At 61.4% G+C, this 55954-nt stretch carries 54 protein-coding genes (1 of these 54 only partly in view); 27 read left to right on the forward strand and 27 right to left on the reverse strand.

What is annotated here, in order from left to right; all coding sequences use genetic code 11:
- Positions 1 to 857: the 5' portion of a YCF48-related protein gene (locus CKW25_RS10890; protein ID WP_095079182.1), read on the reverse strand. The gene continues 196 nt to the left of window position 1, outside the view; 857 of the gene's 1053 nt are visible here — the first part of the coding sequence; its start codon is at positions 855 to 857; its stop codon lies beyond the left edge, outside the window.
- A gap of 1121 nt (positions 858 to 1978) precedes the next feature.
- Between CKW25_RS10890 and CKW25_RS10900 the strand changes: the two genes are divergently transcribed.
- A complete protein-coding gene (locus CKW25_RS10900; protein WP_095079184.1) occupies positions 1979 to 2662 on the forward strand; it encodes a response regulator transcription factor in 684 nt (227 codons plus the stop codon).
- On the forward strand, positions 2640 to 4037 hold the full coding sequence (locus tag CKW25_RS10905; RefSeq protein WP_095079185.1) for a HAMP domain-containing sensor histidine kinase: 1398 nt from the start codon (positions 2640 to 2642) through the stop codon (positions 4035 to 4037). The genes CKW25_RS10900 and CKW25_RS10905 overlap by 23 nt, the downstream gene beginning before the upstream one ends.
- Here CKW25_RS10905 and CKW25_RS10910 read toward each other — a convergent pair.
- The 3 genes from CKW25_RS10910 to CKW25_RS10920 all read right to left on the reverse strand — a co-directional run bounded on the left by CKW25_RS10910 (position 4027) and on the right by CKW25_RS10920 (position 6441).
- Positions 4027 to 4242: a hypothetical protein gene (locus CKW25_RS10910; RefSeq protein WP_143497291.1), complete on the reverse strand. Its 216-nt coding sequence runs from the start codon at positions 4240 to 4242 to the stop codon at positions 4027 to 4029. The two genes, CKW25_RS10905 and CKW25_RS10910, sit on opposite strands and share 11 nt — an antisense overlap.
- Before the next feature lie 191 nt (positions 4243 to 4433).
- On the reverse strand, positions 4434 to 5735 hold the full coding sequence (locus CKW25_RS10915; RefSeq protein ID WP_095079187.1) for an ATP-binding protein: 1302 nt from the start codon (positions 5733 to 5735) through the stop codon (positions 4434 to 4436).
- A gap of 4 nt (positions 5736 to 5739) precedes the next feature.
- On the reverse strand, positions 5740 to 6441 hold the full coding sequence (locus CKW25_RS10920; protein WP_095079188.1) for a response regulator transcription factor: 702 nt from the start codon (positions 6439 to 6441) through the stop codon (positions 5740 to 5742).
- A gap of 395 nt (positions 6442 to 6836) precedes the next feature.
- Here CKW25_RS10920 and CKW25_RS10925 point away from each other — a divergent pair, with 395 nt between their 5' ends.
- The 5 genes from CKW25_RS10925 (at position 6837) to CKW25_RS10945 (ending at position 13365) form a co-directional block, all read left to right on the forward strand.
- Positions 6837 to 7994 (forward strand): efflux RND transporter periplasmic adaptor subunit, encoded by a 1158-nt coding sequence (locus tag CKW25_RS10925; RefSeq protein WP_095079189.1) that lies wholly within the window; start codon positions 6837 to 6839, stop codon positions 7992 to 7994.
- 16 nt (positions 7995 to 8010) lie between these two features.
- Positions 8011 to 11109: an efflux RND transporter permease subunit gene (locus CKW25_RS10930; protein WP_095079190.1), complete on the forward strand. Its 3099-nt coding sequence runs from the start codon at positions 8011 to 8013 to the stop codon at positions 11107 to 11109.
- A 116-nt stretch (positions 11110 to 11225) separates the two neighbouring features.
- Positions 11226 to 11867: a DUF1345 domain-containing protein gene (locus CKW25_RS10935; RefSeq protein ID WP_095079191.1), complete on the forward strand. Its 642-nt coding sequence runs from the start codon at positions 11226 to 11228 to the stop codon at positions 11865 to 11867.
- Between the two features lie 426 nt (positions 11868 to 12293).
- Positions 12294 to 12578 carry a helix-turn-helix domain-containing protein gene (locus tag CKW25_RS10940; RefSeq protein ID WP_095079192.1) on the forward strand — a complete coding sequence of 95 codons (285 nt, stop codon included), beginning with the start codon at positions 12294 to 12296 and terminating at the stop codon, positions 12576 to 12578.
- A 52-nt stretch (positions 12579 to 12630) separates the two neighbouring features.
- Positions 12631 to 13365 (forward strand): response regulator transcription factor, encoded by a 735-nt coding sequence (locus CKW25_RS10945; RefSeq protein WP_095079193.1) that lies wholly within the window; start codon positions 12631 to 12633, stop codon positions 13363 to 13365.
- Between the two features lie 73 nt (positions 13366 to 13438).
- Here the strand turns inward: CKW25_RS10945 and CKW25_RS10950 are convergent, their stop codons facing one another.
- Together CKW25_RS10950 and CKW25_RS10955 are read right to left on the reverse strand one after the other, a co-directional pair.
- The gene (locus CKW25_RS10950; protein ID WP_143497293.1) at positions 13439 to 17677 is read right to left on the reverse strand and encodes an RHS repeat-associated core domain-containing protein; all 4239 of its coding nucleotides are present in this window, start codon (positions 17675 to 17677) and stop codon (positions 13439 to 13441) included.
- Between the two features lie 191 nt (positions 17678 to 17868).
- Entirely contained in the window at positions 17869 to 19008 is a 1140-nt protein-coding gene (locus CKW25_RS10955) for a glycerate kinase (protein WP_095079195.1), read from the reverse strand.
- Positions 19009 to 19416: 408 nt separating this feature from the next.
- Between CKW25_RS10955 and rarD the strand changes: the two genes are divergently transcribed.
- Complete coding sequence (rarD, locus tag CKW25_RS10960; RefSeq protein ID WP_095079242.1) at positions 19417 to 20307, forward strand: EamA family transporter RarD; 891 nt, start codon at positions 19417 to 19419, stop codon at positions 20305 to 20307.
- A gap of 59 nt (positions 20308 to 20366) precedes the next feature.
- On the opposite strand, the gene hppD is transcribed toward rarD, so the two are convergent.
- Both hppD and CKW25_RS10970 read right to left on the reverse strand, forming a co-directional pair.
- A complete protein-coding gene (gene hppD, locus CKW25_RS10965) occupies positions 20367 to 21443 on the reverse strand; it encodes a 4-hydroxyphenylpyruvate dioxygenase (RefSeq protein ID WP_095079196.1) in 1077 nt (358 codons plus the stop codon).
- A 250-nt stretch (positions 21444 to 21693) separates the two neighbouring features.
- Positions 21694 to 22644 carry a DMT family transporter gene (locus tag CKW25_RS10970; RefSeq protein WP_095079197.1) on the reverse strand — a complete coding sequence of 317 codons (951 nt, stop codon included), beginning with the start codon at positions 22642 to 22644 and terminating at the stop codon, positions 21694 to 21696.
- A 268-nt stretch (positions 22645 to 22912) separates the two neighbouring features.
- Here CKW25_RS10970 and CKW25_RS10975 point away from each other — a divergent pair, with 268 nt between their 5' ends.
- The 3 genes from CKW25_RS10975 (at position 22913) to CKW25_RS10985 (ending at position 26047) form a co-directional block, all read left to right on the forward strand.
- Positions 22913 to 23785 carry a LysR family transcriptional regulator gene (locus CKW25_RS10975; RefSeq protein WP_095079198.1) on the forward strand — a complete coding sequence of 291 codons (873 nt, stop codon included), beginning with the start codon at positions 22913 to 22915 and terminating at the stop codon, positions 23783 to 23785.
- A gap of 115 nt (positions 23786 to 23900) precedes the next feature.
- Complete coding sequence (locus CKW25_RS10980; protein WP_095079199.1) at positions 23901 to 25436, forward strand: EAL domain-containing protein; 1536 nt, start codon at positions 23901 to 23903, stop codon at positions 25434 to 25436.
- 248 nt (positions 25437 to 25684) lie between these two features.
- Positions 25685 to 26047: a histone-like nucleoid-structuring protein, MvaT/MvaU family gene (locus tag CKW25_RS10985; RefSeq protein ID WP_095079200.1), complete on the forward strand. Its 363-nt coding sequence runs from the start codon at positions 25685 to 25687 to the stop codon at positions 26045 to 26047.
- Positions 26048 to 26225: 178 nt separating this feature from the next.
- On the opposite strand, the gene CKW25_RS10990 is transcribed toward CKW25_RS10985, so the two are convergent.
- On the reverse strand, positions 26226 to 26762 hold the full coding sequence (locus CKW25_RS10990) for a DUF4946 domain-containing protein (protein ID WP_095079243.1): 537 nt from the start codon (positions 26760 to 26762) through the stop codon (positions 26226 to 26228).
- 176 nt (positions 26763 to 26938) lie between these two features.
- Between CKW25_RS10990 and gloA the strand changes: the two genes are divergently transcribed.
- Positions 26939 to 27460, forward strand: coding sequence for a lactoylglutathione lyase (gene gloA / locus CKW25_RS10995; RefSeq protein ID WP_095079201.1), 522 nt, complete (start codon positions 26939 to 26941; stop codon positions 27458 to 27460).
- Between the two features lie 144 nt (positions 27461 to 27604).
- Here gloA and ahpF read toward each other — a convergent pair whose 3' ends face one another.
- The 4 genes from ahpF to galU all read right to left on the reverse strand — a co-directional run bounded on the left by ahpF (position 27605) and on the right by galU (position 32570).
- The gene (gene ahpF, locus CKW25_RS11005; protein ID WP_095079202.1) at positions 27605 to 29167 is read right to left on the reverse strand and encodes an alkyl hydroperoxide reductase subunit F; all 1563 of its coding nucleotides are present in this window, start codon (positions 29165 to 29167) and stop codon (positions 27605 to 27607) included.
- 124 nt (positions 29168 to 29291) lie between these two features.
- Positions 29292 to 29855, reverse strand: a complete 564-nt coding sequence (gene ahpC / locus CKW25_RS11010; protein ID WP_095079203.1) for an alkyl hydroperoxide reductase subunit C — start codon at positions 29853 to 29855, stop codon at positions 29292 to 29294.
- A gap of 213 nt (positions 29856 to 30068) precedes the next feature.
- The gene (gene gorA / locus CKW25_RS11015) at positions 30069 to 31427 is read right to left on the reverse strand and encodes a glutathione-disulfide reductase (RefSeq protein WP_095079204.1); all 1359 of its coding nucleotides are present in this window, start codon (positions 31425 to 31427) and stop codon (positions 30069 to 30071) included.
- Positions 31428 to 31730: 303 nt separating this feature from the next.
- Positions 31731 to 32570, reverse strand: coding sequence for a UTP--glucose-1-phosphate uridylyltransferase GalU (gene galU, locus CKW25_RS11020; RefSeq protein WP_095079205.1), 840 nt, complete (start codon positions 32568 to 32570; stop codon positions 31731 to 31733).
- Between the two features lie 284 nt (positions 32571 to 32854).
- Here galU and CKW25_RS11025 point away from each other — a divergent pair, with 284 nt between their 5' ends.
- Together CKW25_RS11025 and CKW25_RS11030 are read left to right on the forward strand one after the other, a co-directional pair.
- The gene (locus CKW25_RS11025; protein ID WP_095079206.1) at positions 32855 to 33043 is read left to right on the forward strand and encodes a hypothetical protein; all 189 of its coding nucleotides are present in this window, start codon (positions 32855 to 32857) and stop codon (positions 33041 to 33043) included.
- 128 nt (positions 33044 to 33171) lie between these two features.
- Complete coding sequence (locus tag CKW25_RS11030; RefSeq protein WP_095079207.1) at positions 33172 to 33453, forward strand: hypothetical protein; 282 nt, start codon at positions 33172 to 33174, stop codon at positions 33451 to 33453.
- A gap of 21 nt (positions 33454 to 33474) precedes the next feature.
- On the opposite strand, the gene CKW25_RS11035 is transcribed toward CKW25_RS11030, so the two are convergent.
- From CKW25_RS11035 to CKW25_RS11050, 4 genes are all read right to left on the reverse strand, one after another.
- Entirely contained in the window at positions 33475 to 33705 is a 231-nt protein-coding gene (locus CKW25_RS11035) for a hypothetical protein (protein WP_095079208.1), read from the reverse strand.
- A gap of 290 nt (positions 33706 to 33995) precedes the next feature.
- Positions 33996 to 34880 (reverse strand): c-type cytochrome, encoded by an 885-nt coding sequence (locus CKW25_RS11040; protein WP_371854999.1) that lies wholly within the window; start codon positions 34878 to 34880, stop codon positions 33996 to 33998.
- 35 nt (positions 34881 to 34915) lie between these two features.
- Positions 34916 to 35563, reverse strand: coding sequence for a cytochrome c (locus tag CKW25_RS11045; RefSeq protein WP_256577958.1), 648 nt, complete (start codon positions 35561 to 35563; stop codon positions 34916 to 34918).
- Positions 35564 to 35675: 112 nt separating this feature from the next.
- The gene (locus CKW25_RS11050) at positions 35676 to 36026 is read right to left on the reverse strand and encodes a hypothetical protein (RefSeq protein WP_095079211.1); all 351 of its coding nucleotides are present in this window, start codon (positions 36024 to 36026) and stop codon (positions 35676 to 35678) included.
- A gap of 210 nt (positions 36027 to 36236) precedes the next feature.
- On the opposite strand from CKW25_RS11050, the gene CKW25_RS11055 reads away from it, so the two are divergent.
- From CKW25_RS11055 to ada, 5 genes are all read left to right on the forward strand, one after another.
- Positions 36237 to 36539 (forward strand): DUF1883 domain-containing protein, encoded by a 303-nt coding sequence (locus CKW25_RS11055; protein WP_095079212.1) that lies wholly within the window; start codon positions 36237 to 36239, stop codon positions 36537 to 36539.
- 34 nt (positions 36540 to 36573) lie between these two features.
- A complete protein-coding gene (locus CKW25_RS26655) occupies positions 36574 to 36744 on the forward strand; it encodes a hypothetical protein (protein WP_095079213.1) in 171 nt (56 codons plus the stop codon).
- A 112-nt stretch (positions 36745 to 36856) separates the two neighbouring features.
- Entirely contained in the window at positions 36857 to 37618 is a 762-nt protein-coding gene (locus tag CKW25_RS11065; protein WP_095079214.1) for a 2OG-Fe(II) oxygenase, read from the forward strand.
- Entirely contained in the window at positions 37608 to 38285 is a 678-nt protein-coding gene (alkB, locus tag CKW25_RS11070) for a DNA oxidative demethylase AlkB (protein WP_095079215.1), read from the forward strand. The genes CKW25_RS11065 and alkB overlap by 11 nt, the downstream gene beginning before the upstream one ends.
- Positions 38286 to 38370: 85 nt before the next feature.
- The gene (ada, locus tag CKW25_RS11075) at positions 38371 to 39432 is read left to right on the forward strand and encodes a bifunctional DNA-binding transcriptional regulator/O6-methylguanine-DNA methyltransferase Ada (protein WP_095079216.1); all 1062 of its coding nucleotides are present in this window, start codon (positions 38371 to 38373) and stop codon (positions 39430 to 39432) included.
- Here the strand turns inward: ada and CKW25_RS11080 are convergent.
- Both CKW25_RS11080 and CKW25_RS11085 read right to left on the reverse strand, forming a co-directional pair.
- The gene (locus tag CKW25_RS11080; protein ID WP_095079217.1) at positions 39429 to 39887 is read right to left on the reverse strand and encodes a GyrI-like domain-containing protein; all 459 of its coding nucleotides are present in this window, start codon (positions 39885 to 39887) and stop codon (positions 39429 to 39431) included. The two genes, ada and CKW25_RS11080, sit on opposite strands and share 4 nt — an antisense overlap.
- Before the next feature lie 17 nt (positions 39888 to 39904).
- Positions 39905 to 40888 carry an MDR family oxidoreductase gene (locus tag CKW25_RS11085; RefSeq protein WP_095079218.1) on the reverse strand — a complete coding sequence of 328 codons (984 nt, stop codon included), beginning with the start codon at positions 40886 to 40888 and terminating at the stop codon, positions 39905 to 39907.
- Between the two features lie 316 nt (positions 40889 to 41204).
- Here CKW25_RS11085 and CKW25_RS11090 point away from each other — a divergent pair, with 316 nt between their 5' ends.
- From CKW25_RS11090 to CKW25_RS11120, 7 genes are all read left to right on the forward strand, one after another.
- Positions 41205 to 42269, forward strand: a complete 1065-nt coding sequence (locus CKW25_RS11090; protein ID WP_095079219.1) for a nitronate monooxygenase family protein — start codon at positions 41205 to 41207, stop codon at positions 42267 to 42269.
- Positions 42270 to 42499: 230 nt separating this feature from the next.
- Positions 42500 to 43267 carry a molybdate ABC transporter substrate-binding protein gene (modA, locus tag CKW25_RS11095; protein WP_095079220.1) on the forward strand — a complete coding sequence of 256 codons (768 nt, stop codon included), beginning with the start codon at positions 42500 to 42502 and terminating at the stop codon, positions 43265 to 43267.
- Positions 43268 to 43948, forward strand: a complete 681-nt coding sequence (modB, locus tag CKW25_RS11100; RefSeq protein WP_095079221.1) for a molybdate ABC transporter permease subunit — start codon at positions 43268 to 43270, stop codon at positions 43946 to 43948. It begins immediately after the preceding gene.
- Positions 43949 to 43951: 3 nt separating this feature from the next.
- Positions 43952 to 45040, forward strand: coding sequence for a molybdenum ABC transporter ATP-binding protein (gene modC, locus CKW25_RS11105; protein ID WP_095079222.1), 1089 nt, complete (start codon positions 43952 to 43954; stop codon positions 45038 to 45040).
- 188 nt (positions 45041 to 45228) lie between these two features.
- Positions 45229 to 46872, forward strand: a complete 1644-nt coding sequence (locus CKW25_RS11110; protein WP_095079223.1) for an ABC-F family ATP-binding cassette domain-containing protein — start codon at positions 45229 to 45231, stop codon at positions 46870 to 46872.
- Positions 46873 to 46959: 87 nt separating this feature from the next.
- Positions 46960 to 47184: a hypothetical protein gene (locus tag CKW25_RS11115; protein WP_095079224.1), complete on the forward strand. Its 225-nt coding sequence runs from the start codon at positions 46960 to 46962 to the stop codon at positions 47182 to 47184.
- A 150-nt stretch (positions 47185 to 47334) separates the two neighbouring features.
- Positions 47335 to 47565 carry a hypothetical protein gene (locus CKW25_RS11120; protein ID WP_095079225.1) on the forward strand — a complete coding sequence of 77 codons (231 nt, stop codon included), beginning with the start codon at positions 47335 to 47337 and terminating at the stop codon, positions 47563 to 47565.
- Between the two features lie 68 nt (positions 47566 to 47633).
- Here CKW25_RS11120 and CKW25_RS11125 read toward each other — a convergent pair whose 3' ends face one another.
- The 6 genes from CKW25_RS11125 to CKW25_RS11150 form a co-directional block, all read right to left on the reverse strand.
- On the reverse strand, positions 47634 to 48605 hold the full coding sequence (locus CKW25_RS11125) for an XdhC family protein (RefSeq protein ID WP_095079226.1): 972 nt from the start codon (positions 48603 to 48605) through the stop codon (positions 47634 to 47636).
- 1 nt (position 48606) lies between these two features.
- Positions 48607 to 49854, reverse strand: a complete 1248-nt coding sequence (locus CKW25_RS11130) for a cytochrome c (protein WP_095079227.1) — start codon at positions 49852 to 49854, stop codon at positions 48607 to 48609.
- A gap of 2 nt (positions 49855 to 49856) precedes the next feature.
- Positions 49857 to 50396, reverse strand: coding sequence for a (2Fe-2S)-binding protein (locus CKW25_RS11135; protein WP_095079228.1), 540 nt, complete (start codon positions 50394 to 50396; stop codon positions 49857 to 49859).
- Positions 50389 to 53220, reverse strand: coding sequence for a xanthine dehydrogenase family protein molybdopterin-binding subunit (locus tag CKW25_RS11140; protein ID WP_095079229.1), 2832 nt, complete (start codon positions 53218 to 53220; stop codon positions 50389 to 50391). Before CKW25_RS11140 ends, CKW25_RS11135 begins: the two co-directional genes overlap by 8 nt.
- Positions 53221 to 53464: 244 nt before the next feature.
- Complete coding sequence (locus tag CKW25_RS11145) at positions 53465 to 53695, reverse strand: hypothetical protein (protein ID WP_095079230.1); 231 nt, start codon at positions 53693 to 53695, stop codon at positions 53465 to 53467.
- 161 nt (positions 53696 to 53856) lie between these two features.
- Complete coding sequence (locus CKW25_RS11150) at positions 53857 to 54099, reverse strand: DUF1652 domain-containing protein (protein ID WP_095079231.1); 243 nt, start codon at positions 54097 to 54099, stop codon at positions 53857 to 53859.
- Between the two features lie 272 nt (positions 54100 to 54371).
- Here CKW25_RS11150 and CKW25_RS11155 point away from each other — a divergent pair, with 272 nt between their 5' ends.
- The gene (locus tag CKW25_RS11155; protein ID WP_095079232.1) at positions 54372 to 55124 is read left to right on the forward strand and encodes a carbonic anhydrase; all 753 of its coding nucleotides are present in this window, start codon (positions 54372 to 54374) and stop codon (positions 55122 to 55124) included.
- 31 nt (positions 55125 to 55155) lie between these two features.
- On the opposite strand, the gene CKW25_RS11160 is transcribed toward CKW25_RS11155, so the two are convergent.
- A complete protein-coding gene (locus CKW25_RS11160; RefSeq protein ID WP_095079233.1) occupies positions 55156 to 55392 on the reverse strand; it encodes a hypothetical protein in 237 nt (78 codons plus the stop codon).
- Positions 55393 to 55840: 448 nt separating this feature from the next.
- Positions 55841 to 55954 (reverse strand): transposase (locus tag CKW25_RS11165; RefSeq protein ID WP_143497295.1); only part of this gene is annotated, 114 nt, incomplete at its 5' end.

Below are 55954 nucleotides of genomic sequence, written 5' to 3' on the forward strand. Positions count from 1 at the left end.
TCATCGAGCAGGGTGGCGCCCGACAGCCCGAACTCCAGCGCACCGCGAGCAGCCTTGAGTTCAACCGGCTCCCAGGTCGTGCCGAAATCGGTGGACCGGAACAGGTTGCCGCGCAGGCCGTAAGCCAGCAGCGTCGACGGTTGGCGGGTGCCGATCACACCAAAGAGCGAACCCTCGTATGGCCCTTCGACGCGCTCCCAGGTCTGCCCCCAGTCGGCGGAGCGGAACATGCTGCCCTGCTCGCCGACAATGAACAGCCCGGAATCCTTGACCGCGGTGATGGCGTTGAGGTGGTACTGGTCTTCGTTATCGAGGCGGTCACTGGCGTCTTCCCAGTGCTTGCCGCCGTCGCTGGTTTCCAGCACTGCACCGTAGGCACCCACGGCAAAGCCGTTGTTGACGTCCTTGAACCAGACGTCGAGCAACGGCGCTTCGCGTTTCAAATCTTCGAATTGCTTGGTCCAGGTGGTGCCGCCGTCTTCACTGGCGAGGATCTGCGCATCGTGCCCCACGGCCCAGCCGTGCTGGTCATCGACGAAGAACACCGAGGTCAACAGCTGGCGCGTCGGCACCTTGGCCTGGGTCCAGGTGACACCCTGGTCATCGGAATAAAGAATGTGTCCGCGATCACCGACCGCGATCAGGCGTTTGCCGGCGTGCACGACATCCAGCATCAAGCCCTTGGCGGACTTGCCGGACTCGATCGAATAGACCGTGTCGACCGCTGGCGTGGCAACCGCCAGCACAGGCGCCGACAACACGGCCGTACCCAACAGCGAGAGCGCTGTAGCCAGCAACGCGAATCTGCGTAATACCGGCGGGCGGCCAATACCCACACCCATGACAGGCTCACTCATAGACCTTTCCCCCATTATTATTGTTAGGTCATTCAACCTTGCAGGGCGCCGTTCAGGGCGTGCGTCCGATGGCAGATTCGTCGCATAGTGCGCAAACCTGCAATCTAGAGCCCCTTCGGAAGCTGGCCTATCCTATCCAGCTTTCGAAACGTCTGACAATCGACGCCACGTTATCTTTTGTTAACCTGAGGGCCAAGGGTAGGCGCTGAATGACAAGACATCCCATGGCGTGATCAAAAACACACCCAGCAATTGCAGCACCACCACCACCACCACTCAACAGGCCGAGCGTTAGCTCGCCTGCCGCTCTTGATCTTGCTTTGGCTCTGGCTTTTGATCTTGATCCACCCGCCCCATCGGCAGGCCGAGCGCAGGCGTTCATCAGGGGAATGGCGCGCAGCGCCCCTCGACGCCGTCGAGGACATCGCATGGAGGTCGGCGCAGCCGACCGGAGGGCGATGCCCCCTGAGGAATGCCGGAGCCGAGGGAACCCCGAGCCTTGGCGAGGGGCCGGACGCTCGGGGCAAAGCGTTTTTTTGCTTACTTTTTTTAGGCGCTTGTAAAAAAAGTGAGTCGCCGTCGGGCGAAACCATAAGTCGCCGTAACCGCAGCAACGGATATGTACACCGCACCTGCAAGAAAATGGTTGGCTGTCAGGCCGCCTTCGCGGGCAAGCCCGCTCCCACAGGCGTACCTAGGCAAGAGAATGGCCGGCTACCAGACCGCCGTCACGGGCAATCCCGCTCCAACGGGGTACAGGTCCAGCCGTCAATCCGTGCCAAGAACACGGGGCTAGCTGCCGTAGACTTTAGCCGTCGGCACCGCCTCACTCACCAGTTGCCGCACCGCACTCCCCACCTCCCCGACAGCCCAACACCGAACACCTTCGTGGCGAGGGAGCTTGCTCCCGCTGGGCCGCAAAGCGGCCCCGACAAGCCTGTTGCGGTCTGACAGAAAGAACGCGGTGGACGGCTTTGGGGCTGCTGCGCACCCCAGCGGGAGCAAGCTCCCTCGCCACGGGGTTGTGTTCAACCTAACCTGTATGAAAGTTTTTTTAGAAACCTGCCAGGCATTTCTTGGCACACTGGCGCCCATGTTTCATTTTCTTTCAGGCAAACCCCATGACCCGCATCCTGACCATTGAAGACGACGCCGTGACCGCCCGGGAGATCGTGACCGAACTGAGTAGCCATGGCCTGGACGTGGACTGGGTGGCCAATGGTCGCGAGGGCCTGGCGCGCGCGGTCAGCGGCGACTATGACCTGATCACCCTGGACCGCATGCTGCCGGAGCTCGACGGGTTGGCCATTGTCACCACCTTGCGCACCATGGGGGTGTCGACGCCGATTCTGATGATCAGCGCCCTGTCCGATGTCGACGAGCGCGTGCGCGGCTTGCGGGCCGGTGGCGACGACTACCTGACCAAACCCTTTGCCACCGATGAAATGGCCGCCCGGGTCGAAGTCCTGCTGCGGCGCCAGAACACCGTCAAGGACGTGCAAACCCTGCTGCGGGTGGCGGACCTGGAACTGAACCTGATCAGCCGCGAAGCCTCCCGTGCCGGACAGCTGCTGACCCTGCTGCCCACCGAATACAAGTTGCTGGAATTTCTCCTGCGCAACACCGGGCAGATACTCTCGCGGATGATGATCTTCGAGGAAGTCTGGGGCTATCACTTCGACCCCGGCACCAACCTGATCGATGTACACATCGGACGCCTGCGCAAGAAGATCGACCCGCCGGGCCTGCTGCCGCTGATCCGCACCGTGCGAGGCTCGGGCTATGTCATTGCTGAACCCGTCTAACGGCTGGCGCTCGTCCAGCAGCCGCCTGCTGACGCTCTACAGCGCGCTGTTCGTGGTCTGGAGCGGCCTGCTCATGGGGGTGATGTACTACGAGGTGTCGCACTACCTGGACAACCTGGCCCGGCACTCGATGATGCAGCGCCAGCATCTGTTCTCACGCTTTCACGGCATCCAACTGGATGAAGCGCTGATCGCCAGCACCACCTTCGACCAGCGCGGCGTCGATGCCTACGGCTTGTTCGACGAACAGCAACGGCCCTTGCACGGGCTGATCCGACAGATTCCGGCGGGCCTGCCGCTGGACGGCAAGGTGCACGAACTCGACCGTTGCAGCGAACCGGATGACGCCAGCCTGCCGCCGGACAGCTGCGATGCCGTGGCGACCCGCACCCTGGATGGGCGCTGGCTGGTGCTGGCACGCGACAACGGCTCGTTGTTTGCCGTGAACCGGATCATCCTGCATGCACTGCTGTGGGGAGTGTCGCTGACCATCATTCCCGGCATCGCCGGCTGGTACCTGTTGCGCCGTCGCCCGCTGCAACGGATTCGTGCCCTGCAGGCCAGCGCCGAAGCCATTGTCGCCGGTAACCTGAACCACCGCTTGCCGCTGTCGAGCCGCCGTGACGAACTGGACATGCTGGCCGCCATCGTCAACGCCATGCTCGAACGCATCGAGCGCCTGGTCAACGAAGTCAAAGGTGTCTGCGACAACATCGCCCACGACCTGCGTACCCCGCTGACCCGCTTGCGCGCCCAGCTCTACCGCATTCAACAACACGCTGCCGAAGGCTCGAGCGAGGCCGCGCAACTGGACCAGGTGATCGCCGAAACCGACACCTTGATGGCGCGCTTTCGCGGCTTGCTGCGCATTTCCGAACTGGAGGACCAGCAACGCCGCTCGGGTTTTGTGCTGTTCGACCCACTGCCGCTGCTGCAGGAACTGCACGATTTTTACCTGCCGCTGGCCGAGGAAGGCCACTTGAGCTTGAGCCTGCAAGCGCCGCAGGACCTGCCGGCGGTGACCGGCGACCGGGCGCTGATGTTCGAAGCCCTGTCGAACCTGCTGAGCAACTCGATCAAGTTCACCCCGGCGGGCGGCCAGGTGCGGGTACGGGCGAGCAACAACGCCGGCAGCACGCGCATCGAAGTGCTCGACTCCGGCCCCGGTATTGCGGCGGACAAGCGCGCCGCCGTGTTCCAGCGCTTCTACCGTGTCGACGACACTGACAAGCACGGTGGTTTCGGCCTGGGCTTGTCGATTGTCGCGGCCATCGTCAACCTGCACGGTTTCAGCCTGGACGTGGGCAGCAGCGAACTGGGCGGCGCCCGCCTGACGCTCGATTGCTGCCAGCGACTACTGCCCGCTACTGCGTGACACACACCGTTTTGCTGGTGACCCGGGTAACCTCGCCTTCGGCCCTGGCATCGCCCAGCACCTGGGTGTTTTCGGTGCTGCTGCACTCTTTGGTGGGCGGGGCGTGGACCACTACGGGCGGCGGCGGGCTGGCACAACTGCTCAGGGTAGCAGCGCAGAGTCCGAACAACAGGGGCGTGAACGCAGATCTGAACACAGTGTTCATGAGGTAACCTGCCATTACGTTGATTGAACCATCAGAGGCCCGCTCCCGAGGAGCCGACCTGATCAGTAGAGCCACGTGGGTTTCTGATAGTTCAGTCATTGGGCAGACTGACCGCGTTAATTGATCGTGACCCTGCTTGATCGTGACCCTGCTTGATCGGGTCCATGCGACCGGGTCAACAGACCGTCACCTCAAGTGAGGCTCGGTAGCCAGAGCCGGAACCGCGCCCCACCCAGCGGCGATGCCTGGACGGTGAGCGTGCCGCCCTGGGCCTCCAGGGCGCGGCGGCTGATGGCCAGGCCCAGGCCGAAGCCGCCGGTGGCGCGGTCGCGGCTGCGGTCCAGGCGGTAGAAGGGTTCGAAGATCCGTTCGCGTTCATCTTCGGGGATGCCGATGCCGTCGTCGTCGACCCAGATTTCGCAGCCGAGGGCCAATACCCGCACGCTGACCTGAATGCGCTTCTCACAGTAGCGCATGGCATTGCGCAGCAGGTTCTGGAGGGCCCGTGCCGTCAGGCGCGGGTCAAGGCTGAAGCGTTCAAGCTGACCGTGCAGCAACACATCGATAACGATCTGCGGCGACTCCAGTTCATCATCGACGCTGCCCAGGATGCTGTCGATGAATTCGTCCAGCGACACCTCTACCCGCTCCGGTTGCCGCGCCGGGTTTTGCAGGCGACTGTAGGACAGCAACTCCAGCACCAACTCGTCCAGCTCGCGAATGTGCGCCACCAACCCCTGCAAGCGCTCGCGGCTGGCGGCCGGCAAGTCGTCGGACAGGGCCAGGGCCAAACCAAAATCCAGACGGGTCAGGGGCGTGCGCAGTTCATGGGACACCGCGTTGAGCAAGTCGCGCTGCTGGTTGAGCAGGTCTTCGATGTCGCCGGCCATGGTGTCGAACACATGGGCCAGATGGCCGATGTTGGAACTGGCGGCAATCTGGGTGCGCTCGCTCAGATGGCCCTTGCCGAAACGTTCGGCGGTATGTTTCAGGCGTTCCAGGTCCCGCCAGTGCGGACGCAACCAGATCAGCAGGCACGCCAGCAATGCCGCACCGATCAGCACATTGATGCTCCAGTACAGCAAACTGACGTCCACCGGGTCGGGCGGGACGATCAGTTTCACCGCCAGCTCAGCGTTCAACGGCGCCACCGCCAAGGTGCGCCAGCCCCAGTCCCCCATGCGCACGACCATCTCGCCGCGTTGCAAGCGCTCGCGTTCATGGGCAGTGAAACCACCGTCGTCGATCCGCGCCACCGCGATCTGCAACGGCTGGAACTGTTGATCCATCTCGGTGGCGAGCGCCGGCCACTGCTCGGGCGGTACACGGTGAAACTGTTGGACGATGAGGTTCTGTATCCCTCGGGAATGGTCGAGGTTGTAACTGGCAAAACGCTCGTGAAAAACCTTGATGACCAGGTCCGGGACCAGATAGATCGCCGCACTGAAGGTGACGATGGTGATCAGGTACAGGCGAATCAGGATGCGCAGCATGGCTTCAGCATTCCCACTCGGAACGGCTGAACAGATAGCCCTTGCCCCACACGGTCTTGATCTTGCGCGCCTCACCGGCGTGGTCGTCGAACTTGCGCCGCAGCTTGGAAATGGCCACGTCCACCGAGCGGTCGGTGCCGTTGAATTCGATCCCGCGCAAGCGTTGCAGGATCTGGTCGCGGCTGAGCACCTCGCCGGCGTGCCGGGCCAGCACCACTAGCAGGTTGTACTCGCCGCTGGACAGCTCCACCGGCTGCTCGCGCCAACTGACGGTGCGCTCCGACAAGTCGATGCACAGGTTACCCATGAGGATCCGGTCGCTGGCGGTCTGCGGCTCGTTCAGGCTGCTGCGCCGCAACAGGGTGCGCACCCGCGCCAGCAGCACCCGTGGCTCGCAGGGTTTGGTGACGTAGTCGTCGGCCCCCATCTCCAGGCCCAGCACCTGGTCGTGGCTGTCGTCACGGGCGGTGAGCATGAGGATCGGTAGCGTTGCCGAGTCGGCGCGCAACAAGCGGCACACCTGCAGGCCATCCAGGCCTGGCAGCATCAGGTCGAGGATCACCAGGTCCGGTGTCGTGGACCGCGCGCGCTCGCGCACCTGGTCGCCACGGCTGATCACGCTGACTTGATAGCCGTTGCGTTCGAGGTAGCTGGCAATCAGCTCGGAGAGCGCGGAGTCGTCTTCGACCAGGAGGATGTTGGGCATGGGTGTTTCCAGAAAGTGCTGTGGTGACTGTCGGGGCTGGCCCTAATGCCGATCAGTTAAGAGAAATAAAGTCGAGCACGAAACCCGTGGCGAGGGAGCTTGCTCCCGCTGGGGCGCGAAGCGGCCCTGTTTTGGGGCTGCTACGCAGCCCAGCGGGAGCAAGCTCCCTCGCCACGGGTTCTATGTTCGGCTGGTATTTGGCTTAACTGAGCGGCATTAGGGCTGGCCCGCGAGAGCAATCGATCAGTCGCATTAGAAATCAAGGCGTCAAGGATATACGCCCTCACGCGCACGCGAGCAAAACCTTCACACAATTTCACAGAGCCACTACAAACGTTCACCGCTACCCTGCCCGACTGCCCGTAGCATGCCGGGGTCATTATTGGGGTATTCACATGTCAAAGAACCTGTTGGCGAAGCTCGGCCTGATTGCACTGGGCCTGACGCTGGGCGCCTGTGACAAGACCTCCACCAGCGATGAGGCCGCGCCGCTGGCCACCGTCCGGATCGAAACCCTCTCAGCCCGCCCGCTGTCGATCAGCAGTGAGTTAAGCGGGCGGATCGCCGCGCCGCGCATCGCCGAAGTGCGTGCGCGGGTCGCCGGTGTGGTCCTGCAACGCACCTTCCGCGAAGGCAGCGATGTGAAAAAAGGCGAGGTGCTGTTTCGCATCGACCCGGCACCGTTCAAGGCCGACCTGGACAGCGCCGAGGCCGCACTGCGCAAGGCCGAGGCCAATGCTTTCCAGGCCCGACTTCAAGAGCAGCGCTATGCCAGCCTGATCGCGGACAAGGCCGTCAGCGCCCAGGACTACGACAACGCACGGGCCAATGCCCTGCAAACCGCCGCCGACGTTGCCGCCAGCAAGGCCGCTGTCGCGCTTGCCAGGTTGAACCTCGGTTACGCCACCGTCACCGCGCCGATCTCCGGGCGCATTGGCCGGGCGCTGGTGACCGAGGGCGCACTGGTGGGGCAGAACGAAAGCACGCCCCTGGCGGTGATCCAGCAACTGGACCCGATCCACGCCGACCTGACCCAATCGACCCGCGAGCTCAACGACCTGCGCCGAGCCCTGCGGGCTGGCCAGTTGCAACAGGTTGGCCAGGATCAAGCCAAGGCCACGCTGATTCAGGACGACGGCAGCCTCTATCCGTTGCCCGGCAAGCTGTTGTTCTCCGACATCAGTGTCGACCCGGGCACCGGGCAGATCATTGTGCGCAGCGAGTTCCCCAACCCGGACCTCGACCTGCTGCCGGGTAGCTTCATCCGCGTGCGCCTGGAGCAAGCGGTACAGCTGCAAGGCATCAGCGTGCCGCAACGGGCGATCCTGCGTGACAGCGCCGGTATCGCCCAGGTGCTGTTGCTCGACAGCGAGGCCCGGGTCAGCCAGCAACCGGTGCAACTGGGCCAGGCACAGCAGGACCGCTGGATCGTCACCGGTGGCCTCAAGCCCGGCGACCGCATTGTCATCGAAGGCCTGCAGCACGCCCGTCCCGGCGAGCAAGTAGCGATCGACGACACCCCTCTTCCCCTTGCCCAGGTCACCGGGCAGTAGGCAGGACGCAGACTTTATGCCGCAATTCTTTATCGACCGCCCGGTGTTCGCCTGGGTGGTCGCGCTGTTTATCCTGTTGGCCGGCGCCTTGGCCATCCCACAACTGCCGGTGGCGCAGTACCCCAACGTCGCACCGCCGAAGGTCGAGATTTACGCGGTATACCCCGGCGCCTCGGCGCAGACGGTCGATGAAAGCGTGGTCAGCCTGATCGAGGAAGAACTCAACGGCGCCGATCACCTGCTGTATTTCGAGTCCCAGAGCAGCCTCGGCAGCGCCACCATCACCGCCACCTTCCAGCCCGGCACCGACCCGGAAATGGCCCAGGTCGATGTGCAGAACCGCCTCAAGGCGGTGGAGTCACGCCTGCCACAAGCGGTGATCCAGCAGGGGTTGTCGATCGAAAAGGTCTCGGCCGGCTTCCTGCTGCTGATCACCCTCAGCTCCAGCGATGGCAAGCTCGATGACGTGGCGCTCAGTGATTACCTGGCGCGTAACGTGATGAACGAGATCAAGCGCCTGGACGGCGTCGGCAAAGCCACGCTGTATGGCTCAGAACGGGCCATGCGGATCTGGATCGACCCACGGAAGCTGGTCGGCTTCAACCTGACCCCGGCCGACGTCAATGCCGCGATTGTCGCGCAGAACGCCCAGGTCTCGGCCGGCAGCATTGGCGACTTGCCGACCCGCACCACCCAGGAAATCACGGCCACCGTCCTGGTCAAGGGTCAGTTGTCGACACCCGAAGAGTTCGCCGACATTGTCCTGCGGGCCAACCCCGACGGCTCCACCGTGCGTGTGAGCGACGTGGCGCGGGTCGAGGTCGGCAGCCAGGAATACCAGTTCTCCACCCGCCTTAATGGCAAACCTTCGACCGCGGTCGGCGTACAACTGGCACCCGGTGCCAACGCGCTGCACACCGCAACCCTGGTGCGCGAGAAAATGGACGAGCTGGCGCGCTACTTCCCGGCCGGCGTGGAATACAAGATCCCGTACGACACCTCGCCGTTCGTCAAAGTGTCGATCACCAAGGTGGTGGTCACCCTCGGCGAAGCCATGGTGCTGGTGTTCGCGGTGATGTTCCTGTTCCTGCAGAACATCCGCTATACGCTGATCCCCACACTGGTGGTGCCGGTGGCGTTGATGGGCACCTTCGCCACCATGCTCGCGCTGGGTTTCTCGATCAACGTGCTGACCATGTTCGGCATGGTGCTGGCCATTGGCATCCTGGTGGACGACGCCATCGTCGTGGTGGAGAACGTCGAGCGGATCATGGCCACCGAGGGGCTATCCCCCAAGGAAGCAACGCGCAAGGCCATGAGCCAGATCACCGGGGCAATCATCGGCATCACCCTGGTGCTGGTGGCGGTGTTTATCCCGATGGCGTTCATGCAGGGCTCGGTGGGCGTGATCTACCAGCAGTTCTCGCTGTCGATGGCCACCTCGATCCTGTTCTCGGCGCTGCTCGCCCTGACCTTGACCCCGGCCCTCTGCGCCACCTTGCTCAAGCCGATTGCCAAGGGCGAACATCACGCCAAGGGTGGTTTCTTCGGCGCCTTCAACCGACGCTTTGACCAACTGACCACCCGCTATGAAAGCTGGGTGGTGTATGCGCTGAAACGCAGCGGGCGTTACCTGTTGATCTATGTCGTGTTGCTGATTGGCCTCGGCGTACTCTTCAGCCGCCTGCCCTCCTCGTTCCTGCCAGTGGAAGACCAAGGCTACACCATCACCGACATTCAGCTGCCGCCGGGCGCCAGCAAGAATCGCACGGTGCAGGTGGTGGAACAGATCGAAGCGCACAATGCCACGGAGCCGGGGATCGGGGACAGCACCATCATTCTCGGCTTCAGCTTCTCCGGCAGCGGCCAGAACGCGGCGCTGGCGTTCAGCACGTTGAAGGACTGGTCGATGCGCGACAGCCAGGACTCGGCGGCCTCCATCGCCGACCGCGCCAACATCGCCTTCAGCCAGATCAAGGACGCCGTGGCCTATTCCATACTGCCACCGCCGGTGGACGGCCTCGGCACCTCCAGCGGTTTCGAGTTCCGCCTGCAAGACCGTGGCGGCCTCGGCCACGCCGCATTGATGCAAGCACGCACCGCGCTGCTGGACGCCGCCGAGCAAAGCCCGGTGCTGATGAACGTGCGCGAAAGCGCCCTGGCCGAAGCGCCGCAGGTGCAACTGATCGTCGACCGCAAACAGGCCAACGCCCTGGGGGTTTCATTCGCCGATATCGGCGGCGTGCTGTCCACGGCGGTGGGCTCGGCCTACATCAATGACTTCCCCAACCAGGGGCGGATGCAACGGGTGGTGGTGCAGGCTGAAGGCGACCAACGCAGCCAGGTCGAGGATTTGTTGAAGATTCACGTGCGCAACAACGCCGGGAAGATGGTGCCGCTGTCGACCTTCGTCCGCGCCGAATGGACCCAGGGGCCGACCCAGTTGACCCGCTACAACGGCTACCCGGCCATCAGCATTTCCGGCGAACCGAGCCCGGGCCACAGCTCCGGTGAGGCCATGGCGGAAATCGAGCGCCTGGTGGCCCTGGGGCCGACCGGCCTGGGTCAGGAATGGACCGGGCTGTCGTTGCAGGAACGCTTGTCCGGCAGTCAGGCGCCGATCTTGCTGGGCCTGTCGTTGCTGGTGGTGTTCCTGTGCCTGGCGGCGCTGTACGAGAGCTGGTCGATCCCGACCTCGGTGCTGCTGGTGGTGCCGTTGGGGGTACTGGGGGCGGTATTGGCCGTGACCCTGCGGGGCATGCCCAACGATGTGTTCTTCAAGGTCGGCCTGATCACCATCATTGGCCTGTCGGCGAAAAACGCGATCCTGATCATCGAGTTCGCCAAGAGCCTGTATGACGAAGGCCACGACCTGGTCGACGCCACGGTGCAAGCCGCCCGCCTGCGCCTGCGGCCGATCGTCATGACTTCGCTGGCGTTCATCCTCGGTGTGGTACCGCTGGCGATCGCCACCGGCGCCAGCTCGGCGAGCCAGCAGGCGATCGGCACCGGGGTGATTGGCGGGATGATCACCGCGACCCTGGCGGTGGTGTTTGTGCCGGTGTTCTTTGTGGTGGTGATGAAGCTGGTCCGTAAACGCCATAAGGACAGCTGACAGGCAGTAACGGTGGGCTTGCGGGACCGCTTCGCGGTCCAACGGGAGCAAGCCCCCTCGCCACAATGGACCGCACTGGGCTAAGGTGATGCAATGCCCCGGCCCATCGAGCTCACATGCCCCACCTCCTGCGCACCCACCCTCGCCTGACCGCCGCGACCCTGTTGGGCGTGGCGATCGGCATTCTGGTTCCCGCCCACTCCCTGATCAGCAAAGTCCTCGTCGGCTGGAATGCCGGCGTCTGGATTTATCTGGCGCTGATGCTATGGCTCACCGTCCGCGCCAAGGCCGATGACGTCAAACGCATCGCCGAGGTCGAAGACGAAAATGCCGGGCTGGTGCTGCTCATCGTCTGCATCGCCGCCATCGCCAGCCTCGCCGCCATTACCTTTGAGCTGGCGGGCAACAGGGACCTGGAAACCTCGCGCAAGCTCCTGCACTACGGCTTTACCGGCATGACCGTGATCGGTTCATGGCTGCTGACCGGGGTGATCTTCAGCGTGCACTATGCCCGCCTGTTCTACACCTGGAATGGCAAGGAGCCGGCGTTGCGCTTTGCCGAAGGCTTGAAGAATCCCGATTACTGGGACTTCCTGTACTTCTCCTTCACCGTCGGCGTCGCGGTGCAAACCGCCGATGTCGGGGTGGCGACGCGGGGACTGCGCAAGATCGTCCTGGCGCAGTCGTTGATCGGGTTTGTGTTCAATACCGCGATTTTAGGGTTTTCGATCAATATCGCGGCGGGATTGTTCGGTTAAGCATCGTTCCAGCTTGATTAGAACCCCTGTCAGATTGCAGATTGATCAGGGCATCACCTCCAGGCGTTGTCACCGAAACAGTCGTCAGGCAGCTACCCGAAGCAGACCAACTGTATTTGATAGGTGACCAACGGTATCAATGGAAAACCAGTCGTACGCCATGAGTGCGATTGCGTTAAGTCGCTCAAAACCAGAGATAATCCCTACACAGGCCCGAGATTCAAGAGACAGAAATCGCACAGCCTTCTGGATTAAGGTGCCCTACCTGTTAGTTCTTACAGGTTTCAAGGTGTTGGATCCACGCTATAACAGCGCTGAACCTACAGCGCCCTGAGCGGCGCCTGTCAGTCGGACGCAGGAACCATGCCCGCTTCAGGAAGGATCCGTCGCGCCCACCTCATTGATTGATAAATGGGAGTGCCTGTCATGAACCATTCAGCCCCGATCGCCACTCGCGCTCGCAACGTCCAGCCCGGGTTACAGCTGCAATCAACCGGACAGCTGCAGGGCATCACACTGACCAACCGCGAAAAAGAAGTGCTGCTATGGAGTGCCAGAGGCAAGTCGTCCTGGGAAATCGGCCAGATCGTCAATTGCAGCGAATCCGGCGTGAATTATCACTTTTGCAATATCCGCCGAAAATTCGGCGTGAGTTCGCGCTGGACCGCCGTATTCAAGGCACTGGAGCAAGGCTTGATTCAGCTGTCTTGATCCTGACTGACTGCGGTGTACGGCGCGCCATTGGCCCCTGTCGAGACACCGCATGAACCCAGCGCAATCGCTGCACCCTGTTGCTCACACCTCCAGCGGCGACGCACCTGAAACCCGTGTTCGCCGCACGCTGAAGGCACCGCGCATCATTCTTGCCGACGACCACCCCGTGGTACTGATGGGCGCCGAAATGGCCCTGTGCCCACCCTCCAGCCCCGAGTTCGCGATTGTCGCCCACGCCCACAGCGCCGATGAGCTGATTGACCGCCTGGAACACACGCCCTGTGACATCCTGATCAGCGATTACTCGATGCCTTACGGCGGCTTTCCCGACGGCCTGGCATTGATGGGGTATGTGAAACGCCATTTCGACCATGTCCGGTTGATCGTGATGACCATGCTGCGCAATCCGTCCCTGCTGCAGGCGTTACTCAACCAGGGGGCTTGCGGGCTGTTCGACAAACGCAGCCCCTTGAGCGAACTCAGGCGCGCAGTCCAGAGCGTGGCCAAGGGCCGGCGCCACCTCTGCCCGACCTTTGCCAGGATTCTCGACGCCCAGACCTTGCCGACTTGCAGTACCGAAGCGCCGTTGGTGAACCTGTCCGAACGGGAACTGGAGGTGGTGCGCCTGTTCGTTCAAGGCCTGTCCGGCCGGCAGATCGCCGCACAGTTGAACCGCAGCGAAAAAACCATCAGCCGGCAAAAACGCACCGCCATGGACAAGTTGGGACTTGAGCATGACGGTGGGTTGATGGAGTTTGCGCGGGTGAGTGGGTTACGTCCGTGAAGTGACCACGGACGTGTTTTTTCCAGCGGTTGACTCATCGCTCAGAGCGAGACTTTCACAGTCAATGTCAATATTATTTTTTACTGTTTTTCTTTGAATCTAAAATATTATTTCTGACTTTCCCGACTTTCAGATTGACGACTCGAACCTCATAGCGCTCCTGAAGTTTCTGTATGCCCATACCACCAAGTTTTCTTGACCACTCGTCGGTTATTTCTATGACGGGTTTTACCTTTTCCGGCTCCCGCCTCGTCGTATTTTTTTTCAGTGCTCCTGCACTATCTTCCCGACGGGCCATAACTTCCGACGGACGATCGGGGGCATGCTGTCGACTCTGTAATGACATATTATTATCCCCCCTTTGTTCCGCTTCCCTCCCGGAGACACCGCTTCGCGAACTGCTACTTGGCGCGTCTGCGTACGGTACCTTATCCTCGGATCTCGCTGCAGCGGTTGCTTTGTGTTGCTTCCACGCGCTGTTTTGTGCAGCAATCTTGGCTCGGAATGGATTCAGCCCTTGTGTCCCAGGTGTCGACGGAGGAGGAGCCGGCCTGGCGGAAGACGGAGCACGTGGGGGTAGCGCAGGTCGATACATATGCCCACTATCGTCAGTATTCATAATCGGCTCCCCGCCACAATACGCATACGGATTCAGCCCCCCCAGGCCAAACGGACTCCAGCTATCCGGGCAGTGAAAGCGCATCAGGATCGGGCTATAAGCGCGATAGCCATTGCCCAACAGATACACCCCGCTGTGCGCTTCTCGTAATGCGCCGTTGTAACCCAACGGCGTTTCCACTCGCGGTTCGGCACTGCGGTGGCCATAGGCCGAATATGCGAGGGCATTGGTTGCGTCGCCGCTGATTTCACTGAGTACCGTGTTCTTGAAATCACTGGCCAGCAGCAAGGACTTTGGGCCAGCACCTGCCTGGTGCTCTGCGAGCACGACTCCATCCGCTCGCACGAAGGTACTACTGTCAGCACCCTGAATCCGGTTCGCCAGTTCGCCGTCGCGGTAGAAGCGTTGCTCTTGTCCCTCACCGCCCGCAAGAGTGGCCAGGGTGTCCAGTGGATCGTAGCCAAGTCTACTTGGCGTTTCGCCGGAAATACCACTGATACGGATCAAACGGCCCAGGGCGTCGTACTCCAGCACACGCTGTTCTTCGTCGAGGGTCAAGTGACCATCGTCGTCATACTCAAGCGAGATCTGGGCAGGGTAAGGTGCACCCGCGTTATTCTCGACTTTGGTCAACTGCGTGGGATCGTTCACATTGCCGTAAGTGTAGGTTGCGCGGTTTGTCGTACCCTCCACCGAGGTGGTGGTTACCAGGGTCAGATTGTCCAGGGCGTCGAATCTGAATACCTGTCGCGCGATCGCTTTGCCATAAGGATCGACAGGTGGTTGGCTACCCTTGCACGTGTAGAGTGTGAGACGACCACGAGGGTCATAACCATACGTCTCGTCGCGCAACAGCACATCGCCCTCGTATAACGTCCTCTGGACCAATGCATCGACTTCGTTGTAAACCTGAGTCAACTGTTGCTCGGTACCATTGAGATCAAAGGTCCGCTTGGTCTCACGACCGAACTCATCGTACTCCAGGCTGATCGTTACCTGTTGCCCGCTGGCACTGTCCTGAGTGCTGATTGTCGCCGTCTGCCCCAATCCGTCATACGTAAAGCTCGAACGGGTGGTGCCCAGTTCGGTGGACTCCAGTCGGCCTGCGTGATCGTAGAAAGAGCGCTGGGTCTGACCGAGCACATCGGTGTAGCTCAACAGCAGGCCCTGCCGGCTGTAGTCATAGTGCATGCCATAGGTTTCACCGTCCTGGTCGCGCTGCTCGCTCTTGAGTTCGCCGGTGGAGAAGTACTGGCGCTCGAGCCCCTGTCCCGGTTCCTGGCAACTGACAAGGCGAGCATTTTGCCTGTCGTACACATAATCCGCGGTGATCTCACCCGGCAACTGTCGCCAAGTCGGCTCCTCACCCAATTGAGTGTTGTACCCGTACTCGATCAGCTGTTTGCTGGCGGTAATGACGGATTTGGGTTGAGTCTGCCCGGGGCGATAACTGAAACTTTGCGTGCGCCCACCCGTAGTCGCCTGCTTCATGCGTCCCAGGCCATCGAACACCTGCTCGCCAAGTACTTTAGCGTCGACACTGATTTCAATCGGCAAGTCTTCGGAGCTGTGCTCGGCATAGCGGCGTCGAACCACGGCTCCCCCTGGAAGGGTGTTGCTTGTCATCCGGCCAAAGGCATCGTAGGCATACTCAGTCCTGGCTTCACGAGCATCGATTTCCAGAACGGTTTGTCCAAGCCCGTCATAGCTATTTTGATGCAGACTGATGGCGGCGTTATCAGCATCGAAGCGTTCGATACGGGTCGGTTTTTCAAACAGATTCAAGTAGGTAGCCGTCACGCCCGTTTTCACCGGATCCGCGCCTGACCCTTGCCGCCAGCTGCGCTGGATAGGTCCTTTCCAGCCAACGGTACCAATCGGGTCAGTTTGCTCATGGACCTGCACGCCGTCCGGGCCGGTCACGCAACACTGCATGCCCCAAGCATCATAGGTAAACGCACTGGTCAAGGGCACTTGCTCTTCGCCCCACCAATCGTATTGGGTTTCCTCGACCAGATTCTCCAGCGCGTCATAGCGCGCCGACCAGGTCGGGCGATACTCATCGGCGCGAGTACTGCTGTCGGCATTCTGGCGATCTTCTCTGATCGCCCGATTGAGCCCATCGAAGAACGTGCGAGTCGTCACGTTCTTGACATCCATGACCTCTTGATGCGCTTGCTGCCCATCAAGCGACGTCAGGTAGTACTTATAGGTCCGCGTGGCCTTGAACGCCTCATCATCCGGCGAGACGGTTTCACTGATCACCCGCTGCAACTCATCGTACACATTGCGGATTTTTACACCGGTGTCGTCGTGGGTCAGCAGCGGCTGACCATGGACCAATGAATCCTCGCGGGTGATCACCTTCTGGACATGCTCGGTACCATGATCGAAGCCCGTAAAGGTTTCGACGGTTTCCAGCACCAACTCTGCCGCCAGCACGCTGGTGAGCGTGCGGTATGCATACTCGGTGGTACTGGCTTTGCCATTGAGGGTCGTGTGCTGACGTGACGGGCGACCGTGCAGGAATTCATTGCCCGGCTCATCGTTATAGGTGTAGCGCGTCAGTTTCAACTCGACTTCGGTACTGCCATCGACCTGCTGCAGCGTCTCGCTTTCGCTCGTCAGCCATGGCTTTTGACCGCTGCCGGCTAATGGGTCAAGTGCACGGTAGCGTAAGCGCGTACGCAGTGTCGGTGCGCCGCCAAGGCCTTGTGGGGAAGGGAGGACGGTGGTGTCCTTCAGGCTGCGCACAAAACCTTCCGGGTCGGCGGGGCAGCCGTCGCTGGCCTCTTTCGGATAGTAGGTGTGGACGGTCCTGATGCCGCTGGGCTCGACCTGTTCGGTCTGATTGCCGTGTGTATCAAACGCGCTGTACGCGAGCTCTTCACGGTAGCGGGTCACGTCGTTGTCCATTTCCCAACTGGTCTTGACCTGCCTGGGCAACTGAAATTGCGGCACCTGCTGCTCGAAGGGTTTGTCTTCGGCGTAGTAGGTGGTCGCTTCCCGTTTGACGCAGTGGTCCTGGGTGGTTTTTTCTTCGGTCAACAAATGAAAACGGTTAAAGGTCCGGTCGACCTGTCGCACGGCCTTGCCATCGGCCATCAAGGTGGCGGTAGTGCCGTACTCATAGGTGTGAGCCACGTTGTACAGCGGGTCCATTCCCTCTTCCCAACTGACAGTGGCACCCGCCCCGAGGAAGTTTTTCGCCGTATAGCGGTAGTTGACCTCCATCATTGGCTGGCCGAAGCCCGGGTAGCTGCGATGGCGGGTCACCCGTGGCAGGTTGGGGCGAGTCACCCCCCCTGGATACGGATGGCCGGCGTCCTGATAGTCGATGGTGTCGAGGCCGCCGACCGGGGTATAGACCTTGTGCAGGCAAAGAATTCCACGGATGGGGCCATCATTGCCATAGTCAAAGCGCCAGGAGGCTTTGTCGGCGGTGGGCAAGACCACGGCGGTGACCCAGCCGCTGCCGTTCAGTTGCATTTCATAACGCGCCAGCGGTACACCGCCGGGGCCGCCATAGGGGCGGATCAGCAGTTCGACCCGTGAGTCGTTGGGGCGATTGATCCGCAGCAGTTCGCCCTCGGCATCACTGACCGTTTGCAGGCGCTGACCGCCACGGAAGGACGCGTAAGTCAAGCTGATGCCATGGCCGGAGGGCGCGTAGATCCGGGTGGGCAATGCCACCCGATCATCGCTGCTGCCGCCGACGGTGGCCTACAAAACTTGTGTGGCAGTTCGACTCATGACGCCAACACTGCAAAAAAACGCCCTGTCGCTCTGCCGGATCGCAATGACCGGGGTGAATTAGGCGCCGGTTTTTTTGGCCGCGATACTGTCAGAGTTGACAGGTGGTTGTTTGTACAGGCGGCAAGGATTCAAGCCTTGAGTGCCATTCGCCAGACCCGTGCGACACCCCCTGCCCGCTCGCGCAGCAGTCGCGGTGCCTCGGTACAGGCCTGCGCCAGGCTCATCGGCCCCGAAGGCAAGGCAAACGCGGCATCGACACCGTGCTCATACATCTGCTCGTAGCCGTCGCCCAAGGTGCCAGCAATGACGATTACCGGTACCGCCTGTTGTCGGGCAATGCGCGCCACACCGAAGGGCGTTTTTCCCCGTAGTGTCTGCGCGTCGAAACGCCCCTCGCCGGTGATCACCAGATCGGCTCCCCGAACGGCGTCCGCCAACCCGACAAGTTCAGCCACGACTTCCACGCCCGGACGAAATTGCGCGTTCAAAAACGCCTTGGCCGCAAACCCCAAGCCTCCCGCTGCGCCGCTGCCAGGTTCGTCGCGCAGATCCTTGCCCAGCACGTGCGCGCAGTGATCGGCAAAGTGCCCGAGGGCACGATCGAGTTGTTGTACCTGTTCAGGCGAAGCACCTTTTTGCGGACCGAAAATGGCCGAGGCGCCATGGGGGCCGCAGAGTGGATTGTCGACGTCGGCGGCGATTTCGAAACGGACCTGGGCCAGGCGCGAGTCCATTCCCTTGAGTTCAATTCGGGCCAGGTCTTCGAGCGCCAGGCCACCGTGACTGATCGCTTGCCCCTGGGCATCGATCAAGCTCACGCCCAAGGCGTGCATCGCCCCAGCGCCACCGTCGTTGGTGGCGCTGCCGCCGATGGCCAGGATGATGCGCCGGGCACCGGCATCCAGCGCGGCACGAATCAACTCGCCGGTGCCAAAGGTACTGCTGATGCAGGCATCGCGCTGGCCCAACGGCACCAACTGCAGCCCACTGGCTTCAGCCATTTCGATGATCGCGGTGTGGCTTTCGGGCAGCCAGCCCCAATGGGCCTCCACCGTTTCGCCGAGAGGCCCTTGCACACGCGTGCTGCGCCGTTCGCCGGCACAGGCGGCGAGAATGGCCTCGACCGTGCCCTCACCACCGTCGGCCATCGGGCACTTGACCAACTGCGCATCCGGCCACACATCGGCCAGCCCCAAGGCAATGGCATCGGCCACGCCCATGGCACTCAGGCTGTCCTTGAACGAATCGGGGGCGATGACGATTTTCATGTGATTTCTCCAGTTCCAATGCCCCCATGCTGCCAGCCGGCACGGACAATAACGCCGGTCCGCTGCACAATCGGTTGTAGGGATTATTGTTCATTTCCACAAAACCCTGCGGGAGACACATTCCCCCGTGGGAGCGGGCTTGCCCGCTCCCACGGGGGGAATGGTGTCGTTCACGGGTTGGTGTCTCGGGTAACACCCGTGGCGAGCGAGCTTGCTCGCGCTGGGGTGCGAAGCGCCCCCAACACGACTATTGCGGGGGTTCAGATAAACCGGGTGACCAGTTTTGGGGCTGCTGCGCAGCCCAGCGCGAGCAAGCTCGCTCGCCACAAGGGCAGCGCACACATCCGCAGGGCAATCCACGCTATTCTCTGCCCTCTTGATTTCCCCCCCGTGTTTGGCGAGGACTGCGTGTCTAAAGGTATCGCTCTATCGGTGTCAGCCTCGGTGCTGTTCGCCGTCATGTATTACTACACTTCCTTGCTGTCGCCACTGGACGGCGTGGAAATCTTTGGCTGGCGCATGCTGCTGACCGTGCCGTGCATGACCGTGTTCATGCTGGTGTCGGGCGAATGGAAACGGGTCGTCGAGATCCTGCGGCGGGTCGCCGGCAAACCGGCGCTGCTGGGTGGCTTGCTGCTGTCGTCGGCCTTGCTCGGCGTGCAGCTCTGGCTGTTCATGTGGGCACCACTGAACGGTCACAGCCTCGATGTTTCGCTGGGCTACTTCCTGCTGCCCCTGACCATGGTACTGACCGGGCGCATGGTGTATGGCGAACGGCTGTCGCATCTGCAGAAGATTGCGGCGTTCCTGGCCACCCTTGGCGTGCTCAACGAGTTGTATCAGGTGGGCAGTTTTTCCTGGGCGACCTTGCTGGTGGCCATCGGTTACCCCACCTATTTCGTGCTGCGCCGACGCCTGGCAGCGGACAACCTCGGCGGTTTGTGGCTGGACATGGCGCTGTTGCTGCCCGTGGCCTACTGGGTCGTGCACCATGGCGAACAAGGCTTTGGGGTGTTCGATCAGCACCCGTGGCTGTCGTTGCTGATTCCCGTACTCGGGATCATCAGTGCATCGGCGCTGGTGGTGTACATCATCGCCAGCCGCCTGCTGCCATTCAGCCTGTTCGGGCTGCTCAGCTACGTCGAGCCGGTGCTGCTGCTGGGGGTTGCGCTGCTGCTGGGAGAGAGCATCAAGGCGGGGGAATGGCTGACCTACATTCCGATCTGGCTGGCGGTGCTGGTGCTGGTGTTCGAGGGCTTCAAGCACCTGGTCCGGCAGCAACGAAAATCGATGTCATAAACCAGAACGCCCGGTCAGGTTTGAAACCTGACCGGGCGTTTTTTTACAGCGTCAGAACCTTACTCGGTGGCCAGCACGCCACGGCGTACCTGATCGCGCTCGATCGATTCGAACAGCGCCTTGAAGTTGCCTTCGCCGAAACCATCGTCGCCTTTGCGCTGGATGAATTCGAAGAACACCGGCCCCATCAGGGTTTCCGAGAAGATCTGCAGCAGCAGGCGCTTGTCGCCTGCTTGCGAAGAGCCATCCAGCAAAATCCCGCGCGCCTGCAGCTCGCCCACCGGCTCGCCGTGGTTCGGCAAGCGGCCTTCGAGCATTTCGTAGTAGGTCTCGGGCGGCGCGGTCATGAAGCGCATGCCGATGCTTTTCAGGTGATCCCAGGTCTTGATCAGGTCATCGGACAGGAAGGCAACGTGCTGGATGCCCTCGCCGTTGAACTGCATCAGGAACTCTTCGATCTGCCCCGCGCCCTTGGACGACTCTTCGTTCAGCGGGATGCGGATCATGCCGTCCGGCGCGGTCATGGCCTTGGAGGTCAGGCCGGTGTATTCGCCCTTGATGTCGAAGTAGCGGATCTCACGGAAGTTGAACAGCTTCTCGTAGAAGTTCGCCCAGTAGGCCATGCGACCGCGGTACACGTTGTGGGTCAGGTGGTCGATGATCTTCAGGCCCGCGCCGACCGGGTTGCGGTCAACACCCTCGATGAACACGAAATCGATGTCATAGATCGAGCTGCCTTCGCCAAAACGGTCGATCAGGTACAACGGCGCGCCGCCGATGCCTTTGATCGCCGGCAGGTTCAGCTCCATCGGGCCGGTCTCGATGTGAATCGGCTGGGCGCCTAGCTCCAGTGCCCGCTTGTAGGCCTGTTGCGAGTCCTTGACGCGAAACGCCATGCCGCACACCGAAGGACCGTGTTCGGCCGCGAAGTACGAGGCCACGCTGTGGGGTTCGTTGTTGAGAATCAGGTTGATCGCGCCCTGGCGATACAGGTGCACGTCTTTGGAGCGGTGGGTCGCGACCTTGGTGAACCCCATGATCTCGAAGATCGGTTCAAGGGTGTTCGGGGTTGGCGATGCCAGTTCGATGAACTCGAAGCCCATCAGGCCCATTGGGTTTTCGTATAAATCTGCCATGGTTGGCGCCTCATCATGCTTTTTCTGGAATTAACGGATCGTTAGTTTCGAGCAATGCTGAGTGCGACAGGTGGCGCGCAGGAGATTCCTCGCACACTGCGGGCGAGAAAATCACCGTAGATCAATTGGAACCCAAATATCTTCATTGTCGACCCAAGGCTTTTACGGGCGAGGCTTCTGCTGCCAGAAGACGTTATTCTTATATGCGTAACCCGATTCTACACAGCGTAAAACGGTTTGTCCGCCTTCTCTATAAAATCCCCCTTTTTCGCGCCAGTGCAAAGGGTTTGTTGCACAGGTAGATGCCCAGCAGAATCACCCCGCCGCCCAGGTACATCGCGCCGCTCATCTGCTCGTCCAGCAGCAGCGCGCCCAGGATCACCGCGGTCAGCGGGTTCAACGCGATGAACACCCCGGAACGGGTGGCGCCGATCTGGCGGATCCCGTCGTAGTACCCGATATAGGCCAAAGCCGAGCCCAGCACGCCCAGATACAACAGGCTCGACCACTGCCCTGCCTGCAGGTCGATGAGTGCCTCAAGACTCACCTCACCCCACACGGCACTGGTCGCCCAGAGCATCAGGGTACCCAGCACAATCGAGTAAGTAACGGTGTGCAGCGGCCCCAGCGCCTGATTCAGCCCTCTGGAACACAACGAGTAGATGCCCCACCCCAGCACGCAACCGAGTATCAGCACATCCCCCAGCCAGGTGTCTGCCGCCGCCCCGTCGAGCGCCGAGGGGTTGCGCCCGAGAATGACCACGCCGGCACCGACCAGGCACAGTGCGATACCCACGACTTTGATCCCGCTCAGCCGTTCCTTGAACAGCAGCCACGAAGCCAGGCCAATCACGGCCGGGTTGAGCGCCACGATCAGCGACGCCCGCGACGCGTTGATCAACTGCAAACCGTAAAAGAAACACAGGTTATAGAAGAAGATCCCGAAGAACCCCAGCAGCGCCAACTGCCGCCACTGCCTGAATGTCGGGCGTACCAGCGGGATGCGCGCCGCGGCCATGAACAGCAGCAGCGCCAGGCTCGCCAGCAGGAACCGCAGGCTGGCGGCCAACAACGGCGTCAGTCCGTCCGCCAGAAACCGGCCGGCCACAAAGGTGCCGCCCCAAATCATGGTGACGGCGGCAAGTTTCAGGTAGACGGGCACATCCGACTCACGGGAACGGCTCTGGACAAGGCTTTTCATGAGACTCCCGAGAAAAATGTCACGCTGATGGCGCAATGCTGTTCAGTTAAGGAACACAGGTCGCATTTGTAGGAGCGAGCATGCTCGCGATGGACGTTAACGATTACGCGTGCTTTCTGAGTAACTGCGTTGCCCTTGGGTTCATCGCGAGCACTCGAGCGTCGACCGGCTGCTCCTACAAAAGTCGGCGTTCACTTAACTCACTGGCATTGCGCTGATGGCGTATTCTTCACCTCATGATCGATCATCGTAAAATGAGTAAAGACTCATGACACTGACCCAGCTCGAGATATTTTCCCGGGTGGCCGAACTGCAAAGCTTCACCAGCGCGGCCAACCGCCTGGGCATCAGCCAGTCGGCGGTGTCCCACGCCATCAAGTCGCTGGAGCAGGAATTGGGCGTCGAGTTACTCAGAAGGCATCCGTCCCGGGTTGAACTGAGCGACATCGGCCAGCCGTTGCTGCTGCGTGCCCGCGCCATGCTCGGCCTGGCCAGTACCTTGCGCCAGGAGGCGGCGGATGCCCGCGGCATGAAGCGCGGCACGCTGCGCATTGGCTCATTCGGTCCGACCTCTTCGATCAAGCTGCTGCCAATGATATTGCAGCAGTACCGCGCCACCTGGCCCGGGATCGAGGTACACATTGATGAGGGGCCTGACCGACAGGTCGTGCAGTGGCTGGAGGAACGGCGCATTGATGTGGGCTTTGTGGTGCTGCCCGAGGAACGCTTCGACACCTTTGCCCTGGTCGAAGACCAGATGGTGGCATTGATCCCGCAACAACACCCCCTCGCCCAACGTGACAGCCTGAGTTTGAGCGACCTGTGCCATGACCCGTTCATCCTCACCGAAGCCGGCTCGGCGGAACTGGTATCGCGCTTGTTCAGTGCGGCCCGGCTGACGCCGGATATCCGCTATCGCAGTTCGCAACTGCTCAGCACCCTGGAAACCGTCAGTCGCGGCGACGCCCTGACGATCGTTGCCGAAGGCTCGCTGCCCGATACCCGGCAGCCGCGCTATGTAAAGCGACCGCTGTCGCCCAAGGTCAAGCGCCAGGTCGGGCTGGCGGTATTGGACGAGCGCCAGGCATCACCGGCCACGCTGGCGTTCATCAAGCTGGCACGTCAACTGGACTACCGTTGAAAAGCACAAACGCCAAGCGCCATCTATCATCCCCGGTACCAACGTTCTTCGGGGGAGGCATGCCCTTGCCACGCCTGCATTTGACTGCCCTATTCCATCGTCACAGGTTTCACCCATGCCACTGACCCTCAAGCCCCGCCGAAAACCCGCCGTTCGCAATGCCATCACCGTGCTGGCCGGCCTGGTTCCCGTGCTGTTGGGCGTGATCATTCTGCACATGCAAGCCGAATTCCGACTCACGCAAAACACCCATCAGACCGCCGTCGAGGCTGTGCGCCAGTTCGACCTGATGCTCGACAACACCGCCCACGCGGCCCAGGTGCTGCTGCCCCTGGCCGGACAGCCCTGCGCCGATGTCACGCTGGCCTTGCGTGAACAAGTCACCCGCCGGCCTTTTGTGCGCTCGACCAATCTGGTGTGGGACAACAACCTGTATTGCAGTTCATTGTTTGGCGACTTCAAGCAATACGTCGACCCCGGCGAGTACACCCAGGGCAAGTTGTGGCTGATGAGCGGCAACCCGGTCACCCCCGACACCGCACTGCTGGTGTATCGCCTCAGTGAAGGCCGGCAAGGCGCCCTGACCACGCTGGATGGCTATCACCTGAGCAATGTCCTGCGCCTGATCGGTCGCCAGACCTTGTTGCGACTGCAAGTCGGTGACAGCTGGTTGACGGTCGATGGCAAGGTCCACGAGACCCCGCCTCCCGAGTTGCCGGTCGCCCGCAGCAGTCTGCAGTCCTCACGGTATGCCTATGGCGTGGAAGCCGGCTTTCCCGAGGGTGAAGTCTGGCGTTACATGGCCAGTGAATACCCGCCGCTGTTCAGCCTGTTGATTTTCTTTGGCGTGATCGCGGGCACCATCGCCCACTGGCTGCAAAAACGCTCGTCGTCGCCCAGCCTGGAATTGCAGCGCGCACTGGAGGCCGGCGAGTTCGTCCCCTACTTTCAGCCCGTGGTGCATGGCGACAACAAACAATGGGCCGGGGTCGAAGTCCTGATGCGCTGGAAGCACCCGAAAGAAGGCGTGGTGCCTCCCGACCTATTCATTCCATTCGCCGAGCATTCGGGCCTGATTGTACCGATGACGCGTTCGCTGATGCGCCAGACCGCCGCCTTGCTTGCGCCCCATACCCAACACTTGAACGAGTTGTTCCATATCGGCATCAACATCACCGCCAATCACTGCCAGGACCTGGCACTGGTCGACGACTGCCGGGAATTCCTCGCGGCCTTCTCGCCGGGCTCGGTGGCGCTGATTCTGGAACTGACGGAACGCGAGCTCATTGTGCCCTCCCCCGTGACCCTTCAACTGTTCGAGCAACTGCATGAGCTAGGGGTGAAGATTGCAATCGACGACTTCGGTACCGGGCACTCCAGCCTGGGCTACTTGCGCCAGTTCAATGTGGACTTCCTGAAAATCGACCAGAGTTTCGTGGCGATGATTGGGGCCGATGCCTTGTCCGGGCATATATTGGAAAGCATCATTGAACTCTCCGGAAAACTCGATCTGGGTATCGTCGCCGAAGGCGTGGAAACGCTGCAGCAGAGTGATTATCTCGCCCAGCATGGGGTCAACTTCCTGCAAGGCTACCTGTATGGTCGCCCCATGCCCGGTGCAGACTTTATTATCGAGCTCAAGAATCACTAAGCCCTCGGTAAAATTGCCCTGGGAAGTAGCCGCCCCATGATTAGGCGCACACCCTTGCATCAAACCGTCAAGCGATCTTACATCTTGAAAAAGACATGATTTACTCCAAGGCAATTAACTACTACAATTTTTCCTGCCTGAGCAAGATTGACAGGTGAGCCACTATCCCCCCGAGTCGCTACAAGGCTCTTGGCTTATAGCTTTGTTGGCGGTATGTATCAGCCAAACACACTATTGGAGTAAAGATATTGTCCAGACTCGCTGAATTTCGTGCAGCTGAAAAGGCCCTTCAAGAGCAGCTCGCGCAGCTGGAATCGCTGAAGAACGACGCCGGGCTGAAGAAAGAAATCGAATTCGAAGAAAAGCTCCAGGGGCTGATGAAAACCTACGGCAAGAGCCTGCGCGACATTATCGCCATCCTCGACCCGAACCCCAAGTCCGGCCTGCAGCTGGCCGCCGCCCCCAAGACCCGCCGCGCGCGCGTGGTCAAGGTTTATCAGAACCCGCACACCGGTGAGCTGATCGAAACCAAGGGCGGTAATCACCGCGGCCTGAAAGCCTGGAAGGAACAATACGGCGCCAGCACCGTTGATTCCTGGCTTCGCGCTTAAGTCTTCGACGCCACGCCAAAAGCCCTGCACATGCAGGGCTTTTTCATGCCTGGCATGATCGTCGATCTAGTTACAAAAGCCGATAAATCCCGAGGCGCCACAAGATAACTTTTTATATAGTCCATTGGGATAATCAGCCTGCGTCACCGCGCCGAAATCACAGACCCCGGCGCCCCCATCAAAGTTTCAAACTATTTCGGAAGTCCTGTATTTCACCCTGGCTTTTTGCATAAGCCTCGGCCTGGCCGGCATAGGAGAAAACATAGACCTTATCGCCATCCAGCGCAGCGACCACGGTTTGCGACAACAGGGCCTGGCCATTACGGGTAACCGTGCAGGTGGTTTCCAGGGCCGATAACCGGCTCAATGTAGCGGGATGGATCTTGTTGCACACACTCTGATAGCCGCCTCGAAAAAAGTCCTTCTGTATCGACTTGCGCATTTCCAGCAGGACACCCTGCACATTGACTTCATGCCCGACTTCAACCTGGCTCATGGTCAACTCCATGACCAATACCGGATCACCATTTTCATCGTTTTTTATCGCACGTTGCCTAACGACCTGCGGCGAACTGGGTGCGGGTTCCGCCTCTTGCGTCAGTGCTTGCACCTGCCAGCCACTGGGCCAGGCGATCTCGGGAAGTGCCGGCTGCGCACTCGCGACAGCCGAAAACAGACAGGTGAATACGAACAGGGATTTATACAGTCGGATCATCACGCAGAACACTGGCGGGGCGAGCGTCAAAGTCTGAGCCCAGCCGCTCGCCCAGGCAATAGCCCAAGGTTTTACTTTGGCGCAACCCGGTCCGTTGCGTATCATTGGCACACCGCAAGCCCAAGGACAGCTACTGTCCGGAGCGTCGTTTGCCCCACTTGTTTTCCGGAGGGCCCATGAGCCTGCACGAACTGAATACCTTCCCCGGCGTCACCGCCCAACCTGACACCGCCACCCAGCAATTCGTCTTCAACCACACCATGCTGCGAGTCAAGGACATCACCAAGTCCCTGGACTTCTACACGCGCATCCTGGGCTTCACCCTGGTGGAAAAGCGTGACTTCCCGGAAGCCGAATTCAGCCTGTATTTCCTCGCGCTGGTCGACAAGAACCAGATCCCCGCCGACCCGGCGGCCCGCACCCAGTGGATGAAGTCGATCCCGGGCATCCTGGAACTGACCCACAACCACGGCACCGAGAACGACAGCGATTTCGCCTACCACAACGGCAACACCGACCCACGCGGTTTCGGCCATATCTGCATTGCCGTCCCCGACATTCGCGCCGCATGCGAGCGCTTCGAAGCCCTGGGCTGTGACTTCCAGAAACGCTTGAATGACGGCCGCATGAAGAGCCTGGCCTTCATCAAGGACCCGGATGCGTACTGGGTTGAAATCATTCAGCCGGCGCCGCTGTAACCCCCGCCACATTCGCTCTGCAGGAGCGAGCGTGCTCGCGATAAGCCTCAGACCGCCGCGGGGGGCCAGCCTTCCCGCGTTATCGTTGGCGACCATTGCGAGCACGCTCGCTCCTACAAGGTTTTGTGTTTTCAGCCCAAGGCTTTATGCAGGGGCCGAGGTGCGGATCAGGTGATCGAAGGCACTCAGCGATGCCTTGGCACCCTCGCCCACGGCAATCACGATCTGCTTGTACGGCACGGTCGTCACGTCGCCAGCGGCGAACACGCCCGGGATCGACGTCTCACCCCGGTTATCGACGATAATCTCGCCCCGCGGCGACAGTTCGACGGTGCCCTTGAGCCAGTCGGTGTTGGGCAGCAAGCCGATCTGGACAAAGATCCCTTCCAACTCCACATTCAAGGTCTCGCCTGACTGACGATCCTTGTAATGCAAACCGTTGACCTTCTGACCGTCACCGGTGACTTCCGTGGTTTGTGCATTCGTGATCACGGTGACGTTCGGCAGGCTGTGCAGCTTGCGCTGCAGGACGGCGTCGGCACGCAACTGCACATCGAACTCCAGCAGGGTCACATGGGCGACGATACCGGCGAGGTCGATGGCCGCCTCGACGCCGGAGTTACCACCGCCAATCACGGCCACGCGCTTGCCTTTGAACAGCGGACCATCGCAGTGCGGGCAGTACGCCACGCCCTTGTTGCGGTATTGCTGCTCACCCGGCACGTTCATTTCGCGCCAGCGCGCACCGGTGGCCAGAATCACGGTCCTGGCCTTGAGGCTGGCACCGCTGGCGAACCTGACCTCATGCAGTTCCCCATGCTTGCCCGGCACCAGGGTATCGGCGCGTTGCAGGTTCATGATGTCGACGTCGTACTGCTTGACGTGTTCTTCCAGCGCCACCGCCAGCTTCGGCCCTTCGGTCTCCTGCACGGAAATGAAGTTCTCGATGGCCATGGTATCCAGCACCTGGCCGCCAAACCGCTCGGCGGCAACACCGGTGCGAATCCCCTTGCGGGCGGCGTAGATCGCCGCCGACGCACCGGCCGGGCCACCGCCGACCACCAGCACGTCAAAGGCGTCCTTGGCGCTGATTTTCTCGGCCTGGCGCTCAATGGCACTGGTGTCGAGCCTGGCGATGATTTCTTCCAGGCCCATTCGCCCCTGGCCGAAGTTCACACCGTTCAGGTAGACGCTGGGCACGGCCATGATCTGGCGCTCAGTGACTTCGTCCTGGAACAACGCGCCATCGATGGCGACGTGACGGATATTCGGGTTGAGCACCGCCATCAGGTTCAGCGCCTGGACCACGTCCGGGCAGTTCTGGCAGGACAGCGAGAAGTAGGTTTCGAAGTTGAACTCGCCTTTGAGCGAGCGGATCTGTTCGATCACCTCACTGCTGGCCTTCGAGGGGTGACCGCCGACTTGCAGCAAGGCCAGCACCAACGAAGTGAATTCGTGGCCCATGGGGATGCCGGCGAAACGCAGGCTGATATCGGCGCCCGGGCGATTGATCGAGAACGACGGTCTGCGCGCATCGTTACCGTCGTCGCGCAAGGTAATCAGGCTGCAAAGACTGGCAACGTCTTTGAGCAGCGCGAGCATTTCCTGGGATTTCGCACCGTCGTCGAGGGAAGCAACGATCTCGATCGGCAGGGTGACCCGTTCCAGGTATGACTTCAACTGGGCTTTAAGATTGGCGTCCAACATACGGGCGATCTCCATTTTTGCATTCGTAGAAAAAACAACGCCCGAGCGAATCTCGCCCGGGCGTTTTCGAGGGCGGTGCGGCTAACGTGTTTAAGAGCTCATCGCCCTCGGTCGACTCACCGACTCAGATCTTGCCGACCAGGTCCAGGGACGGCGCCAGCGTGGCTTCGCCTTCCTTCCACTTGGCTGGGCAAACCTGGCCCGGGTGAGCCGCAACGTACTGGGCAGCCTTGATCTTGCGCAGCAGTTCGGAGGCGTCGCGACCCACACCGCCATCGTTCAGTTCGACGATCTTGATCTGGCCTTCAGGGTTGATCACGAAAGTGCCGCGGTCCGCCAGGCCAGCTTCTTCGATCAGCACGTCGAAGTTGCGGGAGATGACGTGGGTCGGGTCGCCGATCATGGTGTACTGGATTTTGCCGATGGCCGGCGAGGTGTTGTGCCAGGCCGCGTGGGCAAAGTGAGTGTCGGTGGACACGCTGTAGATCTCGACACCGAGCTTCTGGAACTCGGCGTAGTTGTCGGCCAGGTCTTCCAGCTCGGTCGGGCAAACGAAGGTGAAGTCGGCCGGGTAGAAGAACACGACAGACCACTTGCCTTTCAGGTCAGCGTCCGACACTTGCACGAAGTCGCCATTTTTGTAGGCGGTCGCTTTGAACGGTTTAACTTGGCTGTTGATGATAGGCATCGTTGACTCTCCGTCAGTGGTTAAGAACTTGATGGGAGAATCCTAACCAATGAGTCCGCTGATGGCTCATTGGATAACCTGATGCTGCTGATTGGTTTTGGCTATTAGCCGGTAGTATTAATAGAAGAAAAAAGTATCTGCATAAAAAAACGCTGGCTCTGGCAGGCACACTTCATGCACCGCCAGACACAGCGTCAGGTACCGCGAAGGCGCTTAACCCGCTACCGGGGTGCGCATCGTGACAAACTCTTCAGCGGCCGTAGGATGCACGCCGACGGTCTCGTCGAAGTCACGTTTGGTCGCGCCCGCCTTGAGGGCAATGGCCAGCCCCTGGACGATCTCGCCGGCTTCCGGCCCGACCATGTGGCAACCCAGCACCTTGTCGGTCCGGGCATCCACCACCAGTTTCATCAGGGTGCGCTCCTGGCACTCGGTCAGGGTCAGTTTCATCGGCCGAAAACGGCTTTCGAACAGTTGCACCTCATGCCCCGCTTCCCGGGCCTGCTCTTCAGTCAGGCCAACGGTGCCGATGTTCGGCAAGCTGAACACCGCCGTCGGGATCAGGTTGTAATCAACCGGACGATACTGTTCCGGCTTGAACAGGCGGCGCGCAACGGCCATGCCTTCGGCCAGGGCGACCGGCGTCAGTTGCACGCGACCGATCACATCGCCAATGGCCAGGATCGACGGTTCCGCGGTCTGGTACAGCTCATCGACTTCGACAAAGCCTTTGTTGTCGAACGTGACCCGGGTGTTTTCCAGGCCCAGGTTGTCCAGCATCGGACGTCGTCCGGTGGCGTAGAACACGCAGTCGGCCTGTAGCTGGCGGCCGTCCTTGAGGGTCACGTTCAAGCTGCCATCGGCCTGCTTGTCGATACGCTCGATGTCGGCGTTGAATTGCAGGTCCATCCCGCGCCGGGTCAGTTCTTCCTGCAGATGCTTGCGCACCGAGCCGTCAAAACCGCGCAGGAACAGCTCACCGCGATACAACAAGGTGGTCTCGGCACCCAGCCCGTGGAAGATCCCGGCGAACTCGACGGCGATGTAGCCACCGCCCACCACCAGCACGCGCTTGGGCAACGCCTTGAGGAAAAACGCCTCGTTGGAACTGATGGCGTGCTCGCGCCCCGGAATCTCCGGGATCTGCGGCCAGCCGCCAGTGGCGACCAGAATGGTTTTGGCGGTAAACCGTTGGCCGTTGACCTCGACCGTATGCGGGTCCAGCAACTTGGCGTGGCCTTCGTGCAGGGTCACGCCGCTGTTGACCAGCAGGTTGCGGTAGATGCCATTCAGGCGATTGATCTCGTGGTCTTTGTTGGCGATCAGCGTCGCCCAGTCGAAGTCGGCCTCGTCCAATGACCAGCCAAAGCCCCGGGACTGTTCGAAGTCCTCGGCAAAGTGCGCGCCGTACACCAGCAGCTTCTTGGGAACGCAGCCCACGTTGACGCAGGTCCCCCCCAGATAACGGCTCTCGGCCACGGCCACTTTCGCACCGAAGCCCGCAGCAAAGCGCGCCGCGCGTACACCACCGGAACCGGCGCCAATCACATATAGGTCAAAATCGTAAGCCATTTCACTCTCCTCGGCAGGCCACCAGCATACCTGCTGCCGCTTTGATGGTCAGCGCCGCGAACCGCAGGGTCCGAAAAATGAAAAAGCCACCCGAAGGTCAATGCCAGTCAGTTAGGAGATGAAGCCGCATTTGTAGGAGCGAGCGTGCTCGCGATGACCTCAAGAACAACGCGTTTATTCAGAAAACACGCGTTATCGTTAACGTTCATCGCGAGCGCGCTCGCTCCTACATAGGTTGGCGTTCGCTTAACTGACGGTATTAACCCGAAGGTGGCTTTTCAGTACAGGACGGTGACTCAGCTATCAGTAAGCCTTGCCCGTCTTGTAGAAGTGTTCGAAGCAGAAGTTGGTCGCCTCGATGTAGCCTTCAGCGCCACCGCAGTCGAAACGCGTGCCCTTGAACTTGTAGGCAATCACGCAACCGTCTTGCGCTTGCTTCATCAGGGCGTCGGTGATCTGGATCTCGCCGCCTTTGCCTGGCTCGGTTTCTTCGATCAGTTTGAAGATGTCCGGCGTCAGGATGTAGCGACCAATGATGGCCAGGTTGGACGGGGCATCTTCAGGCTTTGGCTTCTCGACCATGTTGCGCACGCGGTACAGGTCATCACCGATCAGGTCGCCGGCGATCACACCGTACTTCTGGGTTTCCTGAGGGTCTACTTCCTGGATCGCCACGATGGTGCAGCGGTACTGCTTGTACAGCTTGACCATCTGGGTCAGTACGCCGTCGCCTTCCAGGTTGACGCACAAGTCGTCCGCCAGTACCACGGCGAAGGGTTCGTCACCGATCAGTGGGCGACCGGTCAGGATCGCGTGGCCCAGGCCCTTCATTTCGGTTTGACGGGTGTAGGAGAACGAGCACTCGTCCAGCAGCTTGCGGATGCCGACCAGGTACTTCTCTTTGTCAGTACCCTTGATCTGGTTTTCCAGCTCATAGCTGATGTCGAAGTGGTCTTCCAGGGCGCGTTTGCCACGGCCGGTGACAATGGAGATTTCGGTCAAACCGGCATCCAGTGCTTCTTCGACGCCGTACTGGATCAGTGGCTTGTTCACCACCGGCAGCATTTCCTTGGGCATGGCTTTAGTCGCTGGCAGGAAGCGAGTACCGTAACCGGCTGCTGGGAACAAGCATTTCTTGATCATAAAAGTCCTTGAAAAGGCTGTGTATACGAGTTTTGGCGCAGTCTAATCAGACGGCGGGCACCTTACAATGCCCCGCACTGGCTAACCGGTGCCATCATAGAGAAAAATTCCGCGAGATAGTTCCGCAAGCGCATTGCACATGTCGTTTGCAAACGCACCCCAGGGATACGCCATGCACCCTCACAACCCCGCGAGGGCTTCACTTTAGACCAGAGAACTGGCCCGGACACGTTTGCTGCTATCGGCTATCATTGCGCGATTGAACCAGCCAACGAGGCAGATAGATGTCGGCAGTAAAGAGTGTGAACGGTTACCTGATCAACCAGGCCAAAGATGGCCAGTGGTGGGTCGACAGCGCCAGCGGCGAAAACATCGCCGGGCCTTTCCCCTCGCAAGCCATGGCGATTGAAGTGGCCTCGGTGCTGCAGGACACCCCGCCTGCGCCCAAGCGCCGTGGCGCCAAGCCTGAGTAACAGCTTACCTGTGCGAAAAAACCTGCCTGCCCGCAGGTTTTTTTGTGCGCGTTTGTAGCCTAATCGCCACGGGCTGTAGCATTCTTGCCCAAGGCAACTGCGCCCCTGCTGACTAATGGCTGCCACCCATGAAAAAATACCTGACGCTGATGGCGGTACTGCTGCTGGGCGGATGCGCCAGCGCCTCCAAAATCTACCTGGACGATGGCCAGCAAGGCCTGGCGATTGACTGTTCGGGCAGAGCCAACTCCTGGGCCAAATGCTACGAGAAAGCCGATGCATCCTGTGCCGGCACCGGTTACCGGATAGTGGGCACGGAGGGTACGCCGGCCCTCGACGAGAGCGAAAAGACCCTCGGCGCCGACGTCGGCAACTTCAAGAGCCGCAGTGTCGTAGTGGTGTGCAAGTAGCCTGCAAAGCGCGTTGACTCATCACATGTGTATTTCGGCGAACTTGATCCCGAGGCCGCGCACGGTCTCGATCAGGTCATCCAGCTGGCTGAAGGACTCGACCTCGTCATTGTCATCCACCAGGAAAAAGCTGCGCCCTGCGCTTTTCTTGAAAAAGACAATCCATTCCCCCGGGTTCGCCGGATTCTGAATCACATGGGTGGCAGAGATGTGACCCTCTGCATGCCGCTCTCTGACTTGCTCGCGTTTCATTGACTGCTCCAGAAATGACAATGCCGCCCAAGAGCGCAATGCTGTTCAGCTAAGGATAGGGTTGCTCAATACATCACCCGTGGCGAGCGAGCTTGCTCGCGCTGGGCTGCACAGCAGCCCCAAAAACGATCGCCGAGTTCGTTCTGAAAGACCGCAGTCGCTTTGTTGGGGGGGCGCTTCGCGCCCCAGCGCGAGCAAGCTCGCTCACCACGGGTCTCTCACTCGTTTCAAACGTTTCTTAACTGAACAGCATTACACTCAAGAGCGGCATTGTGTCGATAGACGACAGTTTATCGGATCCCTTGCCCGATCAGCACCCCATCCACTGTTTGCCCGTAGAGATTGACCCCATCGTTGGCATGGAACTTCACTCGGGTTTTCTCGATGGAGCCGTCGATCAGGCGTGGATCCTGCGGCCGTTCATGGCTGTTGATGAACGCCGCCACATCCCAGGCCTGCTGATCGCTCAGGCTTCTGGCCTTACCCAGCGGCATGTTGTATTGAATGAACGACGCCGCCGTGTTGATGCGGTGCATGCCGGCCCCCCAGTTGTAGGAATCCTTGCCCCACAGTGGCGGCATGACATAGTCCTGGCCGACTTTTTGACCTTGCCCCGCATCGCCATGGCAAATCGCACACTGCGTCTTGTAGACCTGTGCCCCTTGGGCGAGGTCATAGCCCTTGGCCGGCTGGGCCACATCAGGGTAGCCGCGCCCCGGTGACTCGACACCGAGCGGTGCCTTGGTCGACAGCCAATAGGCATAGGCCGACAACGCGGTAATCTCCGGCCCGTCGGCCGGTGGCGGCTTGCCGTTCATGCTGAACTGGAAACACCCCTGCAGGCGCTCGGCAAACGTGTTGACCTTGTCGTTCTTCTTGCGATACGCCGGGTACATCGGATAAGCCCCCCACAGTGGCGCGGAGTTGGGCAAGCGCCCTTGGTCAAGGTGGCAGTTGCTGCAATTGAGGCCATTGCCAACATACGCCGGTGCCTGGCGCCGGGTGTCGACAAACAGGCTGTGGCCCTGTCGCACCAGTTTGCCAAAGGCGTTGTCCGGCAATTCGTGTTCGGCCGGCGGTTGGAAGTAGGAAATATGACCGCCAGCCACTGCCGGGGTTTTCAACTCGGACTGGTCGTCCATGACCGTCTGCGCAGCGTACAGGTCGGCGCTCATCAACAGCAGGGACAATGGCGCGAAAGAATTGAATATCATGGCTTGGCCTCCTGGCTACCCAAGGTCGCGAAATAATCGGCGACTGCGGTGATCTCGTCCGGTGTCAGGGCTTTGGCGATGTGCCCCATCAAGTCATTCGGGTCGTTGTGCCGGGTGCCATCGCGCCAGGCGTTCAATTGCGCCACCAGATAGCTCGCCGATTGCCCGGCCAACGGCGGGAAGGCGCTGCCGACGCCCACGCCACCAGGACCATGGCACAGCACGCATTCGGGGATCTGCCGGTCCCAGGCACCGCGCAGCGCCAGGGTTTGCCCGACGTTTTTCGGCACGGCATCGCGCGTGATCCGGGGTGTTTCAGGCGCCGGCATGGCCGCCAACGCGTTGGAAACGGCCTGGATCTCATCGGCGGCCAGCGCGTTGGCCAAGGGCTGCATCACCGCGCTGACCCGCGAGCCACTGCGAAAATCGTTCAGTTGCTTGCGCAGGTACTCCGCGGACAACCCTGCCAATCGAGGAAAGCCGGCCGCCGGCATTCCCATACCATCCGCGCCATGGCAGGCAAAACAGGCGGTTGCCCCCGGCTGTACGCCGCCCTGGGTGAATATTTTCTGGCCATCCGCAGCCATCGCACTGCTGGCCGCCATGAGCATCAGGCCGCTCAACACCATCGGGTTGAATTCCATCTCGAACTCCATTCTTCTAGTTATATGCTTAGGCCTACTTTGCATAAGCTTATAAAGAGTAGGTGATGGGTCCGCCCATCACAACGCGAACTTGGGTTCGAGACGGTACGGGCTAGCCGGAAATGCACTCGTTGGCCGCCTTGCCGATATCGCCAGGGCGCATCGGCACGTTGGACAGGCTCTCATGCAGCTTGATGCTGCTGCCGCTGGAGCGTTCTTCGATATCAAACACCGCTGCCGGATCGGCGGAGAGTTTTCCAGGCACGATGACCTGCACGCCATCCTTGTGCGGTTCAATCTGTACCGCGCCACGGCTGGTGGCCAGTTTGTCGGCAACACAGGCGGCATATTCTTGTGGTTTCTTTCCTGAAATCACATTCATGGTGGGCAGCGTCTGATTGATGTCCGAGACTGTCGCACAACCACTCATCGCCAATGCCAGCAACAAAACGCCCCGCTTCATACAAATCCTCCAGTAAAGACCCTCCGACAGCACAAATACCGATTTTCTCCGGAGTGCAGCACTTTATTGCGTAATTAATCACGGATAACCGTTTTTAATTGTCAAACCCGGACCCAAGAGCCCGCTTTTCGGGTGTCGAGGCTGATAAACTGCGTCATCGCCCATGCTATCGTTTTGATTTTGTAGAAAAAGCCCTTCTGGAGGCGCCCCATGAAATTTATCCACCAGCGCGAGCACCTCAACGAAGATGACATCGTCGTCATCCAATGCTCCCAAACCTGCAACATCCGCCTGATGAACGACGCCAACTTTCGCAGCTTCAAAAATGGCGGACGCCACACCTACCACGGTGGCGCATTCGACACTTTCCCGGCGAAAATCACCGCGCCGAGCACCGGTTTCTGGAACATCACCATCGACACGGTCAACCGCCGACCGATCAGTGTGACCCGCAAGCCGACGCTGACGCACTCGATCAAGATCATTCGTCGGTCCAGCTCGAAACTCAGCTGATCCTCTATATACACTGTGACACACAGGTACGCTCGTGACTCAAACCACCAAGTACGTCATCAAGTACAAACTCAACGGCGAGCGCCGGTTCGAGTTCGCCCAACTGGTCAAGGGCACTGAAGACGAGGCCAGGGCCGCCCTTGCCGCCATCCATGGCGACAGCGCGGATGTCATCACTGACATCAGTGTGAGCAAGGCGCTGTAAGGTCGCCGACCGTCCTGGCAAGCACTCCGGAGTTCGACCGCAAGCACCGGAGTGTCACCCGCGCTTGAGCCTCCCAGACTGGTCATCCTCGACTCGGGTTCAGGAGCCAGCCATGTCCACCTCCCCGCACCACCACGACCGCCACGCCGCCCCTGCGACAGCCGGGCCGTCGCTGCTCGAGCGTATCGACACCCTCCCTTGGCCCGCGCTCGAGCACACCCTCGACCAGGACGGCTGCGCCAGCCTCAAGGGTCTGCTCACGGCCCGGCAATGCCGCGACCTTACGGCGCTGTACGCCGAGCCGACGCGTTTCCGCGCTCACGTGGTGATGGCCAGGCACGGCTTCGGGCGGGGCGAGTACCGTTACTTCAGCTACCCCCTGCCCTCGCTCGTCGAGCAATTACGCGGGGCGCTGTACACCCGGTTGGTGCCATTGGCCAATCGCTGGCATGAACGCATGGGCCTGCCCGGCCGCTTTCCCGCGGCGCACAGCGCGTTCTTGCAATGCTGTCATGCTGCGGGCCAGCAGCGTCCTACGCCTTTATTGCTGCACTACGGTCCGGGGGACTACAACTGCCTGCATCAGGATCTGTACGGTGAGCAGGTGTTTCCCCTGCAGGTGGCGATTCTGTTGTCAGCACCCGGTGTAGACTTCACCGGTGGCGAGTTCGTGCTCACCGAGCAGCGCCCCAGGATGCAATCGCGGCCCCTGGTGATGAGCCTTGAACAGGGCGATGCACTGATATTTGCGGTGAGCCAGCGCCCGGTGCAGGGCGTTCGTGGCGACTACCGGGTGAACATGCGCCATGGCGTCAGTCGTCTGCACAGCGGTGAGCGGCATACCCTTGGAGTGATTTTCCACGATGCGCAGTAATCACAGCCTCCCTTCGACCCTCGACCTGTTTGCCGGCGAAGACCGCCAACCGGCGCGGACCGAGCAGATTGGCGAACAGTCATTCGTACTGCGTGGCTTTGCCCAGCCCTGGGTGGCGCGCGTGCTTGCTGCACTGGAGCCTGTCTTGCAGCGAGCACCGTTGCGGAACATGGTCACGCCGGGTGGTTTCACCATGTCGGCTGCCTTGAGCAGTTGTGGCACGCTGGGCTGGACCACCGATCGCAGTGGCTACCGCTATACCCGCCTCGACCCGCTCAGCGACCAGCCTTGGCCAGAAATGCCTGCGGTCTTCCGGGAGCTGGCGCAGGCCGCAGCGATGGCAGCCGGCTTCTGCGACTTTATGCCGGACGCCTGCCTGATCAACCGGTACCTGCCCGGTGCGAAAATGTCCCTACACCAGGACAAAGACGAACGGTCCTATGCTGCGCCTATCGTGTCAGTCTCCCTGGGCTTGCCGGCGATCTTTCTGTTCGGTGGCTTGAAACGCAGCGACAAAAGCCGGCGAGTGTCGTTGTTTCACGGTGACATCGTGGTCTGGGGCGGCGTGGACCGTTTGCGCTATCACGGTGTGTTGCCTCTCAACGAGGGGCATCATCCACAACTGGGCGCACAGCGGATCAACCTCACCTTCCGCCGCGCGGGGTGACACCTGGAATTCGACCGCAAGCCGCGGAGTGCCTTCGACCTTCATACCGGGCAAGCTGGACTGAATCTTCAAAAGGTAACGCACCATGACCACCGCCAGGCACGCCACCGAACAAGACCCCCGCTGGGCCGCCGTACTGGCTCGCGACCCGCGCGCCGACGGTCAGTTTGTCTATGGAGTGAAAACCACCGGGGTCTATTGCCGCCCCAGTAGCCTGGCGCGCTTGCCGAAACCGCAGAACGTGGTGTTCTTCGACACCGAGGAACAAGCCCTGGCCGCGGGCTTCCGCCCCAGCAAGCGGGCCGCGGCGGATCAAACCCTGGTTGCCAGCCAGCACGCCACCCTGGTCGCCGCGGCCTGCCGACAGATCGAATCCGCCGACACCGTGCCCAGTCTCGGCGAACTGGCACACAGCGCGCGCATGAGTCCCTTTCATTTCCACCGCGTGTTCAAGGCCGTGACCGGCCTGACCCCCAAGGGCTACGCCACGGCCCAGCGTTCACGCCGGGTCCGCGAACGGCTCGAAGTGGCGGGTTCGGTGACCGATGCGCTGTATGACGCCGGGTTCAACTCCAACAGTCGCTTCTACGAATCCGCCGATCAGGTGCTCGGCATGACCCCTGGCGATTACCGCGCCGCGGGCCAGAACACCGATATTCACTTTGCCGTAGGCCAATGCTCGCTCGGGGCGATCGTGGTGGCACAGAGCGAGCGCGGGGTGTGCGCGATTCTCCTCGGTGACGATCCCGATACCCTGGTCCGCGACCTGCAAGATAAGTTCCGGCAGGCCAACCTGATCGGCGCGGACCCGGATTTCGAGCAACTGATCGCCAAGGTGGTGGGTTTCATCGAAGCCCCCGCCTTGGGCCTGGACCTGCCGCTGGATGTGCGCGGCACCGCGTTTCAGGAGCGGGTCTGGAGAGCGTTACGGGAGATTCCGCTGGGCAGCACCGCCAGTTACGCCGAGATTGCCCGGCGTATCGGTGCGCCCAAGGCGTTCCGCGCCGTGGCCCAGGCGTGCGGGGCCAACAACCTGGCAGTGGCGATACCGTGCCACCGGGTAGTGCGCAGCGATGGCGACCTGTCGGGCTATCGCTGGGGGGTGGAACGCAAGCGTCAGTTACTGGCGCGCGAAAGCCGGCCTTAGAAAATGCCGATGTGCACGGCCACGCTGTCGGGGCCGGTGTAGGCCTCGAAGTCGGTGGCAAACCGGCGCTGAGTCTGCGGATGCTCATCGAAATACGCCCACACCCGCCCCCAGGCCTCGATCACACTGCCCGGCATCGGCCCCTTGGCATCGAACACCAGGTACTGGCCGCCCTGCACTTCAAGGCTGTGGTAATCGGTCGGGGCCTCACTGACGGCCACCCCCGCCAACACGTCAAACGCCCCACTCGCGTCGGATTCATATTGGCTGTACACGCCATACACCCACGAATCCGCCATCTTGCCGGCGATCTTGTCGTACAGGCCTTCGCTGAAAAAGCATTGCCACATCGGGCCGATCCTGGCGGTCGACGCCTGTTGCTCTGCCGCATTGAGCGTACGCACGCGCAATCCGGCGACACGAAACGGCTGTACTTCCAGTTGTTTGACGCCCATGAACACCTCCTCCTTGATTAACGATTCACATCCACCACCACGCGCCCACGCACCTCGCCGGCCAGCAGCCGTGGCGCAAGCTCGATGGCATCGCTGAGGCCGATCTCGTGACTGATCAGTGACAGCAACCCCAGGTCCAGGTCCCTGGCCAGTCGGTCCCAGGCTTCAATGCGTCGAGCCTTGGGCTGAGTCACGCTGTTGATTCCGGCCAGGGTGATGCCGCGCAGGATAAAGGGCGCGACGGAGCCCGGAAAGTCCATGCCCTGGGCCAGCCCGCACGCCGCCACCGTACCATTGGCCCGGGTGCTGGCGCAGGCATTGGCCAGGGTATGGCTGCCGACCGAGTCGACCACCGCCGCCCACCGTTCCTTGGCCAACGGTTTGCCGGGGCCGGACAGGCTGGCGCGATCGATGATCTCGCGGGCGCCCAACTGCTTGAGGTAGGCATGCTCCGAGGGGCGACCGGTGCAAGCGACCACCTGGTAGCCCAGCGCGGACAACAGGGCGATGGCGAAACTGCCGACACCACCGTTGGCCCCGGTCACCAACACCTCGCCCTGGTCCGGCGTCACGCCGTTGCGCTCCAGCGCCAGGATGCACAACATCGCGGTGTAGCCGGCCGTACCAATGGCCATGGCCTGGGCTTCGGTAAATGCACGCGGCAAGGCAATCAGCCAGTCACCCGCAAGCCGCGCCTTTTGCGCCAGCCCACCCCAGTGCCCTTCCCCCACGCCCCAGCCGTTGAGCAGCACTTTGTCGCCAACCTTGAAGTCCGGATGCTCGCTGACCTCCACCGTGCCGGCCAGGTCGATCCCGGGAACCATCGGAAATCTGCGCACCACAGGGCTTGAGCCGGTGATCGCCAACCCATCCTTGAAGTTCAGGGTGCTGTACGCCACACGCACCGTGACATTGCCCTCGGGCAACTGATCGTCGTCGATCTCTCGCAAACTGGCCTGGTACGCGCCGTTATCGTTCTCAATCAAAATGCCTTTGAACATCGCTGTCTCCTGATTGGATGGGTCGCCGTGAGCTGAGTCCAGGCCAGTACCTTCGCAGTCATAGCGCAAAAAATCCATGACCGATGGCACATGCCAGGGCTATGATTTTTACCCTCTGGGCCAGAATCGCCGATGCCAGCACCGTAATCCCTGATAGTGGCTGAGCCAACGCTATCGCGGACAAGCGGCGCGTCACCCGGCCCGTTTTAACGACACTGATGCCCTGTTCAAAGGGTGACGTCTTTCATCGCCGATGAACCCATTGAACCGCAACAGCCGCCCCCCTTCACCCACTTCATGCAGGAGAGCACTGCTGATGAGCCAATGGCCTGACACCCGTATTCTTGATCTGCTCGGCATCGAGTTGCCGATCATCCAGGCGCCCATGGCCGGCGCGACCGGCCCGGACATGGTGATCGCTGCCAGTAACGCCGGCGCCCTGGGCTCGATGCCCGCGGCCATGCTGAGCACCGGGCAGTTACGCGAGGCGCTTACCACGATACGCCGACACAGCCCGCGGCCATTGAATGTGAACTTCTTCTGCCATCAGCCACCCGTGGCCGACGAGTCGCGCACCCGCCAATGGAAGCAGCTACTGGAGCCCTACTACCGTGAACTGGGCGCTGACTTCGAAGCGCCGACACCGGTGTCCAACCGGGCGCCGTTCGATGAGGCCGCCTGCGAGGTGGTCGAGGCGTTTCGACCCGAAGTGGTGAGCTTCCACTTCGGCCTGCCGGAAAAATCCCTGCTCGACCGGGTCAAGGCCAGCGGCGCCAAGGTGCTGTCATCCGCGACAACGGTGGCCGAGGCCGTCTGGCTTGAGCAACATGGCTGCGACGCGATCATCGCCATGGGCTACGAGGCCGGTGGCCATCGCGGGATGTTTCTCAGCGATGACTTGAGCACTCAGGTCGGCACCTTTGCCCTGGTGCCGCAAGTCGTCGATGCCGTCCGCGTGCCCGTTATCGCCGCCGGCGGCATTGGCGATGCACGGGGGATCGCCGCCGCGTTCACCCTGGGCGCCTCGGCGGTGCAACTGGGCACCGCCTACCTGTTCACGCCGCAAGCCCAGGTCAGCGCCTCGCACCACCGGGCCCTGCGCAGCGCCAGGGACAGCGAAACCGCAGTCACCAATATCTTCACCGGGCGCCCGGCGCGGGGGATTGTCAATCGGGTCATGCGCGAGCTCGGCCCGATCTGCCCGCAGGCTCCGGCGTTCCCGCTGGCTGGCGGTGCCTTGCTGCCGCTGCGCGCCAAGGACGAGGCAGACTTCAGCACCCTGTGGGCCGGGCAGGCGCTACGCCTGGGTGTGGAGCTGTCCACTGGCGAACTGACCCGACGCCTGGCGGATGAAACACTGGCCTTGCTGGGGCGTCGCTGAATTCAGCGCCTCGATGATCGTTCCCGGATGGGAACGATCACCCCTTCTGCGAATGCAGCTGAAAAACCCACGGCAGAAACTGTATACAATTTTTCACTCATGAGCCCTTGACGAGTTCCGCTCACAGCTTTTTCGCTATATATTATTTTATATAGCGTTAGACCTCAGCCCCAGCGCAGTCGAATCGCTACAAAACACTGCCCACCTCACTCGTCCTTCGGAGCCGCTTCATGACTATGCGTGTCTCAGGTTTTGCCCCGGTTTGCCTGGCCTCCTTGCTCGCCGTATTCGCCTTGGGCTCGGCCCAGGCCAACGAAGTCCAGGTCGCCGTCGCCGCGAACTTCACCGCGCCGATCCAGGCCATTGCCGCCGACTTCGAAAAAGACACCGGGCACAAACTGGTCGCCGCCTATGGCGCCACGGGGCAGTTCTACACCCAGATCAAGAATGGCGCGCCGTTCGAAGTGTTCCTCTCGGCAGACGACAGCACCCCGAAAAAACTCGAGCAGGAAGGCGATAGCGTCAAAGGCTCGCGCTTCACCTACGCCATCGGCACCCTGGCGTTGTGGTCGGCCAAGGACGGTTATGTCGACGCCAAGGGCAACGTGCTGGCCAGCAACCAGTACCAACACCTGTCCATCGCCAACCCGAAAGCCGCCCCTTACGGTCTCGCCGCTACGCAAGTGCTGGCCAGGCTGGGCCTGACCGACAAGGTCAAGGACAAGATTGTCGAAGGCCAGAGCATCACCCAGGCCTTTCAGTTCGTCTCCACTGGTAACGCCGAAGTGGGTTTCGTCGCCTTGTCGCAGATCTATAAAGACGGCAAAGTCACCAGTGGCTCGGCATGGATCGTGCCCGCCGACATGCACGACCCGATCAAGCAGGACGCGGTGATCCTCGACAAAGGCAAGGACAACCCGGCCGCCAAGGCGCTGGTTGACTACCTCAAGGGTCCGAAAGCCGCTGCCATTATCAAATCCTACGGTTATCAACTTTAAATGACGCTATCGAGTGCCGACCTTGCCGCGATCTGGCTGACCTTCAAGCTCGCGTCCCTGACCACGGTGATTTTACTGATCATCGGCACTCCGATTGCGTTGTGGCTGTCGCGCACCCGGTCCTGGCTGCGCGGCCCCATCGGGGCGATCGTCGCCCTGCCCCTGGTGCTGCCGCCGACGGTGATCGGCTTCTACCTGCTGCTGACCCTCGGCCCCAACGGGTTCATTGGCCAGCTCACCCAGTCGCTGGGGCTGGGCACCTTGACCTTCAGCTTTACCGGGTTGGTGATCGGCTCGGTGATCTACTCGATGCCCTTTGTCGTCCAACCGCTACAGAACGCCTTCTCGGCCATCGGCACCCGCCCCCTGGAAGTCGCCGCCACCCTGCGCGCCAATCCCTGGGACACCTTTTTCAGCGTGATCCTGCCCTTGGCCCGGCCTGGCTTTGTCACCGCAGCCATTCTCGGCTTCGCCCACACCGTCGGTGAATTTGGCGTGGTGCTGATGATCGGCGGCAACATCCCCGACAAGACCCGCGTGGTCTCGGTGCAGATCTACGATCACGTCGAAGCCATGGAATATGCCCAGGCCCACTGGCTGGCCGGGGCGATGCTGGGGTTTTCATTCCTGGTGCTGCTGGCACTGTATTCAAGCCGCAAGACCAAGGCTGGCTGGAGCTGATCGATGACTGCCGGGATTCACGCGCGCCTGCACCTTCGCTACCCGGACTTTGCCCTGGACGTCGACCTGGACCTGCCCGGTCGTGGCGTCACGGCGCTGTACGGTCATTCCGGCTCGGGCAAGACCACTTGCCTGCGCTGCATCGCCGGCCTGGAGCGGGCCGAGCATGGCTTTATCCAGATCAACGATGAGGTCTGGCAGGACAGTCGCAAGAAACACTTTGTGCCCCCCCACAAACGGGCGCTGGGCTATGTGTTCCAGGAAGCCAGCCTGTTTCCCCACCTGTCGGTGCGGGCCAACCTGGAATTCGGCCTGCGGCGTATTGCCCCTGAGCAACGCCGGGTTGACCTGCAGCATGCCACCGAGTTGCTGGGCATCGGCCACCTGCTGGATCGTCATCCGCAGCACCTCTCCGGCGGCGAACGGCAACGCGTCGGTATCGCCCGCGCGTTGCTCACCAGCCCCCGGTTACTGTTGATGGATGAGCCCTTGGCCGCGCTGGACTCACAGCGCAAAAGCGAGATCCTGCCGTACCTCGAACGGCTGCACGACGAACTGGAAATACCGGTGTTGTACGTCAGCCATTCCCAGGACGAAGTCGCGCGCCTGGCCGATCACATTGTGCTGCTGAGCGCCGGCAAGGCCCTGGCCAGCGGACCGGTCGGCGAAACCCTGGCGCGGCTCGACCTGCCGCTGGCACAGGGCGACGACGCGGGCGTGGTGATCGACGGTCTGGTGACTGACTACAACGTCGACTACCAACTGTTGACCCTGCAACTGCCCCGCAGCCTGTTGAATGTACGCGTGGCCCACCTGCCCCTGGCCGTGGGTAAACAGCTGCGCTTCAAGGTGCAGGCCCGGGATGTCAGCCTGAGCCTTGCGGGTGGCGAACAGAGCAGTATCCTCAATCGGCTGCCGGTCACGGTCATCAGTGAAATTGCCGCCGACAACACCGCCCATGTCCTGGTGCGGCTCGACGCGGGCGGCACGCCGTTGCTGGCGCGCATCACCCGTTATTCGCGCGATCACTTGCAGGTGCATCCCGGGCAGCAGCTCTGGGCGCAGATCAAGGCCGTGGCGGTGCTGGCCTGATCCTGTATCGGACGATAGACCTGTAGCTTGTAAGGGTATCCGTGCCTGGGCTAGGCTATGCACCTTTCCTCTCTCCCGGGACGATCGTTCGACGTGAACAACTAAGCCTTTCAAAAATGTATTCGCAGCACGCGGCCCTATGCGGCCCAGGTCCCGTGCTGGTCTTTCCGACATTTTCTGGAGGTGCCATGACTCACGTCACGCATCCACCTGCGCTGGTCATCCTGAACCGGCTCACCTATCAATTTGCCAACGGCCAGACCCTGTTCGACGCCCTCACCCTGCGCCTGGATCAGCGCCCCACCGGCATCGTCGGCCGCAATGGCAGTGGCAAATCAGTGCTGGCCCGATTGATTGCCGGCGAGCTGCAACCCACCTCGGGAAACCTCATTCGTCACGCCAGCGTTGCCTATGTGGCACAAGAGCCACGTGTCATGACTGAACAAAACGTCGCTCAGGCAACGGGCGTCGCGCAGGTACTCGATGCGCTTGAGCGGTTGGCCGACGGCACGGCCGACGCACAGGATCTTGAACAGGTGGCCGAGCGCTGGGACCTGCACGAACGTCTACGTGCAATGCTCGCTGAAGCCGGTCTGTGCGCACTGTGCCCGCACCACCCCGTGAACACCTTGAGCGGTGGTCAACGCGCGCGCATTGCGCTGATCGGCGCGTTCCTCAGCCAGGCCGAGATGCTGGTGCTGGATGAGCCGACCAACCACTTGGACGCGGACGGCCGCCGCTGGCTGATGGGCCGCTTGGCCGCCTGGCGCGGTGGCTTGATTGTGGTCAGCCATGACCGGACCCTACTCAACAGCCTTGAGCGCATCGTCGAACTCAGTGAACGGGGCGTGCAGGTGTTCGGTGGTAACCACGAGGCGTACCTCACACAGCGGGAAATCGAGCAAGACGCGGCGCGATCAGCCGTTGAACATGCCCGCACACTGCGCGACCGTGAGCAAAAACGCTTGCAGCGCGAGCACGACACCCTTCAACGGCGCGCTGCCGGATCACGCCGAAACGCCGACACCGCCAATGTCTCACGCTTTGAGCGTGCCGCGATGAAAGGCTCGGCCACCGAGCTCATGGGCCATCTGCGCAAAACGCATCAGGCCTGTAAAAGCGTGATGGATGCTCAGGTACGCGAAGCCCGCACACGGGTTGCGCCGACCGATCCCGTGCTGATTCCTCTGCCCGCAAGCGCCATACCGGCCGGCCGGCAAGTGCTCACGCTGGTCAATGCGCAATTGCCATGGCTGCCAGCCGGGGCGCCGGACACCGGGCTCACACTTTCACTCGCCGGCCCTGTGCGCGTTGCCGTCAGCGGGCCGAACGGCTGTGGAAAATCCACCCTGCTGAAAATGCTCGCGGCACACTGCAACCCTGTCAGCGGGCAGTGCCTGACCCACGTGCCGAGTGCCTATCTGGATCAACACCTTGAACAACTGGACCCACAACGCTCCGTGATCGAGCAGCTAAACCTGCTGGACACGCCATTGTCAGAGGGCGCTGTGCGCAGCCGCCTGGCCCACCTGCAACTGGACGCCGTGCGCGTGACCATGCCGACCCGCCTGCTCAGCGGTGGCGAGCGACTCAAGGCCGCCCTTGCCGTTGCGGCATGGCGCGAGAACCCGGCGCAGTTGCTGTTGCTCGATGAGCCGAGCAATCATCTGGACCTGGCTTCGGTACAGGCCCTTGAGCAGGCCCTGCGCGGGTTTGCCGGTGCGATCATTGCCGTTTCCCATGACGCCGGGTTCATCAACGCACTCCAGCCCACCCACACCCTGGCCTGGACGCCTGACGGGTGGTGCCTGCACAACGTCGGCCAGCCATGATTCATGCGACGAACGACACGCGTTGTTTTTGCACCTTTGCAACCGCGATCTATAGTTGATGGGAATACAAATCACCCCGGTGGCGCCATGGAAGACATTTTCGTTGTGAAGCGCTGCAACAAGATCATCGTCCAGGGGCGCCGAGCCGGGGAAGTGGCCCATCTGCCTCCGGTTGCGGAGGTCTGGTACAGGATTGCCGATACCCGTACTCGCGGCGGGTTCATCGGCGACGGTTATGATCGCCAGGAAGACGCCCTGAGCGAGTGCCAGCGCCTCAACCGGGTCAGCTCACGGGTTGCGCGCCAAGGCTGAAACGTAGGCCCCAGGCAACGTGACCGACGTTCAATGGCAGGGGCTATAATGAACTGAGCTGAAGGATCGGCGCCTTGACCGGCGGCAGGTTCGCAGGCAAGGGCCTGTCGTCGAACCCTTGCAACCTTCTCGACTATGGAGGTGTTTGTCATGTCCGAAAAAGAGTCCATCACCACCTTGCTGACCCTGCTCGACTCACGCCAGACGCGCCTGACCGCTGCCTGCAAGGAAATTGCCGACTGGGTAGACAACCATGACGGCCACCCGACCGCCGTGAGAATCCGCGACCGTCTGCTGGATATCGAGAAAGACACGCCGCTGATCCAGAGCGCCTTGACCTCGCTCAAACCCGTTGAGCGCCCACTGCCAAGGTTCCGCTAAGCGTTCCGACCTGAAGCTTCAGGCCGGAACCCATCAGGGGTCGATCACTGCCGCGTCAACACCTGGCGTCAGAGCCGGTCCCGGGCAATACCGCTGCGAATCCGCACAATATCGGCGAGCACCGCCAAGGCGATCTCCGCCGGCGTCTTGCTGCCCAGGTTAAGCCCGATAGGCGCGTGAATGCGCGCCAGTTCAGCGTCCCCCAGCCCCCCGATGCGGCGCAACCGCTCGAAGCGTTTCTGCGAGGTTTGCAGGGAACCCATCACACCGATGTAGAACGCGTCGGTGCGCACGGCCTCCATCATGGCCAGGTCGTCGATACGCGGATCGTGGGTCAGCGCCACCACCGCGGTGTCGCTGTGGCAGCCGCCGTCGGCAATGAACACCGATGGCAGTTGACGGCGAATCTCGACGTTTTCCAGGACCACCCCTTCGAGCACCTCGTCGCGTGGGTCGCACAGAATCACTTCGAAACCCAGGCCCACCCCGAACTCGGCGCAGGCCTGCGCCACGCTGGAATAACCGGCGAGCAGCAGCCGTTGCGCCGCACCGACGCGCAACCGTACACGGTCGATTTCACGTTCGATGCGCGGCCCATGCTCGCGGTCAACCAGCAGGCTGCGAGCGCCGCTGTGCAGGTCGACCTCACGAATCAGGCGACGTTGCCCCAGCAACGCCGACTCCAGTTCGCGCAGATGGGCCTGCACCTCACAGTCCGGCTCAAGCTTCTCCACCAGCACATCGAGCAGCCCGCCACAGGGCAGTCTGACCTGGGAGCGCGGGTCATCCGTCTCGCCGTAGCGCACCACCGCAACGGCGTCGTTGAACAGCCCTTCGGCCATGCGCTCCAGAAAGTCGTCCTCGACACAGCCACCCGACAGCGAGCCAATCCAATGGCCGCTGTCGTTGACCGCCAGCATCGAGCCCGGCGCACGGGGCGCCGAGCCGTAGGTACCGAGGACGCTGCACAGCCACACGCACTGGCCCGCGCTGGACCAGGCCAGCGCGCGCCGTATCACTTGCAGGTCAAGATGCTGCATGTCAGCGCGCCTTGTGCTCTGGCGGAGCCTCAGCCTTGAGTTGCTCGATCTGGCTGATCACCAGGTCTGCCGGTTGACCGCCCCAGGCCTGACGCAGGTAGTTGATCAGGTCGGTGGTCTGTTGCGCGCTCAACTTGTCGGCAAAACCCGGCATCGGTTGCATGCGCTCGAAACCCGAGAACTGCTGTTCGCCAATCCCGTCGTCGATGACGCGCAACAGGTTGCGCGGATCTTCCAGGCGCAGGGTGGTGTTGCCCTGCATGGCCACGGCGATGTGCGGCTTGCCTTCGCCCTCGATACCGTGGCAACCGGCGCACACGTTCAGGTAGCTTTGACGGCCGCGCTGGGCGCTTTCGGTCATCTTGTCCAGCGCCACCGTGGTCAGCACCTTGGCTTGGGGAGGCTGGTCGCCCAGCAGGAACGTGGCCATGGCCGCCAGGTCCGGATCACTGAGGTTCTGGGTGCTGTTGTGGAACACCGGGAACATCTCGTTGAACATCGTGCCCTGGGCGCTCATGCCATGCTTGAGGAACGAACTCAGGTCCTGATGGGTCCAGCCACGAGCCGCCAGGTCATTGGCCAGCAGGCTGGGCGCCAGGTAGCCATTGAGCAGGCCGCCGGTCATGCGCTTGTCCTGCTGCATGGCGCCAGGCAGGCCGCGCGGCGTGTGGCATTCACCACAGTGACCGAGCACATCGACCATGTACTGGCCACGCTTGAACGCCTCGCTTTTGCCTTCAGTCGACTCAAGCTTCACGTCCTTGCCGTAGAGCATGTTCCAGCCGGTCAGGCCCAGACGCACGTTGAACGGGAAGCTCAGGCGGGTGACCGGCGCGGCACGGTTGATCGGCTCGACAGTCTTCAGATAAGCATGAATGGCATCGGAGTCGGCACGCGGCATCAAGTGATACGAGGTGTACGGCATCGCCGGGTACAGGTTGGCGCCGTCACGGCGCTTGCCTTCGGTCAGCGCGGCGAAGAACTCGTCATCGCTGTACAGGCCGATGCCGTGCTCCTTGTCCGGGGTGATGTTGGTGCCGTAGATGGTGCCGAACGGCGACACGATGGGCAGGCCACCGGCATAGGGGGCGCCACCGGGCGCGGTGTGGCAGGCCATGCAATCGGCTGCCCGCGCCAGGTATTCACCCTGTTTGATCTGCTGCTGATCGGCCGCCTGGGCCTGCTGGATCGCCATCAGCGAAACCGCAAGACCCACGGCGGCAGCCAGGCCGGAAAGTAGTCGCTTCATGCTTAACCCTCCTTGACCAGGCCGAGATCGGTCAGCACGTTGCGCGTGGCGCTGTAGTAGCGCACGTACCCGGTGCAGCGGCAGATATGGTGACCGAGGCTGTCCTCGATCACCGCTTCCAGCTGGCTCTTCTTGATCGGCTGGCGCTGCAGTTTTTCCAACAGCACGGTCGCCGCGTTGACGAAACCTGGCGCGCAGTAGCTGCACTGGAAGGCGAACTCATCGACGAAGCGTTGCTGAATCGGGTTCAGCTCGGTGACCTTGCCCGCTTCATCACGGCTCGCGTGGCCCTCGATGGTGCGGATTTTCTTGCCCTCGAAGTAGTGGGCGCCGGTGATGCAGGTGCGCACTTCCTCGCTGGTGCCGTCGGGGTTGTCGACGATCACCACGCAAGCGTGACAAATGCCCTGGCCGCAGCCCAGGCGTGAGCCGGTGAGGTTACGGTACTCGTGCAGGTAGTCGATCATCGGCAGATCTTCAGGGACCTCGACGGGACCGACGGTTTGACCATTGAGGGTCATTTGAAGCGGACGGTTAGCCATTGAGGGCCTCCTTGATGCGCGCTGGAGTGATAGGCAGGTCACGGACACGTTTGCCGATAGCGTGAGCCACGGCGTTGGCGATAGCGCCCACCACCGGAATCATCACCACCTCGGCAATGCCCTTGGACGGGTCGCTTGGCGACAGGGGCGGGAGAATCTCCGACGTCTGCGTCCAGACCGCGACATCCTTGGCCATGGGCAAGCGATAGCGGTTGAAATTCCAGTCACCCTCCCCCGGCCCGCCTTCGTACAGCGGCATCTCTTCCAGCAACGCGTGGCCGATGCCCATGGCGACCCCGCCTTCGATCTGGCCCTTGACCAGCTCCGGCACCAGCACCCGGCCACATTCGAGCCAGGAATGGTGGTTGAGGACGCGCACCTCGCCCGACCCCTTGTTCACTTTCAGTTCCACCAAAGTGGCAACGGGGCTGTAGTAGGTCACGGCCGCGTTGTTCAACTGCGTCGCCGGATACGCGACGTTCTGCCGGTCCAGCAGGTGGAAGCCGGCGCTGGTCATCTGCGCCAGCTTGGCCTTCGGCGCACCGGTACCGTATTTCACGGCCAGGGCATCCAACGGCAGGCGCTCGCGCACGCCGTTGATGCTGAACTCGGCCTCGGCCCAACTCCAGCGGTTGAAGCCGTGTACGGTGGCACCGGTCACCAGGCCACGCTCGTGGGCATGTTTGGCCAGCACGACGAACGGCAGCGGTTCCATGCCGTTGGCGGTCAGCTTGCCATCGACCCAGTGGGCGTCTTCACGACGGACCACATACGGGTTGGCCTGGCCGCCGAACGGACCCTGGCGCCAGATTTCCATGGCCGCCGGCCACAGGCCGTGGTTGAACAGCACGCGCGCCGCTTCACGGGTGGCGTGGCTGAAGTAATAGGCCGAGTTGGTGGCCGAGGACGCCGAGGCGATCTTGCCGACCCAGCGCGGGTTGCGCAGCACAGTGTCCTGCTCGGCCTGGCTCATGATGTAGGGGTTGCCGCTGCTGGCCAGCTGCAGCTCTTTCCACTCGGTCTCACCGGTCTTCACTTCGCTGGCCGGGTTGCCGAGGAAGTCGGCGACCACCAGGGCCTGGGACGTGGACATGCCGGTGCCGATCTCAATACCGATGTGGCGCAGGGTGACATGACCTTCAGCGGTGAACTCGACGCTGGCCATTGGCGCTTCGGAGCCTGTGCCGAAGTCTTTCTGGCAGATGGCGAAACCCACCCCGTACCAGTTGTCCGGGTCCTTGGCGTCTTCCTGCTTTTTCAGCGCGTGACGGTTTTTCCAGAGCTCATTACCCGCCGCCTTTTCGAGAATCTCGTTCAGGCGCAAGGCACCGGCCGGTACCGCGCCCTGGGTGTTTTTCATCCCCGACAGCAGCACGTTTTTCTTGCGCAGGTCGATGGCATCGATCCCCAGGCGATCGGCAATTTCATCCACCATCATCTCGGTGGCGGCCATGCTTTGCAGGGTGCCGTAACCGCGCATGGAGCCGGCCTCGACAGCACGGGAGTGGTACGCGGTTACCTGCAGGTCGTTCTGCGGCATGTAGTAGATCGACTGCGCGGCAGTGGCGCCCACGGCGGCCACCGACGGGCTGTAGTTGATCCGGCCACCGCCGTCGACGGTCATGTCGGCACGGAAGATCTTGAAGCTGTGATCCTTTTTGTCCACCGCCAACTGGTAGCGGATGTCGAACGGGTGACGCTTGATGCCGCTCTGGAACTGCTCGTAGCGGTCGTTGGCCAGGCGCACCGGCACACCGGCGCCGTACAACGCCGCCAGGGCTGCGTAGTAGACGAAAATGTTGTGGTCCTTGGAGCCGTAGCCGACGGTGTAGCCCGGGTGCATGTTCAGCGTGCTCAGGCCGAAACGCGACGGTGCGATCATCTTCGCGGTTTCGCTCGCTGTCTCCAGTGGGCACTGGGTGGCCACCACGAAATGCAGGGTCTTGGTCGCCGGGTCGTACCAGCCGTTGCCGTTGTCCGGCTCCAGCGCGGCCGGCTCGATGGACGGCGTCTTGTAGCGCTCGTCAAACACCATCCAGCCTTCCGGCGGGGTTTCCAGTTGCTGCTTCATGCGGTCGGCATAAAACAGGCCGCGCTCGGTCAGGTTGCCATGCAGGTTGGGCTGGGCGTTCCAGACCGGACGCCGCTCGCGAATCATCGGGAACAGGATCGAATCTTTCAGGCTGGCGAATTCGTCCTCATCGGCCGAGGTCGCCCCGCCCACGCGCACGTAGCGGAAACTGCCGTAGGGGTCACGGGTGTACAGCGGCGCCTGGGCACCGTAGCGGATGGCCTTGTCGTTGAACTTGAGCGTGTTCTTGGCCTGGCGGTAACGTTCGAAATCGTTCCAGATCAGGATCGCCACCGGGTGGCCGATGAACATCGGTACCTGGCCGGGCGGCAGCAGCGGATCGGGGGCGTGCTCTTCCGGGAAGACGATGCCGTCCTTGTCCAGGTCCTGCGCAGTGACGATGCGGTCAGGCTGCAATTCGGCGCCCAGCAACGACAGGTCGAAACCCTCGTAGATGCGGTCGGCACGAATGGTCTTGAGCAGCATCGCGTGGCCTTGCTGTTGCGGCCAGCCCGGCATGTCCTTGGCGCGGATGTCGCGGGCAAATACCTTGCTGCCGCACACCTTGGACAGTGAGTCGTTGCGCATGCGTGCCTTGCCGTTGTTGCCAAGCCATTGCTCGGACGGCACGGTCACGCTGTTTTCCATCAGGGCGGCCAGTGCCTGGGAGCTGAGTGGTGTCAGCGTCACGCTGACGCCAGCGATCAACCCGCCCTGCAAGAAGGAGCGCCGGGATATATCACGGTTGGACATGGATCATCCTCTGGACGGTTATGAAATCCGTCCATGTCGTTATGGTGTTCTGGGGAATCTCAGGCCATACAGAAACCCTTCCTGACGATGCGAAGGGCTGACAAGCTGAAAAAGTTGACCTAATGGTTAACTTTATCGAATTTGTCCGGCCTCGGCAAAAGTAATAGTAGTTCGAAGGTGATTTTCTGCGGGCGCGGGCTGGCCCGCGATGGCGTCGAGGATGACTACTGCCGACCGCCCGGACCTACTTGAGGCTGATTTTGTGCGCCTTGACCTCACCGGCGAAACTGCCCAATCGCGCATCGGTGCGCTCGAACAACTCGCACATCCGCAACAACGTCTGGGCGTCAACCGAATTGCCGGACTCGTTGAGTCGCGCGGCAATGGCCTTCATCTCCACGGCGGACCAGCGCAGCTCGGACGCAATGTCCTGCAGATCCTGCCGCAGTTCCTGCTCAGGCTTATTGAGTGACATGGCTATTGCCTCCCATTCAGAATACCGAAAGCGTCACTCCCTTGATAACGCCGCCACTCGCCGGATGCAACCGTCGGCATCAGGTGCCTGACAAACGCCCCATGGGCCGACCGCAACCGGGACAGCAGGCTGGCCTGAAACCCAGGTTCAAGGGCACCGATTCAACCGGCAAAGGCTCTACGCCCCGCTCTCAACTCGGTTCGCAACTCACCCACGAAGTTGGAGACATCGCGAATACTGGTCAGGCGTGCCGTCGACACCCCGGTGAGCAGCAGCTCGATACGTCCGGATCGGGGTTCAAAGACGGTGATCTTCAACGCGCCGTCGGGGTTGGCGGTGCAGGTGCAAGAGAGCGGGCGAAAGCCTGACTCCAGGATGTGACGAAGCTCGCTGAGAGAAAGCATGAGATGGCTCCACAGGTCCGTTTATGGGGGTCTGCCTCACTCAGACAGCGTAGACGACGCTGGCACAGGCGAAAGCATTAAACGCAAAGCGATAGCGGTATCGCATTCTTTCGCGGGTCCTGCCTCACGCCATTGCCGTTGATCGCCCCATCGCCGGGGCGCAACGCCAACCCGGCAAACCCTCTAGACTTGCACATGGCGGTACTCGGGGCTCAGGGCAGTACTCGCCCCCAATGCCAGTCACTCTTGCCCATGAACCGAGTCCATATGCCATGTGCCCATCCCGTGAATCAACGCCTGGCCCCGACACCCACGATCGCCGCCGGTTCCTGAGGCTTGCAGGCCTGGGCGCAGGTGCCCTGCTGCTGGCCGGCGCCCTTCCCGCCAGGCTGGCCAAGGCCGCGGAAGAACACGCCCCGCCACCCAAGCCACAAAATGCCCTCAGTCCCGACCAGGCCCTGCATCGCCTGGTGGAAGGTAACGAGCGATACATTCGCGGCGCCTCCACCACCCACGACTTCAAGGCGGAACGTGAAGCCCTGGTGTCCGGCCAGAACCCGTTCGTCGCGGTCCTGAGTTGCGCGGATTCGCGCATCGCTCCCGAATACGCGTTCGATACGGCCCGCGGCGATCTGTTTGCCGTTCGGGTCGCCGGCAACTTTGTCACTGACGAAGGGCTGGCCAGCCTTGAGTACTCGGTACTGGCGCTGGGCGCGCCGTTGATTCTGGTGTTGGGCCATGAGAGTTGCGGGGCCATGATCGCCGGGATCAAAACCGCCAAAGACCACACGGTATACCCTGGCAAGATTCAGACACTGACACTCGCCCTCCAGCCCACGATCAACAAAGTACTGAAAGAGCCGGGCGACCTGCTGCACAACGCAACCGTGCAAAACGTCAAGGACTCGGTTGCGCAACTGAAAACCACATCACCCGTACTCAGTGACGCCATCGCCAGTGGCAAGTTGAAAATCGTGGGCGGGATCTACCGCCTGGCGAGCGGCAAGGTTGACCTGATCGCCTGAGCAAAAAATCGCAACCCGCACGCTTGAGCAATCAAGCGTGCGGCTGGATCCGGTAATCCTTGAACAGCTCCTCCTTGATGATCATCACGGCATCATCGTAGTAACGCTCGCCACGGGCCTCGCTGAGGGGCACCGACCTGACACTCACTGCCCCCTCGCGCGGGGTGTGCTCACAAGTGAGAAAAAACTCCGCCGAGTGTGGGTTGAACTCCAGGTAATAGAACAACTCCCGACCGTCCCGATTCCAGTAACCAATTTCTCTGCGCATCTGCCGCCACCGCCTCATTGTCCAGAGGGGCCATTCTAACGGGCACAATTCATCCCGCCCCATGCAATACACGGTGGAGCGTCGGATTTCGGAGACTGCGGGAGAAAAAGTGATCAATGAGCCCTATGCACGGTTGCGCGAGCAGTTGGCCAGAGGCGCAGCAATTGACCCAGAGGGTGGCATCAGACTCATTGATCGTTACCCAGCGCAATGTTGGGCGGTTTCCATTTAAGCAAATGGAGATGCAGTGCACGTTGTGACTCAGTCCGCTTCATGCGGATTGAATGCCGTGCACTTTCTTTTTTAGCATTGCCCTGCCGGGGGGTCTAATAACGTTTTGTGTCGCCCTTATGGCCTCGGGAAATAACCCGGCGGCGATCGACACTGAACGCCGACAGCAGAAAACCTGCCGACCAAGGGGCCAAATTCCAGGCAAAAAAAAGGTTCTTCACGGATTACCGGGAAAGACGCTCTTGATCTTCATGAAAAAGAATTCGCTATCCCGGTAACCGTACGCCATCCGTTTGATGACCTTTATTCGATTGTTTATGCCTTCCAACTG

This window comes from Pseudomonas sp. Irchel s3h17 (assembly GCF_900187505.1).
In the GTDB taxonomy this organism is placed as follows: Bacteria; Pseudomonadota; Gammaproteobacteria; order Pseudomonadales; family Pseudomonadaceae; genus Aquipseudomonas.

What these genes read in the sequence shown, in the direction of transcription:
- CKW25_RS10900 (WP_095079184.1), top strand. Translation starts at nt 1,979, where the DNA reads ATGACCCGCATCCTGACCATTGAAGACGACGCCGTGACCGCCCGGGAG.
- CKW25_RS10905 (WP_095079185.1), top strand. Translation starts at nt 2,640, where the DNA reads ATGTCATTGCTGAACCCGTCTAACGGCTGGCGCTCGTCCAGCAGCCGC.
- CKW25_RS10910 (WP_143497291.1), bottom strand. Translation starts at nt 4,242, where the DNA reads ATGAACACTGTGTTCAGATCTGCGTTCACGCCCCTGTTGTTCGGACTC.
- CKW25_RS10915 (WP_095079187.1), bottom strand. Translation starts at nt 5,735, where the DNA reads ATGCTGCGCATCCTGATTCGCCTGTACCTGATCACCATCGTCACCTTC.
- CKW25_RS10920 (WP_095079188.1), bottom strand. Translation starts at nt 6,441, where the DNA reads ATGCCCAACATCCTCCTGGTCGAAGACGACTCCGCGCTCTCCGAGCTG.
- CKW25_RS10925 (WP_095079189.1), top strand. Translation starts at nt 6,837, where the DNA reads ATGTCAAAGAACCTGTTGGCGAAGCTCGGCCTGATTGCACTGGGCCTG.
- CKW25_RS10930 (WP_095079190.1), top strand. Translation starts at nt 8,011, where the DNA reads ATGCCGCAATTCTTTATCGACCGCCCGGTGTTCGCCTGGGTGGTCGCG.
- CKW25_RS10935 (WP_095079191.1), top strand. Translation starts at nt 11,226, where the DNA reads ATGCCCCACCTCCTGCGCACCCACCCTCGCCTGACCGCCGCGACCCTG.
- CKW25_RS10940 (WP_095079192.1), top strand. Translation starts at nt 12,294, where the DNA reads ATGAACCATTCAGCCCCGATCGCCACTCGCGCTCGCAACGTCCAGCCC.
- CKW25_RS10945 (WP_095079193.1), top strand. Translation starts at nt 12,631, where the DNA reads ATGAACCCAGCGCAATCGCTGCACCCTGTTGCTCACACCTCCAGCGGC.
- CKW25_RS10955 (WP_095079195.1), bottom strand. Translation starts at nt 19,008, where the DNA reads ATGAAAATCGTCATCGCCCCCGATTCGTTCAAGGACAGCCTGAGTGCC.
- hppD (WP_095079196.1), bottom strand. Translation starts at nt 21,443, where the DNA reads ATGGCAGATTTATACGAAAACCCAATGGGCCTGATGGGCTTCGAGTTC.
- CKW25_RS10970 (WP_095079197.1), bottom strand. Translation starts at nt 22,644, where the DNA reads ATGAAAAGCCTTGTCCAGAGCCGTTCCCGTGAGTCGGATGTGCCCGTC.
- CKW25_RS10975 (WP_095079198.1), top strand. Translation starts at nt 22,913, where the DNA reads ATGACACTGACCCAGCTCGAGATATTTTCCCGGGTGGCCGAACTGCAA.
- CKW25_RS10980 (WP_095079199.1), top strand. Translation starts at nt 23,901, where the DNA reads ATGCCACTGACCCTCAAGCCCCGCCGAAAACCCGCCGTTCGCAATGCC.
- CKW25_RS10990 (WP_095079243.1), bottom strand. Translation starts at nt 26,762, where the DNA reads ATGATCCGACTGTATAAATCCCTGTTCGTATTCACCTGTCTGTTTTCG.
- gloA (WP_095079201.1), top strand. Translation starts at nt 26,939, where the DNA reads ATGAGCCTGCACGAACTGAATACCTTCCCCGGCGTCACCGCCCAACCT.
- ahpF (WP_095079202.1), bottom strand. Translation starts at nt 29,167, where the DNA reads ATGTTGGACGCCAATCTTAAAGCCCAGTTGAAGTCATACCTGGAACGG.
- ahpC (WP_095079203.1), bottom strand. Translation starts at nt 29,855, where the DNA reads ATGCCTATCATCAACAGCCAAGTTAAACCGTTCAAAGCGACCGCCTAC.
- gorA (WP_095079204.1), bottom strand. Translation starts at nt 31,427, where the DNA reads ATGGCTTACGATTTTGACCTATATGTGATTGGCGCCGGTTCCGGTGGT.
- galU (WP_095079205.1), bottom strand. Translation starts at nt 32,570, where the DNA reads ATGATCAAGAAATGCTTGTTCCCAGCAGCCGGTTACGGTACTCGCTTC.
- CKW25_RS11025 (WP_095079206.1), top strand. Translation starts at nt 32,855, where the DNA reads ATGTCGGCAGTAAAGAGTGTGAACGGTTACCTGATCAACCAGGCCAAA.
- CKW25_RS11030 (WP_095079207.1), top strand. Translation starts at nt 33,172, where the DNA reads ATGAAAAAATACCTGACGCTGATGGCGGTACTGCTGCTGGGCGGATGC.
- CKW25_RS11035 (WP_095079208.1), bottom strand. Translation starts at nt 33,705, where the DNA reads ATGAAACGCGAGCAAGTCAGAGAGCGGCATGCAGAGGGTCACATCTCT.
- CKW25_RS11040 (WP_371854999.1), bottom strand. Translation starts at nt 34,880, where the DNA reads ATGAGCGCCGACCTGTACGCTGCGCAGACGGTCATGGACGACCAGTCC.
- CKW25_RS11045 (WP_256577958.1), bottom strand. Translation starts at nt 35,563, where the DNA reads ATGGAATTCAACCCGATGGTGTTGAGCGGCCTGATGCTCATGGCGGCC.
- CKW25_RS11050 (WP_095079211.1), bottom strand. Translation starts at nt 36,026, where the DNA reads ATGAAGCGGGGCGTTTTGTTGCTGGCATTGGCGATGAGTGGTTGTGCG.
- CKW25_RS11055 (WP_095079212.1), top strand. Translation starts at nt 36,237, where the DNA reads ATGAAATTTATCCACCAGCGCGAGCACCTCAACGAAGATGACATCGTC.
- CKW25_RS11065 (WP_095079214.1), top strand. Translation starts at nt 36,857, where the DNA reads ATGTCCACCTCCCCGCACCACCACGACCGCCACGCCGCCCCTGCGACA.
- alkB (WP_095079215.1), top strand. Translation starts at nt 37,608, where the DNA reads ATGCGCAGTAATCACAGCCTCCCTTCGACCCTCGACCTGTTTGCCGGC.
- ada (WP_095079216.1), top strand. Translation starts at nt 38,371, where the DNA reads ATGACCACCGCCAGGCACGCCACCGAACAAGACCCCCGCTGGGCCGCC.
- CKW25_RS11080 (WP_095079217.1), bottom strand. Translation starts at nt 39,887, where the DNA reads ATGGGCGTCAAACAACTGGAAGTACAGCCGTTTCGTGTCGCCGGATTG.
- CKW25_RS11085 (WP_095079218.1), bottom strand. Translation starts at nt 40,888, where the DNA reads ATGTTCAAAGGCATTTTGATTGAGAACGATAACGGCGCGTACCAGGCC.
- CKW25_RS11090 (WP_095079219.1), top strand. Translation starts at nt 41,205, where the DNA reads ATGAGCCAATGGCCTGACACCCGTATTCTTGATCTGCTCGGCATCGAG.
- modA (WP_095079220.1), top strand. Translation starts at nt 42,500, where the DNA reads ATGACTATGCGTGTCTCAGGTTTTGCCCCGGTTTGCCTGGCCTCCTTG.
- modB (WP_095079221.1), top strand. Translation starts at nt 43,268, where the DNA reads ATGACGCTATCGAGTGCCGACCTTGCCGCGATCTGGCTGACCTTCAAG.
- modC (WP_095079222.1), top strand. Translation starts at nt 43,952, where the DNA reads ATGACTGCCGGGATTCACGCGCGCCTGCACCTTCGCTACCCGGACTTT.
- CKW25_RS11110 (WP_095079223.1), top strand. Translation starts at nt 45,229, where the DNA reads ATGACTCACGTCACGCATCCACCTGCGCTGGTCATCCTGAACCGGCTC.
- CKW25_RS11115 (WP_095079224.1), top strand. Translation starts at nt 46,960, where the DNA reads ATGGAAGACATTTTCGTTGTGAAGCGCTGCAACAAGATCATCGTCCAG.
- CKW25_RS11120 (WP_095079225.1), top strand. Translation starts at nt 47,335, where the DNA reads ATGTCCGAAAAAGAGTCCATCACCACCTTGCTGACCCTGCTCGACTCA.
- CKW25_RS11125 (WP_095079226.1), bottom strand. Translation starts at nt 48,605, where the DNA reads ATGCAGCATCTTGACCTGCAAGTGATACGGCGCGCGCTGGCCTGGTCC.
- CKW25_RS11130 (WP_095079227.1), bottom strand. Translation starts at nt 49,854, where the DNA reads ATGAAGCGACTACTTTCCGGCCTGGCTGCCGCCGTGGGTCTTGCGGTT.
- CKW25_RS11135 (WP_095079228.1), bottom strand. Translation starts at nt 50,396, where the DNA reads ATGGCTAACCGTCCGCTTCAAATGACCCTCAATGGTCAAACCGTCGGT.
- CKW25_RS11140 (WP_095079229.1), bottom strand. Translation starts at nt 53,220, where the DNA reads ATGTCCAACCGTGATATATCCCGGCGCTCCTTCTTGCAGGGCGGGTTG.
- CKW25_RS11145 (WP_095079230.1), bottom strand. Translation starts at nt 53,695, where the DNA reads ATGTCACTCAATAAGCCTGAGCAGGAACTGCGGCAGGATCTGCAGGAC.
- CKW25_RS11150 (WP_095079231.1), bottom strand. Translation starts at nt 54,099, where the DNA reads ATGCTTTCTCTCAGCGAGCTTCGTCACATCCTGGAGTCAGGCTTTCGC.
- CKW25_RS11155 (WP_095079232.1), top strand. Translation starts at nt 54,372, where the DNA reads ATGTGCCCATCCCGTGAATCAACGCCTGGCCCCGACACCCACGATCGC.
- CKW25_RS11160 (WP_095079233.1), bottom strand. Translation starts at nt 55,392, where the DNA reads ATGCGCAGAGAAATTGGTTACTGGAATCGGGACGGTCGGGAGTTGTTC.